The organism is Sphingomonas parapaucimobilis NBRC 15100 (assembly GCF_000787715.1).
In the GTDB taxonomy this organism is placed as follows: Bacteria; Pseudomonadota; Alphaproteobacteria; order Sphingomonadales; family Sphingomonadaceae; genus Sphingomonas; species Sphingomonas parapaucimobilis.
The window spans coordinates 1-56,649 of the sequence record NZ_BBPI01000076.1; the positions used below are offsets into that span (position 1 = coordinate 1).

53 protein-coding genes and 3 tRNA genes (1 of these 56 only partly in view) are annotated in these 56,649 nt (G+C 66.0%); 24 read left to right on the forward strand and 32 right to left on the reverse strand.

Annotation, left to right across the window (positions count from 1 at the left end; all coding sequences use genetic code 11):
- Positions 1-73 precede the first annotated feature (73 nt).
- The gene (locus SP5_RS14390; protein ID WP_042490049.1) at positions 74-1,060 is read right to left on the reverse strand and encodes a bile acid:sodium symporter family protein; all 987 of its coding nucleotides are present in this window, start codon (positions 1,058-1,060) and stop codon (positions 74-76) included.
- Positions 1,061-1,607: 547 nt separating this feature from the next.
- Here SP5_RS14390 and SP5_RS14395 point away from each other — a divergent pair.
- Positions 1,608-3,623, forward strand: a complete 2,016-nt coding sequence (locus tag SP5_RS14395) for a M3 family metallopeptidase (RefSeq protein WP_042490051.1) — start codon at positions 1,608-1,610, stop codon at positions 3,621-3,623.
- Between the two features lie 132 nt (positions 3,624-3,755).
- Entirely contained in the window at positions 3,756-5,216 is a 1,461-nt protein-coding gene (locus SP5_RS14400; RefSeq protein ID WP_052811565.1) for a globin-coupled sensor protein, read from the forward strand.
- 357 nt (positions 5,217-5,573) lie between these two features.
- Here SP5_RS14400 and SP5_RS14405 read toward each other — a convergent pair.
- From SP5_RS14405 to SP5_RS14415, 3 genes are all read right to left on the reverse strand, one after another.
- Positions 5,574-5,649 (reverse strand) — tRNA-Ala (locus SP5_RS14405).
- Between the two features lie 76 nt (positions 5,650-5,725).
- A tRNA-Ala gene (locus SP5_RS14410) sits at positions 5,726-5,801 on the reverse strand.
- A gap of 87 nt (positions 5,802-5,888) precedes the next feature.
- Positions 5,889-6,212 (reverse strand): TIGR02300 family protein, encoded by a 324-nt coding sequence (locus tag SP5_RS14415; RefSeq protein ID WP_042490188.1) that lies wholly within the window; start codon positions 6,210-6,212, stop codon positions 5,889-5,891.
- Positions 6,213-6,308: 96 nt separating this feature from the next.
- Between SP5_RS14415 and aroA the strand changes: the two genes are divergently transcribed.
- The 7 genes from aroA to SP5_RS14450 all read left to right on the forward strand — a co-directional run bounded on the left by aroA (position 6,309) and on the right by SP5_RS14450 (position 12,848).
- On the forward strand, positions 6,309-7,640 hold the full coding sequence (aroA, locus tag SP5_RS14420) for a 3-phosphoshikimate 1-carboxyvinyltransferase (protein WP_042490053.1): 1,332 nt from the start codon (positions 6,309-6,311) through the stop codon (positions 7,638-7,640).
- Positions 7,637-8,272, forward strand: coding sequence for a (d)CMP kinase (cmk, locus tag SP5_RS14425; RefSeq protein WP_042490056.1), 636 nt, complete (start codon positions 7,637-7,639; stop codon positions 8,270-8,272). Before aroA ends, cmk begins: the two co-directional genes overlap by 4 nt.
- A 386-nt stretch (positions 8,273-8,658) precedes the next feature.
- The gene (gene rpsA, locus SP5_RS14430; RefSeq protein WP_007405816.1) at positions 8,659-10,368 is read left to right on the forward strand and encodes a 30S ribosomal protein S1; all 1,710 of its coding nucleotides are present in this window, start codon (positions 8,659-8,661) and stop codon (positions 10,366-10,368) included.
- A 147-nt stretch (positions 10,369-10,515) separates the two neighbouring features.
- Positions 10,516-10,803: an integration host factor subunit beta gene (locus SP5_RS14435; RefSeq protein ID WP_042490058.1), complete on the forward strand. Its 288-nt coding sequence runs from the start codon at positions 10,516-10,518 to the stop codon at positions 10,801-10,803.
- A gap of 100 nt (positions 10,804-10,903) precedes the next feature.
- A tRNA-Leu gene (locus SP5_RS14440) sits at positions 10,904-10,987 on the forward strand.
- Between the two features lie 5 nt (positions 10,988-10,992).
- Entirely contained in the window at positions 10,993-12,423 is a 1,431-nt protein-coding gene (locus SP5_RS14445; RefSeq protein WP_052811566.1) for an ABC transporter substrate-binding protein, read from the forward strand.
- A 5-nt stretch (positions 12,424-12,428) separates the two neighbouring features.
- Positions 12,429-12,848, forward strand: a complete 420-nt coding sequence (locus SP5_RS14450) for a DUF4112 domain-containing protein (protein WP_042490060.1) — start codon at positions 12,429-12,431, stop codon at positions 12,846-12,848.
- A 6-nt stretch (positions 12,849-12,854) separates the two neighbouring features.
- Here SP5_RS14450 and SP5_RS14455 read toward each other — a convergent pair whose 3' ends face one another.
- The 11 genes from SP5_RS14455 to SP5_RS14505 all read right to left on the reverse strand — a co-directional run bounded on the left by SP5_RS14455 (position 12,855) and on the right by SP5_RS14505 (position 20,660).
- Positions 12,855-13,562, reverse strand: a complete 708-nt coding sequence (locus SP5_RS14455) for a ribonuclease T2 family protein (protein WP_042490063.1) — start codon at positions 13,560-13,562, stop codon at positions 12,855-12,857.
- Positions 13,559-13,957: a hypothetical protein gene (locus SP5_RS14460; RefSeq protein WP_042490067.1), complete on the reverse strand. Its 399-nt coding sequence runs from the start codon at positions 13,955-13,957 to the stop codon at positions 13,559-13,561. The genes SP5_RS14455 and SP5_RS14460 overlap by 4 nt, the downstream gene beginning before the upstream one ends.
- A gap of 21 nt (positions 13,958-13,978) precedes the next feature.
- A complete protein-coding gene (nadC, locus tag SP5_RS14465) occupies positions 13,979-14,827 on the reverse strand; it encodes a carboxylating nicotinate-nucleotide diphosphorylase (protein ID WP_042490068.1) in 849 nt (282 codons plus the stop codon).
- Entirely contained in the window at positions 14,824-15,810 is a 987-nt protein-coding gene (gene nadA, locus SP5_RS14470) for a quinolinate synthase NadA (protein ID WP_042490070.1), read from the reverse strand. The genes nadC and nadA overlap by 4 nt, the downstream gene beginning before the upstream one ends.
- 45 nt (positions 15,811-15,855) lie before the next feature.
- Positions 15,856-16,599, reverse strand: coding sequence for a DUF4230 domain-containing protein (locus tag SP5_RS14475; protein ID WP_042490072.1), 744 nt, complete (start codon positions 16,597-16,599; stop codon positions 15,856-15,858).
- Entirely contained in the window at positions 16,584-17,441 is an 858-nt protein-coding gene (locus SP5_RS14480) for an MBL fold metallo-hydrolase (protein ID WP_042490074.1), read from the reverse strand. Before SP5_RS14480 ends, SP5_RS14475 begins: the two co-directional genes overlap by 16 nt.
- A 92-nt stretch (positions 17,442-17,533) precedes the next feature.
- Entirely contained in the window at positions 17,534-19,147 is a 1,614-nt protein-coding gene (locus tag SP5_RS14485) for a M56 family metallopeptidase (protein WP_042490076.1), read from the reverse strand.
- The gene (locus tag SP5_RS14490) at positions 19,144-19,512 is read right to left on the reverse strand and encodes a BlaI/MecI/CopY family transcriptional regulator (protein WP_042490078.1); all 369 of its coding nucleotides are present in this window, start codon (positions 19,510-19,512) and stop codon (positions 19,144-19,146) included. Before SP5_RS14490 ends, SP5_RS14485 begins: the two co-directional genes overlap by 4 nt.
- 236 nt (positions 19,513-19,748) lie before the next feature.
- Entirely contained in the window at positions 19,749-20,072 is a 324-nt protein-coding gene (gene grxD / locus SP5_RS14495) for a Grx4 family monothiol glutaredoxin (RefSeq protein WP_042490193.1), read from the reverse strand.
- Between the two features lie 25 nt (positions 20,073-20,097).
- Positions 20,098-20,334 carry a BolA/IbaG family iron-sulfur metabolism protein gene (locus tag SP5_RS14500; protein WP_042490079.1) on the reverse strand — a complete coding sequence of 79 codons (237 nt, stop codon included), beginning with the start codon at positions 20,332-20,334 and terminating at the stop codon, positions 20,098-20,100.
- Positions 20,335-20,336: 2 nt separating this feature from the next.
- Positions 20,337-20,660: a DUF1476 domain-containing protein gene (locus SP5_RS14505; protein ID WP_042490195.1), complete on the reverse strand. Its 324-nt coding sequence runs from the start codon at positions 20,658-20,660 to the stop codon at positions 20,337-20,339.
- Between the two features lie 231 nt (positions 20,661-20,891).
- On the opposite strand from SP5_RS14505, the gene SP5_RS19920 reads away from it, so the two are divergent.
- Positions 20,892-21,017, forward strand: a complete 126-nt coding sequence (locus SP5_RS19920) for a hypothetical protein (protein WP_281177345.1) — start codon at positions 20,892-20,894, stop codon at positions 21,015-21,017.
- 44 nt (positions 21,018-21,061) lie between these two features.
- Here the strand turns inward: SP5_RS19920 and leuD are convergent, their stop codons facing one another.
- The 6 genes from leuD to SP5_RS14535 all read right to left on the reverse strand — a co-directional run bounded on the left by leuD (position 21,062) and on the right by SP5_RS14535 (position 26,583).
- Entirely contained in the window at positions 21,062-21,682 is a 621-nt protein-coding gene (leuD, locus tag SP5_RS14510) for a 3-isopropylmalate dehydratase small subunit (protein ID WP_042490081.1), read from the reverse strand.
- A gap of 175 nt (positions 21,683-21,857) precedes the next feature.
- Entirely contained in the window at positions 21,858-23,312 is a 1,455-nt protein-coding gene (leuC, locus tag SP5_RS14515) for a 3-isopropylmalate dehydratase large subunit (RefSeq protein WP_042490197.1), read from the reverse strand.
- A 194-nt stretch (positions 23,313-23,506) separates the two neighbouring features.
- The gene (locus tag SP5_RS14520) at positions 23,507-24,196 is read right to left on the reverse strand and encodes a glutathione S-transferase family protein (RefSeq protein WP_042490083.1); all 690 of its coding nucleotides are present in this window, start codon (positions 24,194-24,196) and stop codon (positions 23,507-23,509) included.
- Positions 24,196-24,831, reverse strand: coding sequence for a CoA transferase subunit B (locus SP5_RS14525; RefSeq protein WP_042490199.1), 636 nt, complete (start codon positions 24,829-24,831; stop codon positions 24,196-24,198). The genes SP5_RS14520 and SP5_RS14525 overlap by 1 nt, the downstream gene beginning before the upstream one ends.
- Positions 24,831-25,583, reverse strand: coding sequence for an HAD family acid phosphatase (locus tag SP5_RS14530; protein ID WP_245613505.1), 753 nt, complete (start codon positions 25,581-25,583; stop codon positions 24,831-24,833). The genes SP5_RS14525 and SP5_RS14530 overlap by 1 nt, the downstream gene beginning before the upstream one ends.
- A 298-nt stretch (positions 25,584-25,881) precedes the next feature.
- Entirely contained in the window at positions 25,882-26,583 is a 702-nt protein-coding gene (locus SP5_RS14535) for a CoA transferase subunit A (protein WP_042490085.1), read from the reverse strand.
- A 100-nt stretch (positions 26,584-26,683) separates the two neighbouring features.
- Between SP5_RS14535 and SP5_RS14540 the strand changes: the two genes are divergently transcribed.
- A complete protein-coding gene (locus SP5_RS14540) occupies positions 26,684-28,333 on the forward strand; it encodes a thiamine pyrophosphate-binding protein (protein ID WP_174435556.1) in 1,650 nt (549 codons plus the stop codon).
- 236 nt (positions 28,334-28,569) lie between these two features.
- Here the strand turns inward: SP5_RS14540 and SP5_RS14545 are convergent, their stop codons facing one another.
- On the reverse strand, positions 28,570-28,752 hold the full coding sequence (locus tag SP5_RS14545; protein WP_042490204.1) for a CsbD family protein: 183 nt from the start codon (positions 28,750-28,752) through the stop codon (positions 28,570-28,572).
- Between the two features lie 91 nt (positions 28,753-28,843).
- Entirely contained in the window at positions 28,844-29,866 is a 1,023-nt protein-coding gene (thiS, locus tag SP5_RS14550; RefSeq protein WP_084220705.1) for a sulfur carrier protein ThiS, read from the reverse strand.
- Positions 29,867-29,979: 113 nt separating this feature from the next.
- Here thiS and aroQ point away from each other — a divergent pair, with 113 nt between their 5' ends.
- The 8 genes from aroQ (at position 29,980) to SP5_RS14590 (ending at position 36,692) form a co-directional block, all read left to right on the forward strand.
- On the forward strand, positions 29,980-30,414 hold the full coding sequence (gene aroQ / locus SP5_RS14555; RefSeq protein ID WP_042490087.1) for a type II 3-dehydroquinate dehydratase: 435 nt from the start codon (positions 29,980-29,982) through the stop codon (positions 30,412-30,414).
- 14 nt (positions 30,415-30,428) lie between these two features.
- Positions 30,429-30,917, forward strand: coding sequence for an acetyl-CoA carboxylase biotin carboxyl carrier protein (gene accB / locus SP5_RS14560; protein WP_042490089.1), 489 nt, complete (start codon positions 30,429-30,431; stop codon positions 30,915-30,917).
- A gap of 6 nt (positions 30,918-30,923) precedes the next feature.
- The gene (gene accC / locus SP5_RS14565) at positions 30,924-32,276 is read left to right on the forward strand and encodes an acetyl-CoA carboxylase biotin carboxylase subunit (protein WP_042490090.1); all 1,353 of its coding nucleotides are present in this window, start codon (positions 30,924-30,926) and stop codon (positions 32,274-32,276) included.
- A 135-nt stretch (positions 32,277-32,411) separates the two neighbouring features.
- A complete protein-coding gene (locus SP5_RS14570) occupies positions 32,412-32,747 on the forward strand; it encodes an ArsC/Spx/MgsR family protein (protein WP_042490092.1) in 336 nt (111 codons plus the stop codon).
- A 160-nt stretch (positions 32,748-32,907) separates the two neighbouring features.
- Complete coding sequence (locus SP5_RS14575; RefSeq protein WP_007405799.1) at positions 32,908-33,246, forward strand: P-II family nitrogen regulator; 339 nt, start codon at positions 32,908-32,910, stop codon at positions 33,244-33,246.
- A gap of 105 nt (positions 33,247-33,351) precedes the next feature.
- Complete coding sequence (gene glnA / locus SP5_RS14580; protein ID WP_042490094.1) at positions 33,352-34,764, forward strand: type I glutamate--ammonia ligase; 1,413 nt, start codon at positions 33,352-33,354, stop codon at positions 34,762-34,764.
- 87 nt (positions 34,765-34,851) lie between these two features.
- On the forward strand, positions 34,852-35,316 hold the full coding sequence (locus SP5_RS14585; RefSeq protein WP_245613506.1) for a hypothetical protein: 465 nt from the start codon (positions 34,852-34,854) through the stop codon (positions 35,314-35,316).
- Between the two features lie 1,148 nt (positions 35,317-36,464).
- Positions 36,465-36,692, forward strand: a complete 228-nt coding sequence (locus SP5_RS14590; protein ID WP_042490098.1) for a hypothetical protein — start codon at positions 36,465-36,467, stop codon at positions 36,690-36,692.
- Between the two features lie 18 nt (positions 36,693-36,710).
- Here the strand turns inward: SP5_RS14590 and SP5_RS14595 are convergent, their stop codons facing one another.
- The 6 genes from SP5_RS14595 to SP5_RS14620 all read right to left on the reverse strand — a co-directional run bounded on the left by SP5_RS14595 (position 36,711) and on the right by SP5_RS14620 (position 47,992).
- Positions 36,711-37,328: a peptidylprolyl isomerase gene (locus tag SP5_RS14595; protein ID WP_042490099.1), complete on the reverse strand. Its 618-nt coding sequence runs from the start codon at positions 37,326-37,328 to the stop codon at positions 36,711-36,713.
- 156 nt (positions 37,329-37,484) lie between these two features.
- A complete protein-coding gene (locus SP5_RS14600; RefSeq protein ID WP_042490102.1) occupies positions 37,485-38,459 on the reverse strand; it encodes a quinone oxidoreductase family protein in 975 nt (324 codons plus the stop codon).
- A 38-nt stretch (positions 38,460-38,497) separates the two neighbouring features.
- Positions 38,498-42,652, reverse strand: coding sequence for a translocation/assembly module TamB domain-containing protein (locus tag SP5_RS14605; RefSeq protein WP_174435557.1), 4,155 nt, complete (start codon positions 42,650-42,652; stop codon positions 38,498-38,500).
- On the reverse strand, positions 42,649-44,658 hold the full coding sequence (locus SP5_RS14610; RefSeq protein ID WP_042490106.1) for an autotransporter assembly complex protein TamA: 2,010 nt from the start codon (positions 44,656-44,658) through the stop codon (positions 42,649-42,651). The genes SP5_RS14605 and SP5_RS14610 overlap by 4 nt, the downstream gene beginning before the upstream one ends.
- Positions 44,659-45,314: 656 nt before the next feature.
- The gene (locus tag SP5_RS18580) at positions 45,315-47,030 is read right to left on the reverse strand and encodes a methyl-accepting chemotaxis protein (RefSeq protein ID WP_052811567.1); all 1,716 of its coding nucleotides are present in this window, start codon (positions 47,028-47,030) and stop codon (positions 45,315-45,317) included.
- 407 nt (positions 47,031-47,437) lie between these two features.
- Entirely contained in the window at positions 47,438-47,992 is a 555-nt protein-coding gene (locus tag SP5_RS14620; RefSeq protein ID WP_042490108.1) for a DUF2254 family protein, read from the reverse strand.
- Positions 47,993-48,647: 655 nt separating this feature from the next.
- Between SP5_RS14620 and SP5_RS14630 the strand changes: the two genes are divergently transcribed.
- The 4 genes from SP5_RS14630 to SP5_RS14645 all read left to right on the forward strand — a co-directional run bounded on the left by SP5_RS14630 (position 48,648) and on the right by SP5_RS14645 (position 52,693).
- A complete protein-coding gene (locus SP5_RS14630; protein ID WP_042490114.1) occupies positions 48,648-49,454 on the forward strand; it encodes a transporter in 807 nt (268 codons plus the stop codon).
- A 124-nt stretch (positions 49,455-49,578) separates the two neighbouring features.
- On the forward strand, positions 49,579-49,803 hold the full coding sequence (locus SP5_RS14635; protein WP_042490210.1) for a hypothetical protein: 225 nt from the start codon (positions 49,579-49,581) through the stop codon (positions 49,801-49,803).
- Between the two features lie 9 nt (positions 49,804-49,812).
- Positions 49,813-50,013, forward strand: a complete 201-nt coding sequence (locus SP5_RS14640; protein WP_042490116.1) for a hypothetical protein — start codon at positions 49,813-49,815, stop codon at positions 50,011-50,013.
- Between the two features lie 337 nt (positions 50,014-50,350).
- Entirely contained in the window at positions 50,351-52,693 is a 2,343-nt protein-coding gene (locus tag SP5_RS14645) for a bifunctional diguanylate cyclase/phosphodiesterase (RefSeq protein WP_042490118.1), read from the forward strand.
- Positions 52,694-52,722: 29 nt separating this feature from the next.
- Here SP5_RS14645 and SP5_RS14650 read toward each other — a convergent pair whose 3' ends face one another.
- Genes SP5_RS14650 through SP5_RS14660 form a run of 3 tightly spaced genes read right to left on the reverse strand, consistent with a single transcriptional unit; the run spans position 52,723 to position 55,681 of the window.
- Positions 52,723-53,469 carry a TadE/TadG family type IV pilus assembly protein gene (locus SP5_RS14650; protein ID WP_052811568.1) on the reverse strand — a complete coding sequence of 249 codons (747 nt, stop codon included), beginning with the start codon at positions 53,467-53,469 and terminating at the stop codon, positions 52,723-52,725.
- A gap of 26 nt (positions 53,470-53,495) precedes the next feature.
- Positions 53,496-54,092: a TadE/TadG family type IV pilus assembly protein gene (locus tag SP5_RS14655; RefSeq protein WP_042490121.1), complete on the reverse strand. Its 597-nt coding sequence runs from the start codon at positions 54,090-54,092 to the stop codon at positions 53,496-53,498.
- On the reverse strand, positions 54,089-55,681 hold the full coding sequence (locus tag SP5_RS14660) for a Tad domain-containing protein (protein ID WP_052811570.1): 1,593 nt from the start codon (positions 55,679-55,681) through the stop codon (positions 54,089-54,091). Before SP5_RS14660 ends, SP5_RS14655 begins: the two co-directional genes overlap by 4 nt.
- Positions 55,682-56,315: 634 nt before the next feature.
- On the opposite strand from SP5_RS14660, the gene SP5_RS14665 reads away from it, so the two are divergent.
- Positions 56,316-56,649 carry the 5' portion of a response regulator transcription factor gene (locus SP5_RS14665; protein WP_042490123.1) on the forward strand. The gene runs 338 nt beyond the window's last position, so 334 of the gene's 672 nt are visible here — the first part of the coding sequence; the start codon lies at positions 56,316-56,318; the stop codon falls past the right edge of the window.

Below are 56,649 nucleotides of genomic sequence, written 5' to 3' on the forward strand. Positions count from 1 at the left end.
ACCAACTTTGGCGGTCAACAACATTTTTCACATCAATGTCGTTTTTCTTGCGCGCAGATGAAACATCCTGTCACTACGCTTCTTCCCCCCTGCCTCGCGCCTCTGCCTGCTCGCCATAGTGCCGGGCCAGCATGGCGCAGGCGATCAACTGGATCTGGTGGAACAGCATCACCGGCAACAGGATCACGCCGACCTGCGCCGCCGGGAACAGGACGCCCGCCATGGGAACGCCCGATGCCAGGCTCTTTTTCGATCCGCAGAATTGCAGGACAATCGCGTCCTCCGGCGACAGACGCATTAGCCGTGCGATCATATAGGTCGCCGCGAGGATCAGCCCGAGCAGCAACAGGCAGAGCAGGAACAGCCGCCCGAGATCGCCCGGCGATACGCGTGTCCACAGCCCTTCGACCACCGCCGCACCGAATGCGGTATAGACGACCAGCAGGATCGAGCCGCGATCGACCAGCGTCAGCACGCCTTTATGCCGACCGACAAAGCCGCCGATCCATGGCCGGAGCAGATGCCCCGCCACGAATGGCGCCAGCAGTTGCAGCAGAATGCCTTCTATCGAGGCGAGCGACACCCCTGCCCCGCCCTCGACCTTCATCAGGAGGGCCACCAGGGCCGGGGTCACGAGAATGCCGAGGAGATTGGAGAAGGACGCACTGCAGATCGCCGCCGCGACATTGCCGCGCGCGATCGCAGTGAAGGCGATGGACGACTGCACCGTCGAGGGCAGCAGGGTCAGGAACAATATGCCCATGGCCAGCGACGGATCGATACCGGGCAACCGGATCATGCCGAGCCCCAGCAGCGGAAACAGAAGGAAGGTCGATGCCAGCACCGCCAGATGCAGCGGCCAGTTGCGCAGGCCCGTCCAAATGGCCTCGCGCGACAGCTTCGCGCCGTGCAGGAAGAAGAGCAGCACGATACCCGCGTCGGCGAGATAGCCGGCAAATGTCGCGAACGCCCCGCGCGCAGGCAGGATGGTGGCAAGGGCAACCGTCGCCAGCAGGCTGAGGATGAACGGCTCGAAGACGGAAAACAGGCGCTGGATCATGGGCGCTCCCCGGCTGGACGCGCTCCGCAACCCGTCAGGCCTCGCCGAAACGCCATTAAAATCGCCGGATAGGCAAATCAGGACAGCGACGCTACCCTTTGTGGATTTTCAGAAGAGGGGAAAATGGGGGGAGCATAGCCGAATCGCTCAACCCCCACTCCGATCGTTCGGCCGGTGCCGGTCTTTCCGGCGGCTTCCGCTCCCGATTTGTGATTCTGTTCGTGTGTTGGCCGACGATACGAGCGTTCCGTACGGGAAATCGCAGCCAAAAAAAAGGCCGGTCTTGCGACCGGCCGAAAGTTTTTAGGAGAGGATGCCTGAAAGGCCCGATCCTTGTGCATCGCAGCACCGATGTTAGCAATTGCAACCTCGGCAATTGCAATTGCATGAAATGCAACTGATAGTAATAGCAACGGCTTGGATCATTCACCCTGCCATCCTGATCCACCATGTCGATCGCGTGGATCGGTTCGATGGACCGCAAGGGTCTTGTCGAACGCGATGCGGCTGCCGAGATGATCCCCACGACAAAGCGCAAGGATGCCGAATGACCACCAATCCCCTGCTCGCCGATACCGACCTGCCCGACTTCGCCGCGATCCGCCCCGAGCATCTGGTGCCCGCGGTCGAGCGGATGATCGCCGACGCGCGCGCCGCCGCCGACCGGATCGGCGGATCGAACGCCAGCGACTTCGGCGATGTCGTGCTGGCGAGCGAGCGGGCGGGCTTCGCGATTGCGCGGGGCTGGTCGCCTGCCGGGCATCTCCATTCGGTCGCCGACACGCCCGAGCTGCGCGCCGCCTATGCCGAGGCCCAGGCGATGCTGGCCGAATATGGCATGGAGGCGGGCCAGGATCCGCGCCTGTTCGCCGCCTTCAACCGGGTCGACCTGACGCCGCTGACCGAGGCCGAGGCGCGCGCGGTCGAGCTGGCGCGGCGTGACTTCGCTTTGTCGGGCGTCGGCCTGGACGACGCAGCCAAGGCCCGGTTCCGCGAGATCGGCGTCGAACTGAACCGGCTGAGCACCGAATTCGGCAATGCCGTGCTCGATTCCAGCGAGGCCTGGAGCGAGCATGTCACCGACGAAGCCCTGCTGTCCGGCCTGACCGACAATGCGAAGGCGATCCTGGCCTCCTACGCCGCCGAGAAGGGGCTGGACGGCTGGCTGGTCACGCTGCGCGAACCCAGCGTGCAGGCGATCTTGACCCAGGCGGACCATCGCGACCTGCGCGCGCGGGTCGCCAAGGCCTATGCCACCCGCGCCTCCGACCAGGCGGCCGATCCGACGCACGACAATAGCGCCCGTATCGACCGTATCCTCGAACTGCGCCACGAAGCGGCACGGTTGCTTGGCTTCAACGACGCCGCCGCCCGTTCGGTCGAGACCAAGATGGCGCAGTCGGCCGACGAAGCGCTGGCCTTCCTGTCCGATCTCGCCGCGCGTGCCCGCCCGCTGGCCGAGCGCGAGCTGGCCGAAGCAAGCGCCTATGCCGCCGAAAAGTTCGGGATCGCCAAGCTGGAACCCTGGGACACGGGCTATGTCGCCGAGCATATGCGCCGCGAGCGTTTCGGCGTCGATCGTGAGGCGATCCGCGCCTATTTCCCCCTGCCCCGCGTCATGGAGGGCACGGTCGCGCTGATCGAGCGGCTCTATGGCATTCGACTGGTCGAACGCGCGGACGTGTCGGTATGGAACGCCGATGTCCGCTATTATGATGTGCAGGACAAGAGCGGCGAGATCGTCGCGGGCGTCTATTGCGATTTCCATGCGCGCGCAGGCAAGCGTGGCGGCGCCTGGATGGATGTGTGCCGTCCGCGCTTCCGCGATGCCGACCGTTTCCACCGGCCCATCGCCTATCTGACCTGCAACTTCCCGCCCGCGACCGGCGACACCCCTGCCCTGTTGGCGCATGGCGATGTCGTCACACTGCTCCACGAGTTCGGCCATGTGCTGCACCACCTGCTGACCGAGGTCGACCTGCCCTCGATCGGTGGCATTTCGGGCGTCGAGTGGGACGCGGTCGAGCTGCCCAGCCAGTTCATGGAGAATTTCGCCTGGGACCGCGACACGCTGACCGCGCTGTCCGCGCATGTCGAGACGGGCGAGCCTCTGCCCGACGAACTGTTCGCCAAGATGCTGGCGGCGCGGCGCTTCCAGGCGGGACTGTTCCTGCTTCGCCAGATCGAGTTCGCGACCTTCGACCTGCGGCTGCACCGCGATTATGATCCGGTACGGGGCGGCCGCGTGATGGAGGTGCTGAACGATGTTCGCGATGAGGTGTCGGTGATTCGGCCACCCGAGTGGAATCGCTTCCCGCACAGCTTCAGCCATGTCTTCGCGGGCGGCTATGCGGCGGGCTATTACAGCTATCTCTGGGCCGAGCTGCTGTCGGCGGATGCCTTCGCCGCCTTTGCCGAGGAAGGCCAGGCGGCGGGCGATCGGTTCCGGCGCGAAGTGCTGGCACGCGGGGCGAGCCGTCCGGCGGCCGAGAATTTCCGCGCTTTCCGCGGCCGCGCGCCGGAGCCGGATGCCTTGCTGCGCCATCACGGGCTGGCGGCCTGACGCCGATACCGGGGCCGTCATCGGCGGCCCCGGCTTCATTCCCAGATGCAATCTGGATTATATAGAAAAATCCATTTCTCTACAGCTTCTTAACCACCCTCACCCAAATTGGGGCGGTAGGGAGGAAGCGTCGTGAGCGGATCGGACCATATTGATTTTGAACAGCGACTGGCGGCATTCGGCTATCGCGCCGGAAGCTATGCCTCATTTCCGACGATCAAGCGCGCGATCGAGCGGCATGCGCCCGCCGCGCTGACCGCGCTCTACCGGCATATCGCCGCCACCACGCAGATACGGGGGCTGTTTTCTTCACAGGCGCGGATGGATCATGCCCGCGACAAGCAGATGGAGCATTGGCGCAAGCTGTTCTCCCGCCCGCTGGATCGCGATTATGCCGCCGCCTCGACCCATATCGGACAGGTCCATGCGCGGATCGGGCTGGCGCCGACCTGGTATATCAGCGGCTATGCCCGGATGTTGGAATATGTCCTGCCCAGGCTGATCCTGGGTCGATTGCTCTGGCCGTTCGGCGCACGGCGCCGGGCGCGGGCGACGACCGCGCTGGTCAAGGCGTCGCTGATCGACATGGACATTGCGCTGGCCTCCTATTTCGAGGCCGAGCAGGCGGGACGCCGTGCGGTGATCGAACGCTGCGGCGCAATCTTCGACCGGATGGCCAAGGGCGACCTGACCGCCTCGCTCGACGGCCTACCGTCTGAATATCAGGCGCTGGCCGACAGTTTCGAGGCGATGCGCGCCCAGATGTGCGCGACGCTGGGCGTGGTCACCCAGTCCGGCGAGCATATCCGCATCGGCTCTGGTGACATTCGTCAGGCATCGGACGACCTGTCCGACCGCACCAAGCAGCAGGCCGCTTCGCTGGAGGAAACCGCCGCCGCGATGCAGCAGATCACCTCGACCGTCCGCCAGACGGCCGACGGTGCCTCGCGCGCCAACCGGATCGTCGGCGAGGCGCGGGCCGAGGCCGAGGAGTCGGGCCAGATCGTCCGCCGCGCGGTCGAGGCCATGGGCGGCATCGAGCGTTCGTCGTCGGAGATCAGCGAGATCATCAGCGTCATCGACGGCATCTCGTTCCAGACCAACCTGCTCGCGCTGAATGCCGGTGTCGAGGCCGCCCGGGCGGGCGAAGCGGGCAAGGGCTTTGCCGTCGTCGCCAGCGAAGTGCGCGCGCTCGCCCAGCGCTCGGCCGAAGCGGCCAAGGATGTAAAGACGCGCATCCTCGCCTCCTCCGATCAGGTCGGCGCGGGCGTCGAACTGGTCAACGAGGCGGGTGACGCGCTGCAACGGATCATCGGCCGGATCGGCGAGATCAGCGACCTGGTGTCGCAGATCGCGGCCTCGGCCAGCCAGCAGTCGATCGGTCTGCAACAGGTCAATACCGCCGTCGCCGAGATGGACGGCGTGACCCAGCGCAATGCCGCCATGGTCGAACAGGCCACCGACGCCGCCCGCACCCTGGCGCAGGAAGCCGAGACGCTGGCCCGCGAAGTCGCCCGCTTCCGCCTGGCCGACATCAGCGGCGACCCGCGCAACCCGGTCCACCAGATGCAGCGACGCCTCGCCGCGGTCTGATCCTCACCCCCCGAGGACAAACTGGGCTCCGGCGCAGGTCGGGGCCTTTTTCTTTTTGTTGGGCGACAGCCATATGTACGCCCCCACCCGTTCGCGCTGAGCGAAGTCAAAGCGCACAGCCCGCTGTTGCGGCTTGGGTGAAGCTCATCCCATGATGACAGTGGAAGAACCAATGCGAGCCCCTCCCCTGAAGGGGAGGGGTGTGTCCATCTCATGCCATCGCACTCAGGCTGAACGGTGGTCGAGGGGAAATGTCGCGACGGTTTGCATGAAGCTTCAGGGCACATGACGCATTTCGAAACGACAAAACCCACCCGTTGACGATCAGGGACGGTCAAATCAGGATTGCCGGAAGGATGGTGGAGCCGAGGGGGATCGAACCCCTGACCTCTGCAATGCCATTGCAGCGCTCTCCCAACTGAGCTACGGCCCCATCGATTTCGGCGCGCGTCCGGCGGGATGCGGACTGGCCTGTCAGCGCATCATGAGATGCGGCTATTCCGGCGGAATGGTGGAGCCGAGGGGGATCGAACCCCTGACCTCTGCAATGCCATTGCAGCGCTCTCCCAGCTGAGCTACGGCCCCGTTCCGCTGTGGAGGCAGCCCACTAGCGGGGCCGCCGTGGCTCGGCAAGCACTTTTTTCAAGCACCCGCCGAGCCCGTTCGGGCAACTTAGTGTTCGTCGTCCTCGCTGGACGTTTCCACGCCCAGATCGTCGTCGCCGCCCAGATCGACTTCATCGTCGGGCGAGGGCTCTTCGTCTTCACCGGTGATGTCCAGATCCTCGTCGTCGCCGCCCGCCAGATCGCTGTCGGCTTCCTTGCTCTCCGGCTTGGCCTGCTCGAACGGCAGGGGCTGCTTGGACTTCAGGATGGGCTCGGGCTCCCACTGAGTCCCGCAATTGATGCAGGTGACGGGGTCGTCCTTTTCGAGGTCGTAGAAACGCGTCGCGCATTTCGGGCACGTACGCTTCGTGCCCCATTCCGGCTTGATCATGCCGTTCATACCTTTCGGAATTGGGTTTTCCGCCGGAGCGAAAAGTGGGCGCGCCTTGCCACAGCGCAAGGCCCCTGTCAAAAGCCCGCGCCATCTATGGCGCACACCCTTCCCCAGCCTCGCACCGTGCGAGCCGCCGCCGCCCTTCGCGGCACCATCGCCGTTCCGGGCGACAAATCGATCAGCCATCGCTCGCTGATGCTCTCCGCGCTCGCGGTCGGTGAAAGCCGGGTCGAGGGGCTGCTGGAGGGGGAGGATGTACTCGCCACCGCCGCCGCGATGCGCGCAATGGGCGCGGACATCGTTCGGCAGGATGACGGGGTGTGGGTGATCCATGGTGTCGGCGTGGGCGGGCCGCTCCAGCCCGAGACCGCGCTCGACATGGGCAATTCGGGCACCTCGACGCGCCTGCTGATGGGGCTGGTCGCCAGCCATCCGATCACCGCGACGTTCATCGGCGACGCCTCGCTGTCCAAGCGGCCGATGGGCCGCGTCATCGAGCCGCTGTCGCAAATGGGTGCCGAGTTTCAGGACACGCCGGGCGGCCGCCTGCCCCTGATGGTCCGGGGCATCAGCCCGGCGGTGCCGATCCGCTACACCCTGCCCGTCGCCTCGGCACAGGTGAAGTCGGCGATCCTGCTGGCGGGCCTGAACACGCCGGGCGAGACCACGGTGATCGAGCCGATCGCCACCCGCGACCATAGCGAGCGGATGCTGGCAGGCTTCGGCGCAGAGCTGACCGTCACCCCCTCGCCCGAGGGCAAGGTCATCACGATTCGCGGCCAGGCCGAATTGAAGCCGCAGAATATCGTCGTGCCGGGCGACCCGTCCTCGGCGGCCTTCTGGCTGGTCGCGGGCTCGATCGTGCCCGGCGCAGACGTGACCATCACCAATGTCGGCATGAACCCGACCCGCACCGGCATCATCGAAGCACTCAAGATGATGGGCGCCGACATCACCGAACTGGACGCCCGCACCGTCGGCGGCGAGCCGGTCGCCGACCTGCGTGTCCGCCACGCACCCCTGTCGGCGATCGAGGTTCCGCCCGAGCTGACGCCCAGCATGATCGACGAATACCCCGTGCTATTCGTCGCCGCCGCATTCGCGACCGGCACGACCATCGCCCGCGGTGCGGAGGAACTGCGCGTCAAGGAATCGGACCGCATCACCGCCATGGCCGATGCGCTCGGCGCCTGCGGTGTCCGTTGTGAGGAATTCGAGGACGGCATGGCCGTGACCGGCACCGGCGGCGAACCGATCCCCGGCGGCGCGACCATCGCCACGCTGCTCGACCACCGGATCGCGATGAGCATGACCATCGCCGCGCTCAACGCCCGCGATCCCATCACGCTGGATGACGCGGCACCCGTCGCGACCAGCTATCCCATCTTCTTCGACACGCTGGAGAAGCTGGGGGCGATGGCATGATCATCGCCGTTGACGGTCCGGCGGCCAGCGGCAAGGGCACCATCGCCCGCGCGCTGGCCCGGCATTATGGGCTGCCGCATCTCGACACCGGCCTGCTCTACCGCGCGGTGGCGGCGACGGTGCGGCAGATGCATCTCGACCCGACCAGGGAAGCCGACGCCGTGGCCGCGTGCAGCTTCGACGACAGTCTGCTCGCCGATCCCTCCTTGCGGGACGATGAGACGGGCAAGCTCGCCTCGGTCGTGTCGGCGCATCCGCTGGTTCGCGCCGCCCTGCTCCAGCGGCAGAAGCGATTCGCGCAGCAGCCCGGCGGCGCGATCCTCGACGGACGCGACATCGGCACGGTCATCGCGCCCGACGCGGATGCCAAACTGTTCGTGAAGGCGACCTCGCAGGTCCGCGCCCGGCGGCGGCATAACGAACTGGTCAAGAACGGCGCCGACGTGTCGTTCGAACAGGTGCTCGCCGACATCCGCGCCCGCGACGAACGTGACAGCGGCCGGGCGACCGCCCCCCTCACCCAGGCGGCGGATGCGGCGGCGCTGGACACCTCCAGCCTCACGATCGAGGCGGCCGTGGCCCGCGCGATCCAGTTCGTCGACGCCCAGGTGGCGGCTAAGGCGCGCCAGTAGCATTCCTCCCCTGCAAGGGGAGGTGGCAGCGCGCCAGCGCTGACGGAGGGGGGCCAGCCCCAAGGGATGTCACTTGCGGCACGCCCCCTCCACCACCGCTTCGCGGCGGTCCCTCTCCCCGTGCCGGGGAGGACACCCCCTCACCTTGCGCAAAAGCCCGTTTTCGGCTAAGGACGCCCCGCTCGCGGACCCTGTTCCGCGGAGAGGCTGACGCGAGGCCATGCCCTCAGCGTCCTTTCCGCATTTGTCGCGGACCGCCGCTTTTCCGTGTTTCAGCCTCATCTTCGGGCCTGGTGGCGTCGGCATGGGGTCGGCGCGGCCATCGTCGAAGGTTTCGGGAATCGCCCGGACCGGAGGCGGAAAACTATCAGGAACCTAACCCTTTTATGGCAACCAACCCCCAGCCCACGCGCGACGATTTCGCGGCGATGCTCGATGACATGTTCGGCGGTGCCGACAGCTTCGAGGGTCGCGTCGTGCATGGCACCGTCACCGCGATCGAAAACGACATGGCCGTCATCGACGTCGGCCTGAAGTCGGAAGGCCGTGTGCCCCTCCGCGAATTCGCTGCCCCCGGCCAGAAGGCCGACCTGAAGGTCGGTGACGAAGTCGAGGTCTATGTCGACCGCGTCGAGAACATGCACGGCGAAGCGATGCTCAGCCGCGATCGCGCCCGTCGCGAAGCCGCCTGGGACAAGCTGGAACTCGAATTCTCGAAGTCGGCCCGCGTCGAAGGCGTGATCTTCGGCCGCGTGAAGGGCGGCTTCACCGTCGACCTGAACGGCGCCGTGGCGTTCCTCCCCGGCTCGCAGGTTGATATCCGCCCCGTCCGCGACGTCACCCCGCTGATGGACATCCCGCAGCCGTTCCAGATCCTGAAGATGGACCGCAAGCGCGGCAACATCGTCGTGTCGCGTCGCGCGGTCCTGGAAGAGACCCGCGCCGAGCAGCGTTCGGGCCTGATCCAGAGCCTGGCCGAGGGTCAGATCATCGACGGCGTCGTCAAGAACATCACCGATTACGGTGCGTTCGTTGACCTGGGCGGCATCGACGGCCTGCTGCACGTCACCGACCTGTCGTACAAGCGCGTCAATCATCCGTCGGAGATGATCGCGATCGGCGACACCGTGCGCGTCCAGATCATCCGTATCAACAAGGACACGCAGCGCATCTCGCTCGGCATGAAACAGCTCGAGAGCGATCCGTGGGATGGCGCAGGCGCCAAGTATCCGGTCGGCGCGAAGCTGTCGGGCCGCGTCACGAACATCACCGAATACGGTGCGTTCGTCGAGCTGGAGCCGGGCATCGAAGGCTTGGTCCACGTCTCGGAAATGTCCTGGACCAAGAAGAACGTCCATCCGGGCAAGATCGTGTCGACCTCGCAGGAAGTCGACGTCGTGGTCCTGGAAGTCGATCAGGAAAAGCGCCGCATCTCGCTGGGTCTCAAGCAGGCTCAGGCCAATCCGTGGGAAGCGTTCGCCGCAGCCCATCCGATCGGTTCGACCGTCGAGGGCGAAGTCAAGAACGCGACCGAGTTCGGCCTGTTCATCGGCCTGGACAACGATGTCGACGGCATGGTCCACATGTCGGACATCGCCTGGGGCGTGTCGGGTGAGGATGCCCTCAACCTGCACCGCAAGGGCGAAGTCGTTCAGGCCGTGGTCCTGGACATCGACCCCGAGAAGGAGCGCATCTCGCTCGGCATGAAGCAGCTCGAGCGTGGCGGCCCCGTCGCTGGCGGCGTGGCTGCGGCTGGCGATCGCCTGAACAAGAACCAGGTCGTCACCGTGACCGTCCTCGAAGTCCGCGATGCGGGCCTCGAAGTCCAGGCGGGCGACGATGGTGCGACCGGCTTCATCAAGCGCACCGATCTGGGTCGCGACCGTGACGAGCAGCGCCCCGAGCGCTTCCAGGTCGGCCAGAAGTTCGACGCGATGGTGACCGGCTTCGATCGTTCGAAGAAGCCGACCTTCTCGGTCAAGGCGATGCAGATCGCCGAAGAGAAGCAGGCGGTGGCTCAGTATGGTTCGTCCGACTCGGGCGCCTCGCTGGGCGACATTCTGGGCGAAGCGCTGAAGGCGCGCACCCAGAAGTAAGTCACTGGGCCGGGGCATGTTTTTTCGGAAACATGTCCCGGTTCCGGCCAAATGACACGGATGTGTCGCTTAATCGTATAATAAAAATACTTTCAGCAGCGAGAAACACAGGTTAAGAACGATCCGTCTTAAGCTTGGGACTAGACGATGATCCGTTCGGAACTGGTGCAAAAAATCGGTCAGCGTAATCCGGGACTGAACCCGCGTGAAGTCGAACTGATCGTCACGATTTTCTTTGATGAGATTACCAAGCGACTGGCGGATGACGGTCGCGTCGAACTGCGCGGCTTCGGCGCCTTCTCGACCCGCGCGCGCGGTGCCCGCACCGGCCGCAATCCCCGCACCGGCGAAACCGTCAATGTCTGCGCCAAGCGCGTCCCCTATTTCAAACCCGGCAAGGAAATGCGCGCGCGTCTGAACGTCGACGCGGAATGATCCTGTTCCGGTCACGGGGCGGAAGGACGTAGCTATTCCGGCTTTCCGACCGCTCCACCCTTGACCTGCGCGGCATCCTGGTATCTTCGTTGGCCTGTGCGCGGACGTGGCGAAACCGGTAGACGCTGCCGACTTAAAATCGGCTTCCTATGGAGTGCGGGTTCGAGTCCCGCCGTCCGCACCATCGGATTGGCCGCCGCCCTGCTGGCGACGACCGCCTGCGAGCGTCATGCCGATCACGGCGCCGTGGTCGTCAGCACCATCCAATCCACGCCTCCTTCCGCCCCGTCCGGCGGACTGACCCTCACCGATGGCGACACGTCGCGCCGCGTGCTGCGCGACGCGCTGGCGCAGGGACTGGTGCGTTTCGACGCCAATGGCCAGATCGAGCCGGGGCTCGCCGAACGCTGGATCGTCATCGACGAGGGCGGCAGCTTCATCTTCCGCCTGCGCGAGGCGAAGTGGAATGACGGTACGCCCGTCACCGCCGAGCAGGTCGTGGCGATCCTGCGTCGCCTGGTGTCACCTCATTCCGGCAACCCGCTGACCCCCTTCCTGACGGCGATCGACGAGATCGTGGTGATGACGCCGCAGGTCATCGAAATCCGCCTGTCGCGCCCTCGCCCCGATCTGCTGAAGCTGTTCGCCCAGCCCGAAATGGCGATCGTCGATCGCGGACGTCGCGGCACCGGGCCGTTCCGCATCATCCAGGCGGGTCCGCCGCCGCTGCTACGTCCCATCCCCGACCCGCGCCGTATCGAGCCCGAAGATGACGCCACGCCCGCGCCGGAGGAGGATGTCCGCCTGATCGCCGAGAGCCCGGCGCGCGCCATCCTGCGTTTTGCGGGCGGCCAGTCGGACCTGCTGCTCGGCGGCCGGTTCGAGACATGGCCGCTGCTCGACGCCGTCCGGATCAACCAGTCCGCTATCCGGATCGATCCGGCGGCAGGGCTGTTCGGCCTGAGCATCGCCCATCGCGACGGCTTCCTGGCCGATGCCGCCAATCGTCAGGCGCTATCGGCCGCGTTCGACCGGGCGGCGATGCTGGCGGCGGTCGCCCCCAATTGGGAAGCCGCCGACCGGCTGCTGCCCGATGCACTCGATTCGGACGCGCCGCCGCAGATACCCGGCTGGGCGCTTCTCAATCTGGACGAACGGCGGAGCGGGGCGCGGGCGCGGGTCGCCGCCTGGGGGCAGCCGGTGCGGCTCCGCATCGCCTTGCCGCAGGGACCGGGCGCGAACCTTCTCTATGGCCAGATCGGCGCAACACTGCTGGCGGTCGGCATCACACCGGAACGGGTGGCGCTCGATGCCCCTTCCGACCTCCGCCTGATCGATGCGGTCGCCCCCTATGACAGCGCGCGCTGGTATCTCGCCACCGCCTGTGCGCGCTGCGGAGAGGCGGCGATGGCGGCGATCGAGCAGGCGCGGCTGGCCCCCACACTGGCCGGGCGAAGCGCGGCGATCGCGGCGGCGGATGCGGCGATCAACGCCGACACGCCCTTTATCCCGCTGGCCCGTCCGCTGCGCTGGTCGCTCACCACGGCGCGACTGCGGCAGTTCCAGACCAACAGCCGCGCCTGGCATCCATTGAACCGGTTGCGCACCGTCACCAACTGAGGGGCATGGCCAACACGTCCCGCATCGATCCCACGGCATTCGACGCTTTGCCGCTCGACAAGAGCATCGCCGCCAGTCGCCAGCGGATCGAGGCGATGGAGCGCCTGCTGGAGCGCGTCGTCATATTGCCCGGCCTCAACCGCCCGATCGGGCTGGACGTGATACTGGGCCTGGTGCCGATCGTCGGCGACATCGCCGCCGCGGCGCTGGGCAGCTATATCATCTGGGAGGCGCGCAACCTGGGACTGTCGAGGTTCCAGATGGCGCGGATGATGGGCAATGTCGGCTTCGACACGCTGCTGGGCTTCGTGCCATTGATCGGCGACGCGGCCGATATGCTGTTCCGGTCGAACACGCGCAACCTGCGCATCATCCGCAAGCATCTCGACAAGCATCACCCCGCCAGCGTGGTGCTGGAGGGGTAAAGCCGGTCAGCGGGAGCCGCGCCAGATCTTCAGCGGCGCGTTGGGCGACAATCCCCCCTGATGCGCCGGACAGCGCGCCGGGCGGAAGGCCTTGTTCAGGCAGATCCAGATTTCGTCTAGCCAGCCTTCGCGCGTGGCGGTGACGCGCATCATGTCGGCGGTCATGCCCCGATTGGCGGCAGCGAAGGCGCTCGCCAGATCACCCGCCGTCAGCGTGCTACGCCGTGACAGCCCATCCATGTCCGGGAAGCGCAGACCGTAATATAGTGCATTCGACCGCTGGAAATAGCGTGCCGGGCTGTACCCGCTCATGCAGGTGCCATGCTTGGCCCATTCATGCTGCATCAGCTGCGCCGAGGGGGTGGCGCAGATGTGGCGGCGGACCACCGCCTGCGGCAGGATCGCGGTCGGGCGGCAATATTGCGGCCAGTCCTTGTCCACGCCATCGGGCCACAGACCGTGCAACGTGAAGCCGAAGCGATTGGCGCCGCCGCACTGGAAGCTGCTATTCCCCTTGGGATCGCGGCAGAATTGCGGGCTCCAGGTGATGGCCAGCGTATAGCCGCCGATCGGCAGCACGCGGGTCGGCTGGCTCTGGCTGGGCAGGTCGGGGCGGATGGACTGTGTCCCGCGCTGCGCGGTGCATTGCAGCGTCTGCGCCGACAGGACCTGCGGCGCGGCCAATAGCGCCATCCCGATCATTGCGTATTTCATACGTCACTCACCTCCGCCATCGCGCGATACCATGCCAGGGCGTTGGGCCGCGTCAGCATCACGACCGCGACCAGCGACGCCGCCGCCTGCACCGACGTCAGCACGCCGAATGCGCCTTCGGCCAGCGCACCGACCGACACCTGATACAGAAAACCCAGCATGTTCAAGACCGTCAGCACGATCAGCAAGCCAAGCCCGACCCGGCTGGCGAACCGGGTGGTCAGCAACGTGCCGAGCAGGAACAGCCCGACCAGCAGGCCGTTGGCGATGATCGCGATCGCCACCCCGGCCTGCGCGACCGTGTCGGTCCAGCCGATGACCGCCAGCACCACCAGCAACAGGATGGCGAACAGCGACAGCCGCTCACCCAATATCACCGCCTTTGGTCGCACCATCTTCCCCTTCTGCTATCCGCCTCAGGCGGCGGCGAAATCCAGTCCGATATCGGCCGCCGGAGCCGACTGGGTCAAGCGCCCCACGCTGACATAGGTCACGCCCGATTCCGCGATGGCGCGGATGGTGTCGAGGCGTACGCCGCCCGACGCCTCGGTCGGCACCCGGCCCGCGACCAGCGCGACGCCCTCGGCCAGTTGCGCGGGGTTCATATTGTCGAGCAGCAAATGGGTCGCCCCCGCCGCCAGCGCCGGTTCGATCTGGTCGAGCGCGTCGACCTCGACGATGATCCGGGCGCCCCCCGCCTCGCGCGCCGCCGTGACCGCCGGGCCGATGCCGCCCGCCACCGCGACATGATTGTCCTTGATCATCGCCGCGTCCCACAGGCCCATGCGATGGTTCTGCGCACCGCCCATGCGGGTGGCGTATTTCTCGACGAGGCGCAGGCCGGGAATGGTCTTGCGCGTGTCGAGCAGGATCGCGCCCGTGCCCGCGATCGCCGCGACATAGGCCGCCGTCATCGTCGCAATGCCCGACAGATGCTGGACGGTGTTCAGCGCGGACCGCTCGGCCGTCAGCATCGCGCGCGCCTGGCCCGACAGGCGGAGCAGGTCGGTCCCCGCCGGAACGCTCGTGCCGTCCTCGACCAGCCGCTCTATGACCACGTCCGCGTCGAGGTGCCGGAAGAATGCCTCGGCGATGGGCAGACCTGCGACGGTAATCGCATCGCGGCTGGCCATGGTGCCGATGAAGCGCGCGCCCTCCGGGATGACCGCCGCCGAGGTGATGTCCCCGCCCGGCCCCAGATCCTCGGCCAGCGTCGCTGTAACGAAGGCGTCGAGGTCGAAGCCTTCTATCACGCTTTCCGTCACGGGCGCGGACCCAGATCGCCCTTGCCGACCGTGCCGCTCGCCAGCGTCAGCATGGCGTCGAGGCTCTTCTTGGCCTGAAGCCGCAGCCCTTCCTCGATCTCGACACGCGGGGTCAGGTCGCGCAGCGCGAGGTAAAGCTTCTCCATGGTGTTCAGCGCCATGTAAGGGCAGATATTGCAGTTGCAGTTGCCGTCCGCGCCCGGCGCGCCGATGAAGGTCTTGTCCGGCATCGCCTTTTGCATCTGGTGGATGATGTGCGGCTCGGTTGCGACGATCAGCGTGTCGCTGGTGACGGTTCGCGCAAATTCCAGGATACCGCGCGTCGACCCGACATAATCGGCATGGTCCAGAATGACGGCCGGGCATTCGGGATGCGCGGCGATCGGCGCGTCGGGGTGCTGGGTACGCAGCTTGAGCAGCTCGGTCTCGCTGAACGCCTCGTGGACGATGCACACACCCGGCCAGAGCAGCATGTCGCGGCCGGTCTTGCGTGCCAGATAGCCGCCCAGATTGCGGTCTGGACCGAAGATGATCTTCTGCGCCGGGTCGATCTGCGCCAGGATCTGCTCCGCCGAGGACGACGTCACGATGATGTCGGACAGCGCCTTCACCTCGGTCGAGCAGTTGATATAGGTCAGCGCGATATGGTCCGGGTGCTGGGCGCGGAACTCGGCGAACTGCTCGGGCGGACAGCTGTCCTCCAGGCTGCAGCCGGCGGCCATGTCGGGCAGCACGACGATCTTGTCCGGCGACAGGATCTTGGCCGTCTCCGCCATGAAGCGCACGCCGCAAAAGGCGATGACGTCCGCATCGGTCGCCTGCGCCTTGCGGCTGAGGTCCAGGCTGTCGCCGACGAAATCGGCCAGGTCCTGAATCTCGGGCTTCTGATAATAATGGGCGAGGATGACGGCGTTGCGTTCCTTGCGGAGCCGGTCGATCTCGGCGCGCAGGTCGAGGCCCGTCAGATTCGTCTGGATGGTCATGGCATTCCCCCTAGGCGCATGGGCTCGCCCCGACAATCGGCCACGTCAGCCGCCATTGCCAAGAACCTCTTGCAGGTTGCGCGTCGTGTCCCAGCGTTCGTCACTCGCCGGCTCGTCGGAGAAGCGGACCTTGACGCTGCCCCCCACCCCTGCCGCGCGCAGCGGCATGGCGAAGCTGCGCTCGACCGCGCGGCGGGTCGCGTCGCGGGCCAGCTTCATCGGCGCGGGCGCGCGGGCCTGTCGCATCAGCTCGACCTGCCCCGCCGTGCGATTGGCCGCGTCGAGCCGCTGCTCGGCATCGGTGAAGGTGGTCAGCAGGCCGCCCGATCCATATTCGCGGATCGCCGACAGATCGACCTGCGGCCCGTCGATCTCGACCGGCGGCAGCGTCACCGACAGGACACGGGCATTCGCGTCCCAGCGGACGTCCTGCTGCCGCAGCTTGCCCAGATCGACCTCGTAACGGACCATGCCCGGCATGATGAGCGTCCGCTCGGTCGAAAAGCCCAGCTGCGACTGGCGCGAGGTCACGACGGCGACGTAACGCGCGGCAAAGGCCGACAGCCGGTTCTGTTCGCGCAGGCCGTCCAGGCTGGCGCGGGCGATGGTCGTCGGATCGGGAGTGAGCCGGTCCTCGACATAGCGCTGCACACCCCAAACCACGATCAGTCCGGCCAGCACCAGCAGGAGCAGCACCCCCGCCACCTTGGTCAGGAACAACCCGACCCCGCCGCGTGCCCGCGACGGCGGCTGTGGCGTTTCGCCGGGAGGTGTCACGCGCTGATCCATGATGCTCCTTCCTCGCGGACCAGCCCGCGGTTTCGCAGGTCATAAAGATGTGCCAGCACCGATCGTTCCGCTGCCGGAATCAGTTTGGGATTCAGCCCGACATACATGCGTGCGGTCATCGCCGCGATCGGCAACCTCTCTTCCGCCGCCAGCAGGCGCAGGATCTGCCCCTCGCGCTGCTTGCGATGACCCAGCATCCCGCGTACCAGCCGCTGCGGATTGTCGACCGCCTCGCCATGCCCCGGGTAATAGACCCGGTCGTCGCGTTCCATCAGCTTTTCCAGGCTGGCCATATAGGCGCTCATGTCGCCATCGGGGGGCGAGACGATACTGGTCGACCAGCCCATGACGTGATCGCCGGAGAACAGCGCCCTGGTCTCGGGCAGCGCGAAGGCGAGATGGTTGGAGGTGTGGCCCGGCGTTGCGATCGCATTCAGCGTCCAGCCGTCGCCGCGCACCCCCTCGCCCTCCGCCAGCACTCGGTCCGGCACATAGTCGCGGTCGAACGCGGCGTCGGATTGCCCGCCCTCATAATCGGCGGCGAAGGGGGCCGCGCCGACGATCGGCGCATCGGTCAGGCGGGCGAGCGGGCGGCTGGCCGGGCTGTGGTCGCGGTGATGATGGGTGATGACGATGGCGACCACCGGCCGCCCGGCAATCGCGCGGGTCAGCGCATCCAGATGCGCGGGATCGTCCGGCCCCGGATCGATGACCGCCACATCGCGGTCGCCCACGACATGGCTTTGCGTGCCCGTATAGGTGAAGGGCGACGGATTGGGGGCGAGCACGCGGGTAACCAGCGGCTCAAGCAGGATCGGAATGCCGGTCGGGTGCTCAGCCATTCCGAACCATGTGGGCAAGCGGCGGACAAAGGGCAACCCCTGTCCCCGTCGGACGGGCACAGAGGTCGAGTTGGGGTAAAGTCGTGGTCGGATCAGTCGCGATCGCGGTTCGCCATTTCGGCCTTCAGCTCGGCGGTCGCCTCGTTCAGGCCTTTCAGCGCGTCACGCCGGGCATCCTCGGAGAGGTTGCGGTCGCGGGTGATCGAGGCGCGGGCACTCTCGATGCTGGCGAGCGCGATCTGCATGTTCACCTGCGCCGTGCGCTGGGCATGGATGGCGGTGAGCGAGGCCTGACGAGCGTCCCGCTCGATCCGGTCGGTGCAGATGATCGTCACCTGCCGCCGGGTCTTGCCATCGACCGTCATGTAGCTGGTGCGGGTATCGCTGCTGCCCGTGCCGCATGCACGCGCCTGAACCATCGGGATCGGAGGCATGGGCACCATCGGGACCATGCCATTGTCGCCGATGAACTTGACCTTATGCCCGTTGCGCAGCGTAACGACGCGGACGGGGGGCGCGGCGGGGGCCTGCGGGACGGTGGGGGCCTCGGCGACCTGCGGAGTCGCGGGGGCAGCAGGAACGGCGGGCACCTCCGGAACCGTCGCGGCAATCGTAACCACGGGTTTTGCAGGGGTAGCCGGGGCCGCAGGCACGGAAGGTGCGGTCGGCGCTTCGGGAACCTCCGGCGTCGTCTGGGCGACGGCGGGCAGGACCGCGACCGTGCTGGTCAGGTCGACGCCAAGTGTCCGCTCGACCTTCCTGGTCAACGCCGCCGCCGCCGGCGTGCCCGAGGCCGTCGCCCCCAGCCCGGCCAGCACCAGCACCGACACGGTGGCGCCGCCCATCGCCAGCTGGCGACGCGATTTCGGAGAAGTGGTCAACATCTTCAGCCTCCCTTTCAGATCGTCGATGGTGTGCAGGTGACAGGCCCCCGACAGGGCGCGGCCATGCGCGGCCTTCACGATGGCGCAGGCATAGACATGCCGGTCGGCGCGGCTACGCCCTTTCAGGACGCGGGCATCATTGGCCAATTCCTGGTCGGCGCGGAACGCGTGGAAGGCCCGCCATGCCACGGGGTTGAACCAGTGGAGCGCCAGCACGGCGAGCGCGATCCAGTTGGCGATCAGGTCGCCGCGGGCATGGTGGCCCAGCTCATGCGCCAGCGCCAGGTCGCGCTCATCGGCGTCGTAGCGCTCGGCAAAGTCACGCGGAAAAGCGACGTAGCGATGCCAGATGCCGAAGGCGAGCGGCCCCGGCGCACCATCGCTGGCGACCACGCGCACGCCCTTGACCGCTTCCAGAGGCTCGGCATCGGCCAGCAACCGCCTGCGGAAGCGCCAGTGGCGAAAGAGCTGGAAGCCCAGAAACGCCGCCGCCCCGATGATCCAGAACAGCGCCACCCCCTGCTCCACCATCGACCAGATGCCGGGCGCATCCACCGTCGCGGGTATCTGCGCGGTCATGGGCAGCACGACATAGGTCGCGAAGCGCTCGCTCGCGGCAGCCAGCGGCGGGGTCGCCTGCTCGGACAGCCCGCGCGGCAGCGGCGGAAGGAGCAAGCGGAGCAACGGCAAGGCCCAGAGCGCATAGGCGATCTGCGGCCCGAAGGCCTGGCGGACACGGCGGCGGGCCAGCAGGACCAGCCCCATCAGCAGCGTGGAGGCGATCATCGCCTCCACCGCCCAGCCGAGTTGCGCGCCGCTCATGCCTTGAGGTCCTTGAGCAGCGCCTCGATCTCCGAGATGTCCTGCGCGGTCAGTTCGTCCCGCTCGGCCAGATGCGCGACCAGCGGGGTCAGGCGGCCACCGAACAGCCGGTCGATCAGGCGGCGGGACTCGCCGACGACATAATCGTCGCGGGCCACCAGCGGGCGGTACAGATACCGCCGCCCCTGTTCCTCATGCCCTATGGCTTCCTTGGCCAGCAGGCGACCGAGCAGCGTCTTGACGGTGTTGGTGCTCCAGCCGCGTTCGGGATCGACCCGCTCCGCGACATCCTGCGCGGTCAGCGGAGCCTCCTCCCATAGAACCTCCATCACGGCATGTTCGGCATCGCTGATACGCTCGGCCATCGACTCGCCCTCTTATTGACTACAAGCGTAATCCTATTCCGATTACAGGCGTAGTCAATAGGGCAACGTCATTCCTCCCCTGCAAGGGGAGGTGGCATCGCGTCAGCGATGACGGAGGGGGGCTTCCACACGGGACTCGCCCAGCGGCGATCCCCCTCCACCAGCTTCGCTGGTCCCCCTCCCCGTGTCGGGGAGGATATAAAAAGGGCCGGATTTTCATCCGGCCCTTCGTCACATCACGCGGTCTTCACATCCTGGACCAGTTCGGCCAGTTCGCCGCTTTCGTACATCTCCATCATGATGTCCGATCCGCCGACGAACTCGCCATTCACATAGAGCTGCGGAATGGTCGGCCAGTCCGAATAGGCCTTGATGCCCTGGCGGATGCCCTGGTCCTGAAGCACGTCCACGCTCTCGAACGGTACGTCAAGATGGTTCAGGATCGCCACCGCACGGCTGGAAAAACCGCATTGCGGAAAGAGCGGCGTGCCCTTCATGAACAGTAGGACGGCATTGTCCTTCACCAGCGCGTCGATGCGCGCGTTCGTATCGTCGGTCATGTCATTCATCCTTGAGGGAATGGGATCAGGCGGCCGGGACCGCGGTGGTCAATTGCAGCGCATGGAGTTCGCCCCCCATGCGTCCGCCGAGCGCGGCATAGACGGCGCGGGTGCGCGCGACGCGGCTCATGCCCGCAAAGCTGGCGGCCACGACATGCGCGGCATAATGGTCGCCGTCCCCGGCGAGGTCGGTGATCTGGACCTCGGCATCGGGAATGGCGGTGCGGATCATCGTGGCGATATCATCGGCGGCCATCGGCATGGTCAGCGGCTCTCCATCATCTGGCGGCGCGCCTCGACCAGCTGCTCGTCCAGCGCACGACGGACCTCCGCCTCGTCCACATCGATCCCGGCCGCGGTCAGGTCGCCCAGCAGCTTGCGAATGACGTCCTCGTCGCCCGCTTCCTCGAAATCGGCCTGCACGACCGCCTTGGCATAGGCATCGGTCTCGGCGGGAGTCAGCTTCATCCGCTCGGCCGCCCATTGCGCGACCAGACGGTTGCGCCGCGCCGTGATGCGGAACAGCATATCCTGATCGGCCACGAACTTGGCCTCGAAGCCCTTCCTGCGATCGTCGAAACTGGTCATCGGTTCGCCATCCCCCAGCCCCATGGGCCAATCAAACACAGCGTCCGAGATAGGGGGCGTCGCGCCCGCGTGCAACCGATGCGCCGATCGGGTGTTTCACCCCGTTTCCAACGATCGTTTCGGTCGGGAAACGATGGGAACCGCGCCCGGACCGGCGCGTACTGTAAGCATGGCAAAAACGGGATGAAGCCTGGAAGAACCGGGATATCGCCGAGGCCTTAGGAGAGCGCCATGACCCATTTCCGCGCCGTGCTACCGGACCGCCGGGACAATCCGATGCTGGGCATCGTCAACGGCATGATCGGTTCGCTCGCCATATGGGCCTTGATCGCCGGGGTCGTCGTCGTCGCGTCCTGACGCTTTCGCCAGCACGCCCGCACAAGACCCCGCACCCTGTTTCGTCAGGCAGCGGCCGCCGTGGCGCCATCCAGGCGCTGGCGACCCGCGACCCAGGGCCGCCCCTCGGCCATCTGCCCCTCGAAATGGCCGATCGCCTCGTCACGGGCCAGCGTCAGGCCGACTTCGTCGAGCCCCTTCATCAGGCATTCGCGGCGGAACGGGTCGAGTTCGAAGGCAAAACGGTCCTGAAACGGCGTGGTGACGGTCATCGTCTCCAGATCGACCGTGATCGGCTGGTCCTGCGCCACCGCGATCAGCCGGTCCACCGCCTCCTGCGGCAGGACGACAGGGACGATGCCGTTCTTGAAGGCATTGCCCGAGAAGATGTCGGAAAAGCTCGGGGCGATCACGGCCTGGATGCCCATATCCGCCAGCGCCCATGCGGCATGCTCGCGGCTGGAGCCGCAACCGAAATTGTCGCCCGCGATCAGGATCGGCGCGCCCGCATAGCGGGGGTCGTCGAAGATGTTGTCCGGCTGTGCGCGCACCGTCTCGAACGCGCCGCGCCCCAGACCGGCACGGGTGATCGTCTTCAGCCAATGTGCCGGGATGATGACATCCGTATCGATATTCTTGGCACCCCAGGGGTAGGCAGTGCCGGCGACGGTCGTAACCGGGTTCATTTCATCATCCCTGTATTCGAAAACCGGGCGGTCAGCCCGCCTGCTGCGGACGCTGCTCGGCCACGGCAGGGCGTGACGCAATGCCTGCGGCATAGGCGGCCGCGCCGCACAGAACCGCGCCGGTGACGAGCATGACCAGTACGTGCTTCATGATGCGTATCCCCTATCGTCCCTGTCAGATGCCTTCACGATCGATCGCGTGGCTCTTCAACTCTCTAACATCGAAAAGGCGTCCGGTCACCGCTGCGGCGGCAGCCATGGCGGGGGAAAGCAGATGGGTGCGCGCCCCGGGACCCTGACGGCCGACGAAATTGCGGTTCGAGGTCGAGGCGCAACGCTCGCCCGGCGGCACCTTGTCCGGGTTCATCGCCAGGCACATCGAACAGCCCGGCTCGCGCCATTCGAAACCGGCCTGTACGAAGATGCGATCCAGCCCCTCCGCCTCAGCCTGGCGCTTGACCAGACCCGAGCCGGGAACGACCAGCGCACGGACGCCCTCCGCCACCTTGCGGTCGCGCGCCACGGCGGCGGCGGCGCGCAGATCCTCGATCCGGCTATTGGTGCAGCTGCCGATGAAGACATGCTGGATCGCGACGTCCTGCATCGCAGTGCCGGGGGTCAGGCCCATATAGTCCAGCGACTTGCGCGCCGCTTCGCGCTTGGAGGCGTCGGCAAAGCTGTCGGGATCGGGCACGACGCCGGTGATCGGCACCACGTCCTCGGGGCTGGTGCCCCAGGTCAGGTTGGGCGCGATATCGGCGGCGTCGAGCGTGACGACCTTGTCGTAGACCGCACCCGGATCGGTCGGCAGCGTCCGCCACCAGGCGACCGCCTTGTCCCAGTCCACCCCCTTGGGCGCCATCGGGCGGTCCTTCAGATAGGCGAAGGTCGTCTCGTCCGGTGCAATCAGCCCTGCGCGCGCGCCGCCCTCGATCGACATGTTGGCGATGGTCAGGCGACCTTCGACCGACAGGTTGCGGATCACGCTGCCGGTGAATTCGATGACATGACCGGTGCCGCCCGCCGCGCCGATCTTGCCGATAATGGCCAGCACCACGTCCTTGGCCGAGACGCCGTGACCCAGCACGCCGTCGACACGGACCTCCATCGTCTTGGACGGAGACAACAACAGCGTCTGGGTCGCCAGCACATGCTCGACCTCCGACGTTCCGATGCCGAAGGCCAGCGCGCCCAGTGCGCCGTGCGCCGAGGTATGGCTGTCACCGCACACGAGCGTCGTGCCCGGCAGGGTGAAGCCCTGTTCCGGCCCGACAACATGGACGATCCCCTGCGCCGCCGCCGTCGCGTCGATATAGTCGACGCCGAACTCGGCGGTGTTGCGGCGGAGCGCGTCGAGTTGCTGCGCGCTTTCCGGGTCGGCGATGGGCAGGAGGTTGCCGTTCGCGTCCTTGCGCGGCGTCGTCGGCAGATTGTGGTCGGGCACCGCCAGCGTCAATTCGGGACGGCGCACCGTGCGTCCGGCGGCGCGCAGCCCCTCGAACGCCTGCGGGCTCGTCACCTCGTGAACAAGATGGCGGTCGATATAGATGAGGCAGGTGCCATCGGGCCGCCGTTCGACAACGTGCGCGGCCCAGATCTTCTCGTACAGAGTCTGGGGTCGTTGGGCCATGATGCGGGCGCTGTTATCCGAAAAGATGCGCGCCGCAAAGGTGTGGCGCAATGTTATTTCTTTGGGATGGCGAAATTGTCATGTGCCAAGGGATTCCCTTGGCCTTCGACTTCGCTCAGGCTGAACGGAGGTTGTGGAGACCTATTCCCCCGCTCCGTTCAGCCTGAGCGTAGTCGAAGGTCACGCCCCATACCTCACCCCTTGGCGCGAAAATCCTGGGTCACGCCACCACACTCCGCCAGCTCGATCTCATGATCCGGGTCCCGCCACGTCTCGGCCAGCGCCTGCGCTTCCCAATCCCGCATCGCGGGATGTGCGAGCACCGTCTCGACCCAGGCCGCCCCCGCCTCGCCAACGTCGATGCCGTACGTCCTTACCCGGAACGCAACCGGCGCGTAAAAGGCATCCACCGCCGAGAAACGTTCCCCCGCCAGCCACGGCCCGCCGAAACGCGACAATCCCTCGCCCCACAGTTCCGCCAGCCGCGCCACATCGCGCTCCAGCCGGGGCGATGGCGGCTTCGCGTCCACCCGCACCCCGACATTCATCGTCCGCTCTGCCCGCAGCGCCCCGAAGCCGCCATGCATCTCCGTCACCGCACACATCGCCCAGGCGCGCGCCGCCTCATCCTCCGGCCAGACTCCCGGATGCCGCTCGGCGAGATACAGCGCGATGCCGAGCGAATCCCACACCGTCCGCTCGCCATCGATCAGCACCGGCACCTGCCCGGTCGGCGAAAAGGCGCGGAACGCCTCGTAATTCTCGACCCCCTCGAACGGCGCGATCCGGTCGGTGAACGCAATCCCCAGCGCCCTCATCAGCAGCCAGGGGCGCAGCGACCAACTCGAATAATTCCGGTTCGCCGTGACGAGGACGTAGGCCATCAGCGTTCGAACTTCGCCGTCGTCTTCGCCGCCACCTCATCGGCGGTGACGCCGGGCGCGCATTCGATCAGGCGGAAGGCGCTGTCGTGATCGGGGCGCTGGAACACCGCCAGATCGGTGACGATCATGTCGACGACATTGCGTCCGGTCAGCGGCAGGGTGCATTCGGGGATGAACTTCGGGCTGCCGTCCTTGGCGTTATGCTCCATGACGACAATGATCTTCTTGACGCCCGCGACCAGGTCCATCGCGCCGCCCATGCCCTTGATCATCTTGCCGGGGATCATCCAGTTGGCGATGTCGCCCCCTTCGGACACCTCCATCGCGCCCAGCACGGTCAGGTCGATATGCCCGCCCCGGATCATCGCAAAGCTGTCGGCCGACGAGAAATAGACCGAGTGCGGCAGCTCGCTGATCGTCTGCTTGCCCGCGTTGATGAGGTCGGGATCCACCTCGTCGTCATAGGGAAACGGCCCGATGCCCAGCATCCCGTTTTCGGATTGCAGCGTGACCTCCACCCCTTGCGGGATATGGTTGGCGACCAAAGTCGGGATGCCGATGCCGAGATTGACGTAGAAACCGTCCTTCAGCTCCTTGGCCGCACGGGCGGCCATTTCGTCGCGGGTCCAGGCCATCATTGCTCTCCTGTCGGGTGCCACCGCCGGCCGGCGGGGAAGATGTCGTCGGGGGTGCCCTTCAGCGCCTTGCCGTATACGGGGTTGGGGAAGACGAACCAGCCACGGCCCCACAGCGCCGCGACGCGCGGGGCATCGGCGCGGGCGCGACGCTGCGCCACGCTGGCAGGCGTGTTGAACAGGTCGCTGAAATCGCCGAGCTGGTCGCCGCCCATGGCGATCACGCAATAGCGGTCGGCGATCCGCCAGCGTCGCGCGTCCTTATTGTCGCGGCTGCCTGTATCGGGGCGCACGAACAGCGTGTCGCCATGGACAGCCGGGCCAAGCCCTGCCGCCTCGATCACGCGCGCCGCGCCCGCCGGATCGTCGCGATTGGTGTTGAAGATCACCGTCACGCCCATCGTCCGCAGATCGGCGATCGCCGCCGCCGCGCCGGGCGTGGGCAGGACGGCATGGCCATCGCTCTGCTCCCAGGCGCGCCAGCGGCCGGGAAAGTCGCGGTCGGCGCGGCCGGTCAGATCGTCCTGCTCGAAGCCGAGATTCTGGAGGACCGTCTCGTCGACGTCGAACACGGCCGCCGGACGCTTGCCCGCGCACGGCACGAAGCGGGGGCTTTCGAGGCTCGCGCCCTGGGCCAGCACGACGCTGTCGGCTTGCGGGCGACGTACCCGGTCGGCGGCATAGGTGACGAGCGCATTCCAGGCCTGACGCGAGATCGCGTCGGCCTCGGCCGAGCCGTAGAGGTACTGCATGCCCGCGAGTTTGGGGTTGGTGGCGGCCGGAGGAGGCGTGGACGTGCCGTTGTTGCCGACGGCGACGACGCAGCCGGATAGGGTCAGGGCGGTGGCAATTGCTACGCCCAGCCTTAGAACGGCGTTCCCTCCCCCAACCCCTCCCGCCTGCGGGAGGGGAGAGGTTACGTTGCTGCCGTCGTGCTCAATCTTCGTGCGTTTCATCAAACACCCCCTCCGCCAAGCGCACTCCCCCTTCCGCAGGCGGGAGGGGGTCGGGGGGAGGGCTGGCGCTCTCCGCATCCCCTCCCCCCAAAAATCAAGCCCGCTCGCGCACCGTGCGAAACTCGATCTTCTTCTCGTACGGCGCGCCGACGATCATCCGCTTCACATAGATGCCGGGCAGATGGATCTGGTCGGGATCGAGGCTGCCCACCGGCACTACCTCTTCCACCTCGGCGACGCAGATGCGGCCCGCCGTCGCCATCGGCTGGTTGAAGTTGCGTGCGGTCTTGCGGAAGATCAGGTTCCCGGCCTCGTCGGCCTTCCACCCCTTGATGATCGACAGGTCGGCGCGGATGCCGCGTTCTAGGATATAATCCTCCCCGTCGAAGCTCTTCACTTCCTTGCCCTCGGCCACCTTCGTGCCGACGCCCGTCTTGGTATAGAAGCCGGGGATACCCGCCCCCCCTGCCCGGCAACGCTCGGCGAGCGTCCCCTGCGGGCAGAACTCGACCTCCAGTTCACCGGACAGATACTGCCGCTCGAACTCCTTGTTCTCGCCGACATAGGACGAGATCATCTTCTTCACCTGATGCGATCGGAGCAGCTTGCCCAGGCCGACACCGTCGATCCCGGCATTGTTGCTGGCGATGGTCAGGTCCTTGACCCCGGCGGCCTCGATCGCGTCGATCAGCCGCTCCGGGATACCGCACAGGCCGAAGCCCCCGGCGCAGATCGTCATGCCGTCATGGAGCAGGCCGTCGAGCGCGGCGGCCGCGTCGGAATAGAGCTTCTGCATGGGCGTCCTCCCTATGATGGCGCAAGCGTTAGGCGGAGGCACGGAGCCGGGTCAAGCCAGCGTTTGCGCTTTGCAGGGAAGCGGCGTTAGGCTGCCGTCCATGACCACGAAAACCGGCGGACGCCTGCTTGTCGATGCGCTTCTCGAACAGGGGTGCGACCGTATCTTCACCGTGCCGGGCGAGAGTTTCCTGGCGGTGCTCGACGCGTTGCACGACACGCCCGCCATCGATCTGGTGACCGGTCGGCAGGAAGGCGGCGTGACCTTCATGGCGTGCGCCGACGGCACGCTGACCGGGCGGCCGGGTGTGGCCTTCGTCACGCGCGGGCCGGGGGCGACCAATGCGGCGATCGGCGTGCATGTCGCGCGGCAGGACTCGCAACCGATGATCCTGTTCATCGGCGATGTCGATCGGGGCACCCGCGACCGCGAAGCCTTTCAAGAGGTCGATTTCCAGGCGATGTTCGCACCGCTCGCCAAATGGGCCGCACGGATCGACGATGCCGCGCGTATCCCGGAATATGTCGCCCGCGCCTATGCCACCGCGATGAGCGGGCGACCGGGGCCGGTCGTGCTGGCCCTGCCCGAGGACATGCTGTGCGATATGGTCGAGGGCGCTCCCCGCCCCCGGATCGAGCGGCCGTCGCAGGACGTGCGCATCGAAGACGTGATGGCGGCGCAGGACCTGATCGAGAAGGCCCAGCGGCCCGTCGCCATCATCGGCGGGGCACATTGGAATGCCGAGGCCGTAGCGCTGGCCGAGCAATGGGGCGAAGCGGCGGGCATTCCGCTGGTCGCAGCGTTCCGGCGACAGGATGCGGTGTCGGCCACCTGCCCGGTCTATGCGGGCAATCTGGGCTATGGCCCCAATCCCGCACTGGTCGCCCGGGTGAAGGAGGCCGACCTGCTGATCGTCGTCGGCGCACGGCTGGGGGAGGCGACGACCGATGGCTATACGCTCATCACGCCCGAGCATCCGGGCCAGACGCTGGTCCATATCCATCCCGACCCGGACGAGTTGCACAGCGTCTATCGCACCGACCTGGCGCTGTGTTCCGACGTCCATCAGGCACTGGGGATGCTGGAACTGCTCGCCAGCGAAGCCGCCACGCCCCGCCCCAGCGGCGCGGAGGCCCATGCCGCCTATCTCGCCTGGTCCGAACCCGCCCCGCGCGAGGGCGTGACGCTGGACCTGGGCCAATGCGTCGCGGCGATGCGCGACGCACTCCCGGCCGATTCGATCCTCTGCAACGGAGCGGGCAATTATTCGGGCTGGTGGCACCGTTACTGGCGCTACGAACCGGGGTGCCAGCTTGCCCCGACCTGCGGCGCGATGGGATACGGTGTCCCCGCCGCCACCGCCGCCGCGCTGCGGCATCCCGATCGCATGGTCGTCGCGCTGGCGGGTGACGGCTGCTTCCTGATGAACGGACAGGAACTGGCGACCGCCGTACAATATGGCGCCTCGATGCTGGTGATCGTGGTCGATAATGGCGGATATGGGACGATCCGCATGCATCAGGAGCGCGAATATCCCGGTCGTGTGGCGGCGACGGGTCTCATCAACCCCGACTTTGCCGCGCTGGCGCGCGCCTATGGCTGCTGGAGCGAAGTGGTGACCCGGACCGAGGATTTCGCCCCTGCCCTGTCCCGCGCGATGGCAGGGACCGGCGTACGGTTGCTGCACCTGAAGACCGATATCGAGGTCATCACCCCCGCCACGACCTTGTCGCGAATCGCGAACCGCTGAATTCTCCCCGCGGGTGGAGGAAATCCAGAGACGCCTTCACTCGCGCCCCGTCTTACCACGCTCCACTACCGCAGGACCATAAAAGCCTTCAAATAAAGCGGGCTAGACCCAAAATAACGCTATCATAAAAACGATTGCAGAATTTATCCTTATCCAAACAAAAGAAAACCGCCCCGGTATAAACCGGGGCGGCGAGTTCGTTGCTGATTGCTTTAGTCAGAAAACGACTAGCAGGTTCAGATGTTGTCGCCAAGGGCACCCTTGACCGAACCCTTCATCTGCTCGCCCTTGCCCTTGGCCTGCTGGGCTTCGCCCTCGGCCACGAGCTTGTCATTGTTGTTATGCTCGCCAATGGCCTCCTTGGCCTTACCAACCAGCTCGTTGACGTTGCCCTTGATCTTGTCGGTGAGTTCACCCATGATGGCCTCCATTTGCTGAGGGATCGTGAAATCCCGTTGAACACTCGGAAACACAACGGTTCGTTACGCGGCAAGTTCCGTGAAATTAAAGTTAGATCAGTCCCGCCAGCGGGCTCGACGGGTCGGCATAGCGGCGCATCCCCATGCGCCCGGCGCGATAGGCCATGCGCCCCGCCTCGACGCCCGCCTTCATCGCGCGGGCCATCAGCACAGGGTCCTTGGCCTCGGCGATCGCGGTGTTCATCAGCACGCCGTCACAGCCCAGTTCCATGGCGACGGCCGCTTCCGACGCGGTGCCGACACCCGCATCGACCAGCACAGGCACCTTGGCCCCCTCGACGATCAGGCGGATCGTCACCTTGTTCTGGATGCCCAGCCCCGATCCGATCGGCGCGCCCAGCGGCATGATCGCCACCGCCCCGACATCCTCCAGCCGCTTGGCGGCGATGGGGTCGTCGACGCAATAGACCATGGGCTTGAAGCCTTCCTTGGCCAGGATCTCGGTCGCACGCAGCGTCTCGACCATGTCCGGATAAAGCGTCTTCGCCTCGCCCAGAACCTCCAGCTTGACCAGCTCCCAGCCGCCCGCCTCGCGCGCCAGCCGCAGCGTGCGAATCGCATCCTCGGCGGTGAAACAGCCCGCCGTGTTGGGCAGATAGGTGATCTTTTTCGGGTCGATGAAATCGGTCAGCATCGGCGCGTTGCGGTCCGACACGTTGACCCGGCGCACCGCGACCGTGACGATCTCCGCACCCGCCGCCTCGACCGCTGCGGCATTCTGCGCAAAGTCCTTGTACTTGCCGGTGCCGACGATCAGGCGCGAACGGAAACGCTGCCCCGCGACCTCCCACGAATCATCGTCCGCCGCCTCGGTCATCGCCTCCGCCGCATGATCGCCGCCGCCGACAAAATGCACGATCTCGATCTCGTCGCCATCCTCGACCTGCACCTGCGCCAGGGTCGAACGGGGCACGACCTCCAGGTTGCGCTCCACCGCCACCTTTTCGGGCACCAGCCCCAGCTGGTTCGCCAGATCGGCCAGCGACAGGCCCGCCACTACCCGCTTATGCTCGCCATTCACGGTGATCGTCACGGTTCCATCGGTATGGGGCATATGTGTCACTTACCATGCAAGTCGCTGCCCGCTCGACGTGGGATAGGGCATGCGGTTAAGGAAGGCCCTCGATCTAGGCCCGGCCATCCCGAGCCGCAACCATGGGAGTGCCGATGCCCGCGACCGTTTATGTCCTCAACGGGCCGAACCTGAACCTGCTCGGCCTGCGTGAGCCGCATATCTATGGCCATGACACGCTGGACGATATTGCGGGGCTGCTGGAGGACCGGGCGCGCGAACTCGATCTGACGATCGACATGCGCCAGTCCAACCATGAAGGCCATCTGATCGACTGGCTGCACGAGGCCCAGGCCTATGAGGCGAAGGCCGTGCTGCTCAACGCCGGGGGCTTCACCCATAGCTCGATCGCGATCCATGACGCGATCAAGTCGGTGACGACCCCGGTGATCGAGGTTCACCTATCCAACCCTCATGCACGGGAGCCATTCCGGCATGAGAGCTTCATCGGGCGTGCCGCAAAAGGCACAATCGCGGGTTTTGGCGCGCATTCCTATCTGCTCGCGCTTGAAGCCGCGGCCCGGTTCTGACAGGAGCGCGTCCCATGACCGAAAAGACCGAACAAGCGATGAAGGTCGATGTCGACCTCGTCCGTCAGCTCGCCGAGCTGCTCGACGCCACCGCCCTGACCGAAATTGAGGTCGAGCATGGCGACCGCAAGATCCGCGTCGCGCGCAAGGCCGCGGCCGTCGCCCAGATGGGCTATGCGCCAGCGCCTGTGGCCGCGCCCGCGCCGGCCGCCGCCGCGCCAGTCGCCCCCGCCGCAGCGGAAGTCGGCGCATCGGCCCCGGCTGCGTCAGCCAATGCCGTGAAGTCGCCGATGGTCGGCACCGTCTATCTGTCGGCCGAGCCGGGCGCCAAGCCCTTCGCCTCGGTGGGGCAGAAGGTCGCCGCCGGTGACACGCTGCTGATCGTGGAGGCCATGAAGGTGATGAACCCGATCACCGCGACCCAGGCGGGCACCGTGACCGCCGTCCTGGTCGAGAACGGCCAGCCGGTCGAGTTCGACCAGCCCCTGGTCGTCGTCGAGTAAGCCGCCTTGGCGCAGATCAAGAAACTCCTGATCGCCAATCGTGGTGAGATCGCGCTTCGCATCCACCGCGCCTGTCACGAGATGGGGATCGAGACCGTCGCCGTGCATTCCACGGCCGACGCCGATGCCATGCATGTGCGCCTGGCCGACCAGGCGGTGTGCATCGGTCCGCCTGCGGCGACCGACAGCTATCTCAACATCCCGAACATCATCTCCGCCGCCGAGATTTCGGGCGCGGACGCGATCCACCCCGGCTACGGCTTCCTGTCGGAGAACGCCAAGTTCGCCGAGATCGTCGAGGCGCACGGCCTGATCTTCGTCGGCCCGAAGCCCGAGCATATCCGCATCATGGGCGACAAGGTGGAGGCCAAGCGCACCGCCGGCGCACTCGGCCTGCCGCTCGTCCCCGGTTCGGACGGCGCGATTTCGGATGTCGAGGAGGCCAAGGCGCTCGCGGCCGAGATCGGCTATCCGGTGCTCATCAAGGCGGCATCGGGCGGCGGCGGTCGCGGCATGAAGGTCGTACCGTCGGAAGACCAGCTCGAAACGCTGATGCAGCAGGCGGGGTCCGAGGCCAAGGCCGCGTTCGGTGACGCCACCGTCTACATGGAAAAATATCTGGGCAATCCCCGGCATATCGAATTCCAGGTGTTCGGCGACGGCAACGGCCAGGCGATCCATCTGGGCGAGCGCGACTGCTCGCTCCAGCGCCGTCACCAGAAGGTGCTGGAGGAAGCCCCCTCGCCGATCATCACGGCCGAGGAGCGCGCGCGCATGGGCGGCGTGGTCGCCAAGGCGATGGCCGATATGGGCTATCGCGGCGCGGGCACGATCGAGTTCCTGTGGGAAGACGGCGAGTTCTATTTCATCGAAATGAACACCCGCCTGCAGGTCGAGCATCCCGTCACCGAGATGATCACCGGCCTGGACCTGGTGCGCGAACAGATCCGCGTCGCCGAGGGTCATCCGCTGACCCTGCGCCAGCAGGACGTGCAGTTCCGGGGTCACGCGATCGAGTGCCGCATCAATGCGGAAGATCCGCGCACCTTCGCCCCCTCGCCGGGCACGGTGAAGATGTATCACGCGCCAGGCGGCATGCACGTCCGCGTCGATAGCGGGCTGTACCAGGGCTATAAGGTCCCGCCTTATTACGACAGCATGATCGCCAAGCTGATCGTCTATGGCACGACCCGCGAAGGCGCGCTGCGTCGTCTGCGTCGCGCGCTCAACGAGTTCGTGATCGAGGGCATGAAGACCACCATCCCGCTGCACAAGGCGCTGCTGGACGATCCCGAGTTCCAGAAGGGCGACTATACGATCAAGTGGCTGGAGGAATGGCTGGCCAAGCAGGAGGGGTAAGTCCCCTGCTGGTTCCTCCCCTTGCAGGGGAAGAAAAATTTGAGGCCCTCTTCCGGACGGAAGGGGGCCTTTTTGTGCGGTGCGGGCTGCATTCGCTCTCCACAAAGCCCGGCGAGCGTGGCACAAGCGTCAGCGATGAAGGCGATGATCCTCCACAACCCGCGCTGCTCCAAGTCGCGCGAGACGCTGGCCCTGCTGAACGAAGCCGGTGCGGACGTGACGATCGTCAATTATCTGAAGATCCCACCCGCCGCCGACGAACTGCGTCGCCTGTACGCCAAGGCCGGGCTGTCGCCGCGCGACGGGCTGCGCAAGGCGGAGGCCGAAGCGAAGGCACTGGCCGACGCCGACGATGCCACGATCCTCGCCGCCATGGCCGCCAACCCCATTCTGATCGAGCGGCCCTTGGTGGAGACGGCCAAGGGCGTCGTGATCGGCCGTCCGCCGGAAGCCGTGCGGGGCATCCTGTGAACGCTGCCCATAATTTGAGCAGCGCATGGCATCATGCCCGCTTTTCAGGCGCAATCATGATCGATTTCTTACCCTCTCACGAGGGAAAGGCAGTTGGCACGATCCCTGCTACGCGCAGGGTCGGGCGAGGGTTCGAACAACATCGGGGGCAGTCAGGCTCGTGAAAAAGATTGAGGCGATCATCAAGCCGTTCAAGCTCGATGAGGTGAAGGAGGCGCTGCATGAAATCGGCGTGTCCGGCATCACCGTCACCGAGGCGAAGGGCTTCGGCCGCCAGAAGGGCCATACCGAGCTCTATCGCGGTGCCGAATATGTCGTCGACTTCCTGCCGAAGGTGAAGCTGGAAGTGGTCGTCGAGGACGGCCTGGCCGAACGCGTGGTGGAGGCGATCGCCGCCGCCGCGCAGACCGGCCGCATCGGCGACGGCAAGATCTTCGTGATCCCGGTCGAGACGGCGCTCCGCATCCGCACCGGCGAACGCGACGACGCGGCGATCTGACGCAACCCTGATTTACCCGTACCGGGCTGACATCCGGCCCGACTAAAACCGTATCACCGCCCCTGGCCTGTCGCCGGGGACGGGCAAGCAGAGAGAGAATGACACATGGCGAATACGGCCAGCGACATCCTGAAGCAGATCAAGGACGAAGAGATCGAGTGGGTCGACCTGCGTTTCACCGATCCCAAGGGCAAGTGGCAGCACCTGACCATGGTCGCCTCGATCCTGGGTGAGGATGAGCTGACCGACGGCCTGATGTTCGACGGTTCGTCGATCGAGGGCTGGAAGGCCATCAACGAGTCGGACATGGTCCTGAAGCCCGACCTCGACGCGGTGTACACCGATCCGTTCTCGGCGACCCCGATGCTGATCGTGTTCTGCGACATCGTCGAGCCGTCGACCGGCGAACTCTACGCCCGCGATCCGCGCTCGACCGCCAAGCGCGCCGAGGCGTTCGTGAAGACCACCGGCATCGGCGACACCGTCTATGTCGGTCCGGAAGCCGAGTTCTTCATGTTCGACAATGTGCAGTTCGACACGAACTATGCGTCGTCCTACTTCAAGATCGACGATATCGAGCTGCCGACCAACACCGGCCGCGAATATGAGGGCGGCAATCTCGGCCACCGTCCGCGCGCCAAGGGCGGCTATTTCCCCGTCGCGCCGGTCGACTCGGCCGTCGACATCCGTGGCGAGATGGTCTCGACCATGCTCGAAATGGGCCTGCCCTGCGACAAGCACCACCACGAGGTCGCCGCCGCGCAGCACGAGCTGGGCATGACCTTCGGCACGCTGACCCAGACCGCCGACCGCATGCAGATCTATAAGTATGTCGTGCATCAGGTCGCGCAGGCTTACGGCAAGACCGCGACCTTCATGCCCAAGCCGATCAAGGAAGATAACGGCTCGGGCATGCACACCCACTTCTCGATCTGGGAAGGCAAGACCCCGCTGTTCGCCGGCAACGGCTATGCAGGGCTCTCGGAAACCTGCCTGTACTTCATCGGCGGCGTCATCAAGCATGCCAAGGCGCTGAACGCCTTCACCAACCCGACCACCAACAGCTACAAGCGCCTGGTGCCGGGTTATGAAGCGCCGGTGCTGCTCGCCTATTCGGCGCGCAACCGCTCGGCCTCGTGCCGCATCCCGTACGGCACCGGCCCGAAGTCGAAGCGCGTCGAAGTGCGCTTCCCCGACGCGCTGGCCAACCCGTACCTTGCCTATGCGGCACTGCTGATGGCGGGTCTGGACGGCATCCAGAACAAGATCCATCCGGGCGAAGCGATGGACAAGAACCTGTACGACCTGCCGCCCGCCGAACTGGCCCAGGTCCCGACCGTCGCCGGTAGCTTGCGCGAAGCGCTCGACTCGCTGGCCGCCGACCACGACTTCCTGCTGAAGGGCGACGTGTTCACTAAGGACCAGATCGAGAGCTATATCGAGCTGAAGATGCACGAAGTGATGCGCTGGGAAATGACCCCCAGCCCGGTCGAATACGACATGTACTACAGCGGCTGATCCAGCCCCTGCACGATGTCACTACGGGGAAAGGGGCCGCAAGGCCCCTTTCTTTTTTGCTTGAATGACCAATACCCGCCCGGGAAGATGGTTCGCAAACTGGGACAGCATAGACCGATGTCGAAGATCATAGTGGCGGGACTGGGATGGGTAGCCTTGACCGGCGCGACACTGCCGCCCGAAACCGCCCTCAAGAAGCTGGATTTCTGTGCAAGGCTGGCGGTCAATATCGGCGTCGACAAGCCGGCAGCCCCCGATGGTCGTACCGAATGGACCATCAATGCGATGAACTTTGGACAGCGCTTCTTCTTAGGCGGCACCGCCGCCACGGGCGTCAGCGTCACCCCCATCGAACCCGCAACCGTGGATGACTATCGCCGAGCCGAAGACATGTGTGGGCCAGATGGCAAGGGCGCGATCTGCAAACTGGTCGGCCCGATGAACTTCCGATTCCTGTGGAAGGGCAACAGGGTCATCACGCCGATAGCGGCTGGCGAAAAGGCGACGATCTGGGTCAAAGGTCTCAAGACGACCTGTCGAACCGAAGCCTGAGCGGCGGTGTGGATCGCGCGGTGCGCCGAGTGATCACAGACCGCGCCGATGACAAAAGGGAAGTACCAAGGTCATGTTGATTTGGCTTGCCGCAATCGCTTCTATTTCCAGCTACCCGGCAGCATTGGAGCCTGTTGGCCCATAGGACGCTTCGGCACCCTCCAATGAGTAACTTCACTTACGAAAGGTCGATGGCGATCATAAAATCTATATCGCGCTCCAAGGCAAATCCAAGACGTAACCGCCCAGGCAGGTAATCAAAATATCATAATCATCGGCGCGAATCCGACTGAAGCCAAAATACTTTCTTTTTTTGGCGACAAATGCCGGAAGAGCTGATGCCCTCCCCATCATTCTTCACGAAACACATAAATGCCATTTCATCAGCCGTCACGAACCTGTAATATTATTTGATGGGGGTTACAGAATTACCCCGCTTACCAACCCCCTACCGACCTGCCTGCCGTTCTGAGGCTGGAAACGCAATCTGGAGGGCGGATCGGATTTGTTCGCCGCCAAACGCAACGAAGCCGTTCGCTATCTGAACCAGCTGGGACGCAGCTATGCGGCTCGACAGCTCACGCTGGAGGCCGTCGCACGATGGAATGGGGGGAGCCTGTCATCGTTGGGATGGCAATAGCTCGATCAGAAACCCTGACATGCTTTGCGCCCCCGGTACGGGCAACATAGGCTGGGACATGACGGATGCAGCCAATCAAGGGCGGACGCTTCAACAGTTGCCAGCACGTGATGGCGCGCGGCTGAACCAGCCACCTCGTCGGGGCGTCGACCGTTATCGATATTCAGGAGTCTGCTATGCGAATCGACTCGTTCGCTAACATGCTCAAGCTGTTTCTTGCGCCGTGCCTGGCGATCGTCAGCGCGTGTGGCACATCGGAATCGGAGGCCAATGCGGTTTCGGTTTCCACCGGCCGTCAGAACGGTGCTGCCCCAGCGACTCCATCGGCGGCCGTTACTCCGAGCGCCTCCAAACGCGACGATAGGCTGTCTCTTCCGGGTGGCGCTGCCGTTCCTGGCAAAGTCGATGAAAGCAAGGTGCCCAGGACGACCCGCGTGTCGTCAAGCTGCTCGCCCGGCATGGCAGCTTAATCGTCCTATCCGACACCTATCCCTTCAAACCGCAAGCTTTGGGGCGATGCCAGGCGGGCGGCGAGACATGGTTCCGCGTCCTCGACACCCGTTCACGGACCGAACGCTATGCGCGGATGGTCAACAGCGGCCTGGGAACGGAGCAATGGGGCGATCCCCCCGCGACCGTCTCTCCCGATGGCGCGACGATCACGCTCAATCTGTTGTCGGAACCGCCCGTCAAGTTGCAACTGACCGATGACGGGCATGTCCGCGCCGCCCCATAGGCTCGAATGCTCTGGCGTTCAGTTCGCCCCCGCCACCCGCTTGGCCGACAGGATCTTTACCGGCGCGGCCAGCATCTCGCCCTTGAACGGCCCCTTGGCGGGGTCGGCGGGCTGGTCGAGGATCTTGTGGATCACGTCCATCCCCTCGACCACATGGCCGAAGGCGGCATAGCCCAGATTGTCGCCCGGCTTGGACGGATCGGCGTCGAGCGAGGGCTGGTCGCCGACCATGATGGTGAAGTCGCCGCGCGCCGATCCGGGGGCCAGCCGCGCAATCGAGATGGTGCCGTCGGTATGCTTGATGCCGGTCTTCGTCGTCGGCTCATGCGCGATCGGGGGCAGGATGCGCTTGGGCTCGTTCTGGATACCGAACTGGACGAAACCGAAATCCGGCGCGACGCGGACGGTCCGGTAGAAGGTCACGCCGTCCAGCCGGTGCTGGTCGACATAGCGCAGGAAATTGGCGGTGGTGATCGGCGCATGGGTCCGGTCGAGGTCGATCACGACGGGTCCGAGGCTGGTCTGCATCGCGATGCGGACCATGACGGGTTTGGGCGCCTCGCTCGTCGTCGGTGCGGGCGGGGTCGCAGGGGCGGTCTGGGCAACGAGCAGGGCGAGGGGCAGGAGCGCGATCATCTGAGTCTCCGGGTGCGGATTTTGGCGGCAGGTTTGACGGGGTTTTGGGACGGGGTGAATCCCTTGGGCTTCGACTTCGCTCAGCCTGAACGGGGTTGGGGAATCAGCCGACCACCGCCGTTCCGCCTGAGCGAAGTCGAAGGCCACGCCATGACCTCACGGAATGAGAACGGTACTCCCCACGGTGTCCCCCGCCTCGATCGCGCGGTGCGCCTCCGCAACGTCGGTCAATGCGAAACTCTGGCCGATCTCCGGCGTGATCGCGCCCTTCTCCAGCATCGCGAAGACGCGCGCCATCAGGCTGCGCTTCTCCTGCGGCGTGACGGCATAGTCGAACAGCGTCGGCCGGGTCACGAACAGCGAGCCCTTCGCAGCCAGGATGCCCAGATTGACGCCGTCCACCGCTCCCGAGGCATTGCCGAAGCTGACCACCAGCCCGCGCCTTGCCGTGCTGTCCAGCGAGGCTTCCCAGGTCGCCTTGCCGACGCCGTCCAGCACGACGGGCACGCCCGCACCGCCGGTGATCTCGCGCACGCGGGCAGCGACGTCTTCCTGCCGGTTGAGGATGACGTGATCGGCACCCGCCGCGCGGGCCTTGTCCGCCTTCGCCTCGGACCCGACGGTGGCGATCACGGTCGCGCCGATCGCCTTCAGCCAACCGACTGCGAGATGCCCGACCCCGCCCGCCGCCGCATGAATCAGCACGGTCCAGCCGGGTTGCACCTTCGCGCACTCCTCGATCAGGAAGGCGGTCGTCGCGCCCTTCAGCAGGATCGCCGCCGCCGTCCGGTCGTCGACGCTGTCCGGCAACGGCACCAGCAAATCGACCGCGACGTTGCGCGCCGTGGCATAGGCGCCGCGCGCCGGGCCGAACACGCCGACCCGGTCGCCGACCTCAAAGTCGGTGACGCCCTCACCCACCGCCTCGACAACGCCCGCCGCTTCGGAGCCCAGCTTGCCCGGCAGCTCGATCGGGTACAGGCCGCTGCGGTGATAGGTATCGATATAGTTCAGCCCGACCGCATGGTGGCGCATCCGCACCTCGCCTTTGGCGGGCGGGAGCAGTTGCTCGTCACGCCACTGGATGACCTCCGGCCCGCCGGTCCGGTCGATATACGCGGTCTTTTCCATGGCGCTCACTCCTGTTCTCATTCGCGCGGGGCAACGCCTCAATAGTCCTTGGATATCCGCACATTCACATTCTGCCGACCCAGCGTCGAAATGCTGGAAAGCAGCGACAGCCAGCGCGTCACCTGGAACTCGATCTGGGTCGCGGAATAACCCTGCCCGTCGGTGATGATCTCGGCATAGAAGCGCCGGGTGATATATTTGCCCGCCGCGACCGAGGTGGCGCGGCCGATCTGGACGTCGGCGGGCAGCACGCGAAGCCGGTCCAGCCCCGCCGCGCGCCGCACCGCGTTGATGGGGTTCAGTCCGCCCCGGCCATCCTGGAGCGCGGCGACGGCGGCGGCCAGCTGCAACGCCTCGGGCGCGGACAGGCTGGCGATCGAGGTGCCGAAGAGCAGGCGTGACAGCAGCTCGTCATTGGGCAGCGCGGGCGTGCTGGAAAAGCCGATCTCGGGCTTCAACGCCGTGCCGGTCACGCGGATCGTCGCGCTCAGCCCCTGGACATTGGCATTGGCGGCGATGTCGAGCGCGGGGTTGGCGGGCACCTCTCCGCCGAAGCGGATGATGCCGCGCGCCAGATCGAAATCGCGCCCCGCAAATTCATAATCGCCGCGGATCAGCGTCGCCTGGCCGGTGATGGCGGGATTGTCGGGCGTGCCGCCGATCTTCAGGTCCGCCGACCACTCGCTGTTCAGCCCCAGGCCGGAGACGATCAGCCCGTTCGGCGCGCGGGCCTTTATCGCCAGCGTCCAGGGCTTGCGCGGAACATCGTCCTCCTCGCCGCCGCCGGGGATATTGATCTCGCGAATGTTGAGCTGGGGCACGGCGGTGGCCGCCGTCGCGCGGCCCAGCCGATAGCGGCTGCGGTTGAGCACCACATCACCCGCGATCGTGCCGCCCACCCCATCGGAGTGGAAGGTCAGCGGCCCCGTGACCGTCGCGCCGATATCGTCGCGGGCGATCATGACCGCATTGGCGGCGTTGAGCGACAGGTCCAGGCCGACACCCTTGGTGGCGGCGAAGTCGAACTGGCCGGTGCCGCTGACCCGTCCGTCCTTGCCCGCCTGCGCGGCGAAGCGGTCGATGACGAGGCGCGATCCACCGAACCGGCCACTGGCCTGTACGTCGGTCAGGACAGTGCCGGTCGTCGCACTCTCGATCCGCGCGCCGACCGCCTTCACCGCCCCCCGGATGACGGGCTGACCCAGCGATCCCGTCACGTCCGCGCCGATCGCGACCGGGCCGGACAGGTCGAACATCTCGACCCCGGTCAGCCGCCACAGCGTATCGGCAGGCCCGGCATAGCGAAGCTGCGCGATCAGCCGCCCCCCCTGAATCCGGCTGGCCCAGTCGCCCGCGCCACCGGGCACGATGAGCGCCTGTCCACGGCCGATGATCTTGCCCCCCGACGCCATCACCGCGCGCACGCCCAGCCGGTCGGCGGACAGCACGCCCGCCACGCCCATGTCGATCGGACGCGAGTTCAGGACCAGTCCCGCACGGGTCAGCCCACGGATGGTCAGGTCCGCCTTGCCGGTCGGCGCGCCCATCGCCTGCCGGATGGTCAGCGTGCCGGTCGCGGTGCCGCCCAGCCCTAGACCCGGATAGCCGATGTCGAGCACGGCGAGCGGCATCCGCGTCAGGCTGGCCTGGATCTCGCTCGCGTCGCGGTCGAACCGGCCAGCCAGCTTGGCCTCGCCGCCCGCAAAGCTCAACCGCGTCGGGGCGAGCGCCCAGCCGTCACCGTCGCGGGTGACGATGGCGGGGGACAGCAGCTGCAGCGGCCGCCGGTCGAGCGTGCCCTGAGCGGTGGTCGAGAAGCGGTCGGGCGCAACCTGCGTCACCGTCTGGATCGAAAAGGCACGGCCACGCGATCCCGAGATTCCGACCCGCACTTCGCCATTGCCGCCGCGCATCCGGGCGGTGCCGGTCAGCTGCGCGATGTTGAACGCGCCGTGCCGCAGCCCTTGCGCATTGGCCGTGCCCTCGACCGAGGCTCCGGCGGGATCGAGCAGCGCGATCAGGTCGACCCGGCCCTGACGGACGGTCACGCCCGAAATCTGCGCCTGCCGGGCGGCCAGATGCGCCTCGATCCGCTGGACCTCGCCGACCGGGCGGAACAGCAGCTCGCCCGACAGGCCGCCGCTGCCCACGTCCATCCGTCCGGTGAAGCCGCCCGGCACGACGGTGAGCGCGCCGGTCGCGCGCGCGCCCGCGACCAGCAAGGGCTGGATCTGGATCACCGCATTCTGTCCACGCGGCAAGAGGATCGCACCGCTTGCCTGAAACGGCCCCAGCCGCGAGTCCCCGGCCGCGCGATAGGCAAAGCCCTGATCAGTCGGGTCGAGATGCGCGCGCACGTCGCGCAGGCCCATCGCCGCATTGGGCGAGGCGAGTTGCAGGTCGAGCGTCGGCTTATCGATCCGCCCGTCCAGCACCATCTGAACCGGACCATAGCGACGCTGCCGCCCGCCGCCGACGAAGCGGAAGGTGCCGTCGCGCCGCCGGATCGCCTCGCCGGTCAGCCGGATGTCGGGGCCGCTCAGCACCAGGCGGCGGAAATGGAAGACGCCGTCGGTCCCGCGCTCCAGATCGGTGGTCAGGTGCGGCAGCCCTCCCGCCAGCGAACGGAGAAAGGCGTTGTCGAGCCGCCGGACCTGCGCCTCACCGTGCCCGACGACACGCGTGCCATGGCCGTCCGGGCCGGGCACGGCGGTCAGCCGCGACTTCACGTCGACGATGCCGAGACCGGGGATCAGGTAACGCTGGAGCGCGCCGTCCAGCCCGACATCATAGCGCCCATTGGTCAGGTCGATGCGCAGGTTCAACCGCCCCGCCAGCTTGTCCGAGCGGAGCGCCAGCCCCTGCCCCAGGATCGCGCGCGGGGTGATGCGCAGGTCGCCCGCCGCGGTCAGCCGGTGGAGGATGCCCCCCGCCGCTTCCCCCACGCCGGTCACGCGCGTCGCGGTGAAGCGCACCGGCAGGGTCAGCGGCCAGCGGCCCTGCAACCGGCCCTTGCCCGCCGCGACCGCCTGCTCGAATCCGGTCTGGTCGAAGGCGAAACGTGTCGCCGCCAGTCGATAATCGAACGCCGCCCGGTCGAACGCGCCGTCGAGGCGCAGCGTCATCCCGATCGCCTGCCCGCTCATGTTGCGGAACAGCGCCTCGGGCCGGACCAGCTTGGCGTCGACACGCAAGCCCTCGAAACGGTTCGCACCCAGATCGACGATCCCCCGCGCCTTCAGACGCAATGCGGGCGAGCGCAGGACGAGCGCGCCGTTCAGCCGCCGTTCCGCGAAATCGGCCTGTCCGGCGACGATGACGCGTGGTGCGGTCAGCCGCTGGAGCCGCCCGCGCAGCACCAGCGACGGCGCGATCTGTCCCAACAGGGCATAGCGGCCCGCCTGGGCCGACAGGCGCAGATCGACCGCGCGCTGTCCGCCGATCCGGCCTTTCGCCACACCGTTCCAGCGCGTCCAGCGTCCCGCCCCGGCGATGTTGAGCGAGACAGGCGCACGAACGCCCGCCGCCCGGGCCAACACGCCATCCTTCACGCCCCATGCCTCGACCGCCAGATCGAAACGGTCGTGATCGGGCCGGGCATCGAGATGCAGGCGCAGCCGGTCGCTGCCCGCCACCACGCCGTACAGCGTGACGACCGCGCGGCCGCCCTGAATGTCCGCCCGCCCCTCGACCTTCGCCGCCCGCTCGCGCCCCAGCACCCGACGCGCGAGGACCAGCCGGTCGAGCCGCAGCCGATCGATGCGGATATCGAAATCGGGCAGGATCGGGGTCTGCCGCCCCGTGCTCCGGGTATGGGGCACATGGAACAAGGTCGCCGTCGCGGCCTCGACCCGGCGGATATCGAGCGTCCCGCGCGCCCAGTTCAGGGGCCGCCAGTCGAGCCGTGCCTGCGGCACCTGCACCAGCAGCCCGTCCAGGTCATAGACGCGCAGATCGACCAGTCGCATGTCGGAATAGAGCGACCCGTCGATCCGCCCGACCGAGAAGCGAAGCCCCGTCGGCGTGCGGATGGTCGCGATCCGGTCCGCGACCCAGCGATGCCCGATCGAGGTATCGACGATGCCCAACGCCGCCAGCACGATGCCGACCAGCGCCGCCACCGCGATGGCGATCGCGCGTCCCAAACGAAATGGCGCACGAACAGGCGGCGGAGCGTCCGTTTCCTCGGTCAAAACGCCTGTCCCAGCGAGACATAGACCGCGACCCGACTACTCCCCTTTTGCGGATTGAGCGGGGTGCCGACGTCGAGGCGGATCGGCCCGAAATTGGAATAATATCGCACGCCCAGCCCGGTGCCGAAGCGCAGGCCCGTCAGGCGCGGCAGCGGCGAGGTGGAGATATTCCCCGCATCCAGGAACGGCACGACGCCGAAATTCCCGAAGGTGCGGACCCGCGCCTCGATCGAGAATTCGGCCAGGCTCCGCCCGCCGATCGGGTCATTGTTCGCATCGCGCGGCCCGATCGCCTGGAAACCATAACCGCGCACAGAGGCACCGCCGCCCGCATAGAAACGCCGCGACGGCGCGATCTGGTCGCGCGGCGCGCCCAGGATCGTGCCCAGCCGGGTCCGCGCCGCCAGCACCACCCGCTCGCCGAACGGGTGATAGAGGCTGGCGTCGATCTGGGTCCGGGTATAGCCGAACACGCTGCCCTGCAGCGATACTTCGGGGCTGATCCGCCCGCCCAGGCGAAAGCCGCGCGTCGGGTTGAGCAGATCGTCCGAGCCGTCATAATTGAGGCTGGTCGGCAGCGCGCCGATGAAGAAGGTCCGCCGGCGCGGCTGGCCCGTACTCTCGATCACGTCGCGCTCGTCGGAGGTCAGCAGTTCGCCGCCCAGCGACCAGGTCCAGGCCTTCTGGAAAAAGATGTTCGTCTGGCGCTCCAGCCCGGCCGACAGGGACAGCGTCTTGGCCTCATAGGCGTCGCGCAGGATGTGCGCGGCCGAAAATTGCGCGGTCAGCACCCGGTCGCGACCCTGGAAGTTGTTGCGCCGGAATACCACCGCGCCCAGCTGTTCGCGGGTGCCGAGAACGCTGCGCAGGGTCAGCGCGCCCTCCGGCGGGAAGAAGTTGCGGTCGGTCCAGTTTACCGTCGCACTCGCGCCTTCGCCGGTGCCGTAACCCAGCTCGCCCGCGATGGTGTGCGGCGGCGCAGGCTCCAGGGCGACCGCGACGTTCACCGTCTCGGGCGTGTCGCCGGGCACCGGCTTCACGTCGACCGATGACACCAGCCCGGTCTGCACCAGCGCCCGGCGCAGATCGTCCAGCCCGGCGGAGTCATAGGGCTGGCCAGGCGAGAAGCGGGCAATCTCCTGAACATGTTTGGCGTCGAACAGCCTGTCGTTGGCCATGACGATCCGGCCATAGCGGCGGGACGAGCCGGGATCGACCGACAGGTCCAGCGTCGCGGTGCGCGCGGCGCGGTCCACCACGATCTGTGGGTCGCCGACCTTGGCGAAGGGGAAGCCCTCCTCGCCCACCACGGTCTTCAGCCGCGCCTCGCCAGCGACGATGCTGTCGGCGTTGACCGGATCGCCCGGCTTGATCCCGAACGCCTTTTCCAACGGCGCGGCCTTGTCGCCTGCCGCCTTCACCCCATCAAGCGTCACGCCCGCAAAGCGATAGAGATTGCCCGGCACGGCCTCCAGCAGGACGGTCGGCTCGTTGCCCGGCTCGATCCGGCTTGTCACCTGCGCGTCGTAATAGCCCGCCCCGCGCAGCAAATTGGTCAGCAGCTGGGCATCCTCGCGCGCGCGCCGGTCGAGCTGCGCGGCATTGGCGGGTTCGCCGTCATTGGCGTCCAGGGTGGAGAGCTGCTCGAAACGCTGGCGGACCAGTTCACCCGCGCCCTTGATCCCGTCGACACGCCAGCGATAGCGCCGCTCCGCCGCCGCATCGACGGTGGCGACGATGGTCGCCATCGCGTCGCCGGGCGCGGTCGCCAGGTCGGGCCAGGCGACGCCGATCTCCGGCAAGGGCGCCAGCGGGGCCGAGGGGTCGAGCATGGTCGGATCGTCGGGCAGGTCGCTGCCCGGTATCGTTTGCGCCGTGGACGGCGGCGGGGTGGCGGGGCTCGCGACCTGCACAGCCGCAACGGCGGGCCAGCCCGCGCCGCCAAGACCCATTGCCAAGCATATGATGGCGACCGAGCGGCGCGGCCGCCCGACGCGGACCATCATGCGCCAATCCCTAGCCGCGCGGATGCGACAGCGACACCCCAAAGCACCATCATCTGGACAGATTTGCCGATCCGGTCGTCGCGAAGCGCTTCGCGTCTGCCGGGCACGCCGCAAATACACCTTTCACCTCATCGTCGCCCGCATCTGCGATGGAGCACGGTATCGAGCATCGGCCGGCGAAGGTGAAACATCCGTGGTCGAGCGGCCAGGGCCTGCCCCGGCGAAGGCCGGGGTCGGACAGCGGCGGGAATCTGTGCCTTCGTCGAGGTGATGCGCCTGGCATCATCTTTTCGTCCATCCAGAAACCGTCGCTGCCATGGCATGGCATATGCCGTTATCGGGCGGATTGCGGCGATCTGGGTGCAGCCCTTGGCCTCACTCGCCCCATCGCCTCGCGGTTTTTCACCGCGACGGCATTCGGCATGGCCAAAGGCCGAGCGGCCGAAGGATCGGTCGACCATCCCGGGCCATACCATGGGCGAGCCCCCACCCTCGCTCCATCCGTTCCATCATCCTGCGTGTCGAATTCCCCGCAGCGAGGGGCCGCCCTTGCTGCGGGAAAATACCGGGCCTGATGGCGATCATCGTCTGGGCGTGGCGACATCATGCGCAGGACGCAGCCGATCGTCCGCCTCACGCCCGCCGCCGGAGCGACCTTATCCGATGGCGGCCCGCCGATAACGGTGGTCGTCCAGGCTGGCGATATTCGTCACGCTCCGTCCTCCATGATGGGCGATCGAGAAGCGCGCCATCTGCCGGGAGAGTTCGTCGGCCTCCCCCGCCAGGCTGCGGACCGCCGCCGTCGCCTCCTCGACCATGGCGGCATTTTGCTGCGTCACCATGTCCATCTGCCCGACCGCGATATTGACCTGCTGAAGCCCGCTGCTCTGGGTTTCGGCGGAAACGGCAATGTCGTTGATCAGATGGTTGATCTCCGTGATGCGCGTCACGATGCGCGCCAGCGCCTGGCCCGTTTCGTTGACCAGGCCGACCCCCGCATCGACCTGCTCGGCGGACACCGAAATACGCGCCTTGACGTCCTTGGCCGCATCGGCCGATCGTTGCGCCAGCGCGCGAACCTCCGAGGCGACGACGGCAAAGCCCTTTCCGGCATCACCCGCCCGCGCCGCCTCGACCCCGGCGTTCAGCGCCAGCAAATTGGTCTGGAACGCGATGCCGTCGATGACCGAGATGATATCGGATATCTCGGTCGAGGCACGCTCGATCCCGTTCATCGCGGCCACCGCATCCTCCATGATCCGGCCGGAATGCTGCACCTCGTCCTTCGCCTGGCCGACCATCTGGCGAGCCAGCCCCGCCTGCTCGGCCGTCTTGCGCACGGTGGTCGTGATCTCGGCCATCGCGGCGGCGGTTTCCTCCAGGCTGGCCGCCTGCTGCTCGGTCCGCTGCGACAGGTCGTCGGAGGCCTGCCGGATATCCGATGCCCCCTCGATTATGCCGCCGGTCGAGGCCGAGACCTGGGCCATGGCGGCCTGCAGTGCGTCCGCCGCCCGATTGAAGTCGCGCTTGATCGCAGCGAAAGGGCCGTCGAGATCGCTATCCAGCCGGGACAGCAGGTCGCCCTCCGCCAATTTGGACAGGGCCGCCCCCACGCTGTTGACGATCAGCCTGGCCTGCGCGTTCTTGGCCTCGTCCGCCGCCAGCAATCGCCCGCGCAGATTGTCGAGCGCGGCCGCCAGCTGCCCGACCTCGTCACGCCGGTCGACATCGATCGACGTCACGGCCATGTCTCCGCTCGCCAATGCCGTAAGGCCATGGGTGACGGCGTTCACCGGCCGGGCAATCTGCCGGACCAGCAGGACGAGGATGGCGATGGCCAGCAACAGACTGACCAGCATGCCCCCGAAAATCGCGCGGGAGATCATGACGAAGGCCGCTTCCTGCGACGCCTGCCGTTCGGCCAGCAGCAGGTTCTCGGCGGCGATCACGGCTCCCGCCTGCGCACGCAGCCGGTCCATCAGCGCCTTGCCGAGCCCCTTCGCCGCGCTGGCCCGCGCTTCCGCCTGGGTCGCGGGCGCGGTCATCAATGCGATATTGGGCTTCGCCACCTCGTCGCGCCAGCGCCTGGCCAGCGCATCGACATCGGTCAGGCGAGCCTGCTGCCCCGGATTGTCGCTGGTCAATCGGCGGGCTTCCGTCACGGCGCGGTCGAAGTCCGACGCCCCCTGGTCATAGGGCGCCAGAAAATCCCGGCGGCCGGTCAACAGATAACCGCGAAGGCCCGTCTCCTGATTGATCATCGCCTCGACGAGTTTGTTCGAGGCCATGATGACCTTGTACGTATGCTCGTTGATATTCGTCGTTTCGCGAACCTGATTCTTTTTGGCGTATATGACAAGGTTCGTCGCCAAAGTTAGCGCCAGAATAACCCCCAAACACAGGGCAAGTTTTCTTACCATTGTAAGGTTATCGAAAAAGCGCATAAGATCATGTTCCGGTGATATTCGCCTCCTGCCATACGCAGACATTTGGCGACAAGCTGACTAGGGGCCATGATCCTGGATCTTGAGCACCGATGACGCCAAGGCGAGCATATAGGGCACCGATCCCAGTCACGACGGGCAGGCTGATAGGAAGCACTCCGTTAAGAAGCGGTATACATTCTTCAAATGCGCCAATTCTCAAAATTCCCGTACATCCTGATCGACAGTTATTTTAGGGAACCAAACAGCACTTCACGCATTTCATCCCGTTTTCTTTAAAACAGCCTACTCCATCATCACAATTGTAGGTAAAATGACTACCGTTGCAGAGCGGTTCAGTAGCCTGCAGCGGACACTTGATCCTGATAGACGGCCAGCGTTCTGGCCAGCGCAGCCTGGTCGGGCATCATGCGCTCGACATTCTGCTTCAGCTCGTTTGCGAGCGCCTGCGTGGTCGGGAGGGCATGTGGCCGGGTTTCCCCCAAGGCATGAAGCACCTTGAAGGTACGAATGGCGCCCTCCCGCATGATCGGTGCGAAACCGGCACGGATCAGATCGTCGACGGAAGGATGCGGCCCATAGACCGGCGGCTGCTCTTCGTCTGGAGATGGCGGCTGCGCGGGCATTTCGCTGAGGGTTCCGAGCAGCGCGTTCAACACCTCGATCGCGGCACCCGGATCATGGGTCTCGGGCGCCAGCACGTGTCCGGCAATCTCGCCCAGGGCGATCTGCCCCAGCCGAGGATCATGGTCGAAATCGCGATGCCGCTCGATGACGAAGGCCCCCGACAATTCGTCATCCAGGTCGGCATGACCGCCGACCGCCCGGAGCAGCGGACGCCCCTTATGTGCCAGGGCGCCCGGAATTGCGCTCGACGGCCGGTCGCCCACCCTGATGGGGATCTTTCGCGAATGTCACGATCGCGGATCGTGCCACATTCCCGGCCCGGTCGATCACGTCCGACATGCGCCCGAAAGCGGCGGGATGGGCGATCCAGCGCAACAGGGTCACGGGCACCGGCACCACGAGCAAGACCGTGGAGATCAGGAGCAGCACGCGCCCCTTCGACGCCATAGAGCCGTGTTTGCAGGCCGATGATGCCGACGACGGAAAAGATGAAGGCGCCCAGAAAGGTCGACAGCGCATTTTGCGACATACGAGATCAGCTGGTCAGGCTGATAAGGGCCGCACGAAACCCTATTTTCCGGGCGATCGATGGAGCAGCCATCCGATACGGGCCTTGGAAATCATGGGGGTCCCTCGCCTCCTTTCGCCGCCTGCGCGCCCCGGGTTGAAGATGATCGTCGCGCCCCCGCCCCGGGTTCCCGCAGCGTCGGACGCGATCAAATGCCGACGGCCGGCCATCAGATATCCGGCAGTTCATACGCAAGGGACGGACATTCGGCTCAAGGGCCTTTGCGCGATGGGCGGTTCTCCCATGGCTCGCCGGGCGCGCTCCCGTGGAAACCGCTCACGGCTTTACCGTTGCATCGCGCCGACAAACCGATGCAAGGCTTGTGAATCAAATAGTTACAGGGGGCAGCGATGGTGAAGGCTTGGGGTTGGCTGCTGGCCGCTGCGATGATGACGGTCGGGGTTCCTGCCCTTGCCGAGGACGAACCCCGCTTCTGCCCCACCAGGCCGAACCTGGGCGGGTCGAGCTGCACGACCGAGCCGGGGCGGGTGCATTTCGAGGTATCCACGCTGGACTGGCAGCGGGACGACCAACCTGATCAGCGTGAAGACCATATCGTCACCGCCGACATCCTGACCCGCGTGGGTATCGGCAAGAATACCGAGCTTCAACTCGACTGGGTCGGCTATGGCCGCGACCGGACACGCGACAAGGCCACGGCCATGGTCGACACCGCCACGGGCACCGGCGATGTGACCTTCGCGGTCCGCCAGCATCTGGCCGGGCAAAAGGGCAAGCCTTTCTCGGCGGGCGTCCAGGCCTTTGTGACCGCGCCAACGGGGCGCTATCCGATCGGCGCGGGGAGCTGGTCGACGGGGATCATCATCCCGGTCCAATATGAGCTGACCGAAAAGCTGGCGATCGCCGTGACGGGAGAGGCGGATGCGGCGGCGAACCGGTCCGGCATGGGCCGCCACCTCGCCTATAACGAGATCACCGGCCTGCGGTACAAATTCACCGAAGCGGTGACGGCCACGGCCGAACTGTCGCTGGAACGCGACGACGAACCGGATCAGCATGAGACGCTGGCCCTGGCCGCCCTGTCGGCGGCCTGGCGGCCGACCAAAGTCCTTCAACTCGACATTCTGGCGGCGACGGGCCTCAACCCGGCCGCGCCCCATCTGCGTCTGGTCACGGGCGGCGCCATTCTATTCTGATCCTCTTGCGGAAGCGCGCGATCCGTCGGCACGGGGCGGCGGCGATGGCATGGCTGAGGAATGCGTTTGCCCGATCGGGAAGGTCGTGCGTTCACCCGGCTCCAAAAAGCTGAAGAAGGACAGGATGATGGATTTAGCCGCCCAAACCCGCCGCCGCGAGATCGCGACCGAGCATCTGCTGTTCAAGACGATGGAATATGTCGAGGCCCGGCATCCGGGCCTGCTCGACTTTCTCGAGGCCAGCCTCGATCATCTGGGCGATCCTTCGGACGGTCCGGACAAGGACGACGCGGCGGTTCGGGAGATCGCCCGGCGCATGATCGCCGGCGCGCGGCGCGAAGGCGCCTGAGCCAGCCGGATGGCCCTGCACTTCGTGGGTTTTCGCGGCGACGAATATGCCCGCGCGGTGCGGGTCTTCGGCCCGCCGGACTTTGTCCATATCGGCTGGGACCGCTGGGCGAAACTGGAGATACAGCCCGACGACATGGCGGTGTTTGCCACGGGAACGGCAGAGGACGAACCCTCCCTCTACAGCTTTCCCGATATCCGGGAGGCGTGAGGTCGGCCACCGGACAGACTTCGGAGCGAAACCTGGCGGAGACGTGGCGCACGGTCGTCAGAGTCGAGGCGGTCGCACGCGCTCCGCATCCGGTCGCCAGAGCGGCGCGTCCACGTCGATACGGTCTCGCTTCACGCCTGACGTTAACGATCAGGGAAATGGGAGGGCGCGACACGCCCCCGCCGTTCACCATGCCCTTGCGCCGGAAATCGCCACTGCCCTCGGTACGGGATGGATCGGCTGCCGCCATAGCGGGCGATATTAACCACATCTCTTAACTGTCCATTTTAGGCAGTGGTTTAACTTATGTTCCTAACGCCGCCGGTCTGGAGGACCGATGCGCTTTCTAACCTGCCTCGCCTATGACCATGATCTCGGTCTGGTCGTGCTTGCCGCGATATTCTGCCTGACGGGATCCGCGGTCACGATAAGACTGCTCCAGCGGCTGCGCTCCGCCGATCCGGGCACCTTTCTGGCCTGGGTGTTCATGGGCGGCGTATCGACCGGCGCGACCATCTGGTGCACGCATTTCATCGCGATGATGGCGTACCAGCCGGGCGTGGCGGTCGCCTATGACCCGCCGCTCACCGCCCTGTCCCTTGTTATCGCCATCTTCGGCAGTTCCGTCGCACTGGCCGTCGCGGCCCGTCGTCGGAGGTTTGCCCCGGCGGCGGGGGGCATGCTCTTCGGCCTGGCGGTCACCGCGATGCACTATACCGGCATGATGGCTTTCGCGGCCAGGGGGCTGGTGGAATGGTCGCCAGCCTATGTGGCCGCGTCGATCCTGTTTTCCATTCTCTTCGGGGCGCTGGCGTTCAGCCGCGCCCTGTCGGGCGACGAGCGGGGCAATCCATGGCCTGCCACCGCGCTCATGGTCACGAGCATCGCCCTGCTTCATTTCACGGGCATGGCGGCCCTGACGGTCATTCCCGTCGCCCCGGACCTGGGCCAGGCGGACAGCCAGAGCGCCACGATGATCATGGCGTTTGCGGTGGCGGCGGTCGGGCTGTTGGTGCTCGGCACGGGGTTTGCCACTTCCGTACTCGATACGTCGGCGCATATAGCCTCGCAGCGTCGCCTGGCCCAGGTGATGGAGGGCAGCGTCGATGCGATGATCGTGGAAAGCGGCGGCGTGATCGTCGCCGCGAACGGCGCCTTCACCGATCTTCTGGGCACCGACGACGATGTCCTGGGCCAATCGCTGCATCGCTGGGTTTCGGACATCGGGTCGGTCAGGCCCGGTTCGCTCGCGCAGCGCACTCTGCAAGCCGTCGACGGCACCCCCATCCCCGTCGAGATCGCCCTTCGCGTCGATACGAGCGAGACGAAATCCCACATGATCTACGCGCTTCGCGACGTGCGTCAGCGACTGGCGCAGGAGCGGCGCATCGCGCATCTGGCGCGCAATGACGGCCTGACCGGATTGCCCAATCGCGCATCGTTTCTGGAATGGTCGCATCGCCAGGCGGCACCGGAAGGACCGGGGCGTCCGCTGGCCTTGCTGTCGATCGATCTCGACCGGTTCAAGGAAGTCAACGACACGCATGGCCATGCTGCGGGGGACCATCTGCTGGCGACGATCGGCATGCGGATGAAGGCGCTGACGCGGCCCGGCGAGTTCCTGGCCCGGCTGGGCGGCGACGAATTCGTCGCGCTCATCGGCATCGACAATCACGAGGATGCGATCGACCTGATCGATCGCCTGCGGACCGCGATCACCGTGCCCGTGGAATATGACCGCTCGACGCTGAGCTGCGGCATGAGTGTGGGCGTCGCGCTGTGGCCGCAGGATGCAAACGAGATATCGGCCCTCATCAACAATGCCGACCTCGCCATGTACCGGGCGAAATCCAGCATCGCGACGGATTTCTGCTTTTACGAGGAGGAAATGGACCAGACGGTCCGCACCCGCCGTCGTATCGCCACCGAACTGCGCGACGCGCTGGACCATGACCAGTTCGCCATCCACTGGCAGGTCCAGGCCTCGGTCGAGACGGGCGATATCACCGGATATGAGGCGCTGCTGCGCTGGACGAAACCCGACGGCACCAACGTTTCGCCGTTCGAGTTCATCGCCATCGCCGAACAGACGGGCCTGATCCTGCCGATCGGCGAATGGGTCCTGCGACGCGCCTGTCGGGAAGCGGCGACCTGGCCCACCCCGTGGAAGATCGCGGTGAACCTGTCCCCCGTCCAGCTCGGCCATGTCGACCTGCCCCGGCTGGTCCACCAGATCCTGATCGAAACCGGCCTGGCGCCCACCCGGCTGGAGCTGGAAATCACGGAGTCCGCGATGATCACGGATCCCGAGCGTACGACCCATGTGTTGCGCCAGCTGAAGTCGCTGGGGGTGTCGATTGCCATGGATGACTTCGGCACCGGCTATTCGTCGCTGTCGACGCTGCGTTCCTTCCCCTTCGACAAGATCAAGCTCGACCGCTCGTTCATGACCGAACTGGATATCGCGCCACAGTCGGCCGCGATCATTCGGGCGGTTCTGGCGCTGGGTGAAAGCCTGTCGATTCCCATCCTGGCCGAGGGCGTGGAGACGCCTTCGCAACTCGAATTCCTTCGCGCGGAGGGATGCAACGAAGCACAGGGCTATCTGCTGGGCAGGCCCGGATTGATGACGCCGGACCATGGCGTCGGGGCGCCGCGATCCACCCGACACGCCGCCTAGGTCTTCGGCCTGGGCGGCTGGCGCGCCGTTCAGACCATCGGAGCCGCCGCGCCATAGATCTGGCAGTCCGCGCGCTTGACGCCGGTCAGCTTGCCGTCGTTGCGCAGGGAATAGCTGTTTCTCTCGCGGACATTGAAGGCGATGACGCGCTTGATCCTCAGCTCGCCGAACGCGGCGGTGATCAGGCTGACCGGCGCGACGGGCTGGTAATCATAGACGACCTCGACCACCATCACGGCCGTGCCGCCCGCAGCGGCGATCTGGCGTCCGGACGTGCCGACGCCGTCGATGGTCGACGCGGTTTCCACCGCGCCATGATCGTCATTCGTCTTGTCGTCCAGATTGGTGATCGGGGCACCGGCACCGTTCATCGGACCACCGATCGATGACGGTGCCGCCAGCGCACCGGCGCAACGCTGCCACCGGAACCATTGGCGGTAGCCGTTGGGGTTGCTGGCCGAGACCGGCCCCTTGCCCCCCATTCCGGTGGTCGACGTCCGCTGCTCGAGGTCGGACAGGATGATCCGCCCCCTGGACGCCAGGGAGAGCGGCTCGCCCATCTTCATGGCGCCGATCATGATCTCCGTCACATCGGCCTCGTCGATCGAGGTGCGGACCCGACCGGCGTTATCGGCGACCGCCATCGCGATCTGCGAAATCCGCAGGTTCGCGGTGACGTAGTTGCCGATCTCGACCCCGCCCAGGCCGACGAACAGGATCACCGGCGCGGCAAGTGCAAATTCGATCATCGCCACGCCGCGTCGATTGCCCGCCACACATCTGAGCCGCCTGGCAAGGCACCCTACCGGCATCGGGTCACCGGCTCGGCCTGCGAGGCATAGGGCTGGTTTTTCAACATCGTCGTGGCGGTCAGCCTGGTCATCGCGCTCCATCCGATCAATCGGCTCATCGGCACGATCTCGGGATAGGTCACCGTCGCGGTGTACAGCACCACATCGTCGGAACCACCCGTCCCCGCCCGTGCGCCATCGGCATCCCAGACGCCGTTGCCATTGATGTCGAGGAAACAGTCCCCGGCATTATACTGGCCCAGCGGCGGCGTGTCGGTGGTGATCGGTTCGGGCTTGGCCACCTGCTGGAATTTGCCGTAGCTGGTGGGAACGACGATGACATCGGCGTCCCGCGAAATCGCCTTGACGCTGTCGGAAACCATCGCGGTCAACTGCGCAGACGTCGTATCGGTCCCGATCGTGACCCGCCGGGCCGCACGGTCCAGCGCATCCTGGACCTGCGTCGCGGCATATTGGCGGTAGCCCAGGTCGAACAGGCCGCACATGATCACGATGGCGGGCACCGAGATCAGGGCGAACTCGACGACCGAGGCGCCGCGGCGATCGCGGGCGATCCGGCGCAGCACGCCGCCCCGTCCCGCCCTCATTGGGTCAGCCTCAAGGCGCCGATATTCTTGCCGATTTCAACGAAACGCTCGATCAATGCCGCCTGGTTTGACGAGGTGGACGCCTGGCTGGGCGTGCTCGCACAGTTGGTCAGCGACGCATCGAGCGACGTGGCGAAGCCGATCACCCAAATGGAGTATCCCATGGACTTGGCCTGCGAGCACAGCAGATTGAAGCGCTGCTTGTGGCGGGCAAGCTGATCGGCTTCGTCGGAATAGTCGCCACCGGGTGTGACGCGACCATCGAGCCGCTCGACTCCATAGGACGAATAGAGGCCAGCATAGCCGGTATCGAACAGTCCGTCCGTCATGAAGATGATGTACTTCTTGACAGGCATCATGTTGTATTTTTCCGGATTCTTGCTGCCGAAAATTCCGCCGGACGAAGCCCAGCGCGCGCCCCACATCATCCCATTGTCGTGATAGGTGCCGCCGTCCGGGACCAGGGTGTTGAGATACCTGTTCAAGTCATCCAGCGTCCATCCCTGCATGGACGCGGCCGGAGACGGGCAAGCAACTTGCGGCTTGAAGCGATTGCTATAGGAACGCAACCTGTAACTGGTATATTCCACTTCCGGCCAATAGGGCTTCCATTTGGTTTCCGTACTGTTCGGTATCAGATCGATATTGAGATCGGTGGCCCCGACCGGAATTGCCGTATCGTTCGCCCCCATGCGCACCGTCTGCCGCTCTTCAACACATCCCGCCCAAGTGACGTTTTTGGGCGTGGTTTGGACCGGCGTATCGCCGCTGTCATCGGCCGTGCCGATCAGGTCCGCCACATTGACGCTTGCCCCCGACACATATCGCGAGGTGTCGAACGTCCGGGGAAGATACTGGAAATAGGTGCAGCGACGGGTCCAGGAATCGTAGCTGCCGTAGTAATAGTCGCAATAGTCTGAACTCATCCTCGCGGTCACGACCTGCCGGGATTGATAGGTCCATGGGCCGGACAGCATGTAATTGGGATTGGCCGCCAGGATCGCTTTGCCGATATTCACGGCGCTGGCATAGGGAACGACGCCATAGCGAAGACGCATGCCGGACGCCTCCAGCTGTTTCTGAACCGGCGCCAGCTGATTATATAGCGCCAGCACGGCCGAACGCAGCGCCTCGATCTTGGTCTGGGAGTCGCTGGGCGTCGCCTTGTCCCGCATCGAGCCGGTCGTATCCAGCACGAAGACGATATCCGTGTTCACGAAATCCTGGGCGGCGTTGCAGCTGACGCTCACCGGCAGCTCGGCGAAGCCGAATATCCGCATCAGCGATGTCGGGATCGTGGTCGCGGCATTGATGACGACCGTCGTCTTCGACGTCGTGGCGCTGGAGATGGAGGGCGCGAACGGCTTCGATCCGAACATGCCCTGTTGAAAATTGAAGTTGAAGAATTTGGCCGCCTCGGTCCGCACGCCGTCATCGACGGTTCCGCTGGTCATCGCGCGCCGACCGGCCAGCACCGCGGCATCGCACGCGATCTGCATCTGCTTGCGCGCCACATATTCGGTGCCCAGGTCGATCCCCGATCCCACAAGGGCCACCAGCGGGATGAGGAAAAACGCCCATAACAGCATGACGTTTCCGCGCCGATCGGCGGCAAGTCTGGCGAGAAGGGCGGATGCCGGGAAACGTGACGTGCGATGCCGTCGTCGAGACATTCCATGACAGGAGAATCGGCAGTCCATCCGTTCGCCCTATCGGCAGAACGTAAAGGGCAGGTTTATGGAAAGTCGATCATAACTCCTTCTGTCGGCGTCGCTATTTCACTTTACGCCGCCAAGGGGCGCACCCCCGCTCAATGGCTATTGGGACGGGTTCGCCCGCCCATCGCTACCTGCCGTATCGCTTTTCGTCGGGGCCAGGCCGGTTGCGTTGCCACCATGGCGAGCGTGACGGGGGCGAGCATGATGGGGCCGGGTGTGACGGCCGGGTTCGAAACAGGGCGTCGCCTCTGCCATGGGGGCCGCCACGTCGAAACAGTCGTTGCTCATGTCCCTCTCGTTCTGCGAGGCCATGGCAGGACAAGCGATCAGGCCGAGCGGGATAACGATCATCCATGTTCGGGAGCGGCGCATTCGAATCCCTTCTGAACCGAGTCCATGAGAGGGATGCCTGTCGCTCCAAAGGCCGCGACTGCCGACTTAAATGAATTTCACCTGCGGCGATGCGCCTTGGCCATGTCGCGGCTGTGGGGTTATGCCATGCGCCATGGCAGCCATTCTGGTCATCGAAGACGACGACGCCACCGCTGCGGCCATCATGGCCGAACTGGATCGGCACGGGCATAGCGCCAGCCGGGCGGCCGATGGCGATAGCGGGCTGGACCTGGCCACCCGTGAAGCCTTCGACGCGATCACGCTGGACCGGATGCTGCCCGGACTGGACGGCCTGACGCTGGTCGCCCGGCTTCGCGAACGGCATATCACCATTCCCGTCCTGATGCTTAGCGCCCTGAGCGACGTGGACGAGCGGATCGCGGGGCTGCGCGCAGGGGGCGACGACTATCTGACCAAGCCGTTCGACTTCGCCGAGATGGCGATGC

Excerpts from the sequence above, each read along its gene's own strand:
- SP5_RS14390 (WP_042490049.1), bottom strand. The coding sequence starts at position 1,060 with ATGATCCAGCGCCTGTTTTCCGTCTTCGAGCCGTTCATCCTCAGCCTG.
- SP5_RS14395 (WP_042490051.1), top strand. The coding sequence starts at position 1,608 with ATGACCACCAATCCCCTGCTCGCCGATACCGACCTGCCCGACTTCGCC.
- SP5_RS14415 (WP_042490188.1), bottom strand. The coding sequence starts at position 6,212 with ATGATCAAGCCGGAATGGGGCACGAAGCGTACGTGCCCGAAATGCGCG.
- aroA (WP_042490053.1), top strand. The coding sequence starts at position 6,309 with ATGGCGCACACCCTTCCCCAGCCTCGCACCGTGCGAGCCGCCGCCGCC.
- cmk (WP_042490056.1), top strand. The coding sequence starts at position 7,637 with ATGATCATCGCCGTTGACGGTCCGGCGGCCAGCGGCAAGGGCACCATC.
- rpsA (WP_007405816.1), top strand. The coding sequence starts at position 8,659 with ATGGCAACCAACCCCCAGCCCACGCGCGACGATTTCGCGGCGATGCTC.
- SP5_RS14435 (WP_042490058.1), top strand. The coding sequence starts at position 10,516 with ATGATCCGTTCGGAACTGGTGCAAAAAATCGGTCAGCGTAATCCGGGA.
- SP5_RS14450 (WP_042490060.1), top strand. The coding sequence starts at position 12,429 with ATGGCCAACACGTCCCGCATCGATCCCACGGCATTCGACGCTTTGCCG.
- SP5_RS14455 (WP_042490063.1), bottom strand. The coding sequence starts at position 13,562 with ATGAAATACGCAATGATCGGGATGGCGCTATTGGCCGCGCCGCAGGTC.
- SP5_RS14460 (WP_042490067.1), bottom strand. The coding sequence starts at position 13,957 with ATGGTGCGACCAAAGGCGGTGATATTGGGTGAGCGGCTGTCGCTGTTC.
- nadA (WP_042490070.1), bottom strand. The coding sequence starts at position 15,810 with ATGACCATCCAGACGAATCTGACGGGCCTCGACCTGCGCGCCGAGATC.
- SP5_RS14475 (WP_042490072.1), bottom strand. The coding sequence starts at position 16,599 with ATGGATCAGCGCGTGACACCTCCCGGCGAAACGCCACAGCCGCCGTCG.
- SP5_RS14480 (WP_042490074.1), bottom strand. The coding sequence starts at position 17,441 with ATGGCTGAGCACCCGACCGGCATTCCGATCCTGCTTGAGCCGCTGGTT.
- SP5_RS14485 (WP_042490076.1), bottom strand. The coding sequence starts at position 19,147 with ATGAGCGGCGCGCAACTCGGCTGGGCGGTGGAGGCGATGATCGCCTCC.
- SP5_RS14490 (WP_042490078.1), bottom strand. The coding sequence starts at position 19,512 with ATGGCCGAGCGTATCAGCGATGCCGAACATGCCGTGATGGAGGTTCTA.
- grxD (WP_042490193.1), bottom strand. The coding sequence starts at position 20,072 with ATGACCGACGATACGAACGCGCGCATCGACGCGCTGGTGAAGGACAAT.
- SP5_RS14500 (WP_042490079.1), bottom strand. The coding sequence starts at position 20,334 with ATGCCGATGGCCGCCGATGATATCGCCACGATGATCCGCACCGCCATT.
- SP5_RS14505 (WP_042490195.1), bottom strand. The coding sequence starts at position 20,660 with ATGACCAGTTTCGACGATCGCAGGAAGGGCTTCGAGGCCAAGTTCGTG.
- SP5_RS19920 (WP_281177345.1), top strand. The coding sequence starts at position 20,892 with ATGACCCATTTCCGCGCCGTGCTACCGGACCGCCGGGACAATCCGATG.
- leuD (WP_042490081.1), bottom strand. The coding sequence starts at position 21,682 with ATGAACCCGGTTACGACCGTCGCCGGCACTGCCTACCCCTGGGGTGCC.
- leuC (WP_042490197.1), bottom strand. The coding sequence starts at position 23,312 with ATGGCCCAACGACCCCAGACTCTGTACGAGAAGATCTGGGCCGCGCAC.
- SP5_RS14520 (WP_042490083.1), bottom strand. The coding sequence starts at position 24,196 with ATGGCCTACGTCCTCGTCACGGCGAACCGGAATTATTCGAGTTGGTCG.
- SP5_RS14525 (WP_042490199.1), bottom strand. The coding sequence starts at position 24,831 with ATGGCCTGGACCCGCGACGAAATGGCCGCCCGTGCGGCCAAGGAGCTG.
- SP5_RS14530 (WP_245613505.1), bottom strand. The coding sequence starts at position 25,583 with ATGCAGTACCTCTACGGCTCGGCCGAGGCCGACGCGATCTCGCGTCAG.
- SP5_RS14535 (WP_042490085.1), bottom strand. The coding sequence starts at position 26,583 with ATGCAGAAGCTCTATTCCGACGCGGCCGCCGCGCTCGACGGCCTGCTC.
- SP5_RS14540 (WP_174435556.1), top strand. The coding sequence starts at position 26,684 with ATGACCACGAAAACCGGCGGACGCCTGCTTGTCGATGCGCTTCTCGAA.
- SP5_RS14545 (WP_042490204.1), bottom strand. The coding sequence starts at position 28,752 with ATGGGTGAACTCACCGACAAGATCAAGGGCAACGTCAACGAGCTGGTT.
- thiS (WP_084220705.1), bottom strand. The coding sequence starts at position 29,866 with ATGCCCCATACCGATGGAACCGTGACGATCACCGTGAATGGCGAGCAT.
- aroQ (WP_042490087.1), top strand. The coding sequence starts at position 29,980 with ATGCCCGCGACCGTTTATGTCCTCAACGGGCCGAACCTGAACCTGCTC.
- accB (WP_042490089.1), top strand. The coding sequence starts at position 30,429 with ATGACCGAAAAGACCGAACAAGCGATGAAGGTCGATGTCGACCTCGTC.
- SP5_RS14570 (WP_042490092.1), top strand. The coding sequence starts at position 32,412 with ATGAAGGCGATGATCCTCCACAACCCGCGCTGCTCCAAGTCGCGCGAG.
- glnA (WP_042490094.1), top strand. The coding sequence starts at position 33,352 with ATGGCGAATACGGCCAGCGACATCCTGAAGCAGATCAAGGACGAAGAG.
- SP5_RS14585 (WP_245613506.1), top strand. The coding sequence starts at position 34,852 with ATGGTTCGCAAACTGGGACAGCATAGACCGATGTCGAAGATCATAGTG.
- SP5_RS14595 (WP_042490099.1), bottom strand. The coding sequence starts at position 37,328 with ATGATCGCGCTCCTGCCCCTCGCCCTGCTCGTTGCCCAGACCGCCCCT.
- SP5_RS14600 (WP_042490102.1), bottom strand. The coding sequence starts at position 38,459 with ATGGAAAAGACCGCGTATATCGACCGGACCGGCGGGCCGGAGGTCATC.
- SP5_RS14610 (WP_042490106.1), bottom strand. The coding sequence starts at position 44,658 with ATGATGGTCCGCGTCGGGCGGCCGCGCCGCTCGGTCGCCATCATATGC.
- SP5_RS14630 (WP_042490114.1), top strand. The coding sequence starts at position 48,648 with ATGGTGAAGGCTTGGGGTTGGCTGCTGGCCGCTGCGATGATGACGGTC.
- SP5_RS14635 (WP_042490210.1), top strand. The coding sequence starts at position 49,579 with ATGATGGATTTAGCCGCCCAAACCCGCCGCCGCGAGATCGCGACCGAG.
- SP5_RS14640 (WP_042490116.1), top strand. The coding sequence starts at position 49,813 with ATGGCCCTGCACTTCGTGGGTTTTCGCGGCGACGAATATGCCCGCGCG.
- SP5_RS14645 (WP_042490118.1), top strand. The coding sequence starts at position 50,351 with ATGCGCTTTCTAACCTGCCTCGCCTATGACCATGATCTCGGTCTGGTC.
- SP5_RS14655 (WP_042490121.1), bottom strand. The coding sequence starts at position 54,092 with ATGAGGGCGGGACGGGGCGGCGTGCTGCGCCGGATCGCCCGCGATCGC.
- SP5_RS14660 (WP_052811570.1), bottom strand. The coding sequence starts at position 55,681 with ATGCTGTTATGGGCGTTTTTCCTCATCCCGCTGGTGGCCCTTGTGGGA.